Origin of the sequence: Butyricimonas sp. DFI.6.44 (assembly GCF_022132345.1) — a bacterium.
GTDB lineage: Bacteria > Bacteroidota > Bacteroidia > Bacteroidales > Marinifilaceae > Butyricimonas > Butyricimonas muris.
This window is the reverse complement of sequence record NZ_JAKNJD010000003.1, coordinates 57672-115342: the sequence shown is the minus strand read 5'-3', so window position 1 is coordinate 115342 and position 57671 is coordinate 57672. Positions and strand designations below refer to the sequence as shown.

The window sequence follows — 57671 nt, the reverse complement described above, 5'->3', positions numbered from 1 at the left end:
TGTTCCTTCATAAATTTCACGTGATTTTTAGCCTGTTCATCCGTCAATGACTCTCCCGAATAACTCGTTTGCCCGGAAATAGCCCAAGCCCGACTGAAATCCAAAGGAGAGAATCCCTTGTAAATCAAGTACACGTCATGTTTCTCTTTCATCTCTTCAGCAATCTCATCCCATTCATTCGTACCCTGCGGGAACTGGTAACGCAGTACGACATCAGCTTCTCTCGGGACAATCGCATCTTCATCGTTACATGAAGCGAATAATCCCCAAGCCAATAATATTAATACGATATATCTCATAACTTTCTTTTATTATATCCGACATTATCTTGGATTAGCCAATTTATTTTGGATCAACGCTCTATTTTGGTTCATCACGACTTGCGGTATAGGCAACGTGTAGCCGGGATCCTTCTCCTGCAACACGTACTCGACAGGCGTTTCCCCCGCGTTCCACACGTGCTTGATGGACGGCATTCCATAACGGCGCAAGTCGAACCAACGATGAAACTCAAAACACAGTTCCAACCTCCGTTCTTGCCGAATTTTATCCACGAGGTCTTTTCCGGTTAACCCGGAAACTTCTTTACCCGGGGCATCGGTAGTAAAACGCTTTGCCCGCAAATCATTCAACACTTTCAGCGCAGTCGCTTCATCCCCGTCCAAAGCTGCCGCTTCAGCCAAATTCAGGTAAGCCTCCGGCAAACGGAACGCTTGCGAAAAAGAGGTTGATTCGAGCGAATGAGCAAATGAGGTCGTATTTTTCCCGAAAGGCAGAAATATATCAGCATAATTCTGTTCCCGGAATATATAGTATTCTTTGCGTAAATCCCCCTCTTTAAAACCGGCAATCAATTCCGGGGACGCATTAAAAATACTAAACCTATAACTCAATTGTACCCCAAGATAAGCATCAACGTCCGCCACCTTGCCGAATAACCAAATCACATCGGACGCATTCTCGTTTATAAACGGATAATAAGACAGAGAACCCGGTATTTCCAACGTATTGAGGTCTATTAATGAAAATTCCCAATCGTCAATCACTTTCTTGGCATATTTAGCCGCCTCTTTCCAATTCTCCATGTAAAGGTACACCCTTGATTTCAGCAATTGCACCATCGGTAAATTTACACGCAAATCTTTCTTGTATTGCAATTCTTTGGGTAAAGTCCGGTAAAGTTCCTCCGCATCACCCAAATCGTCCAATACTTGTTTATAAACTTCTTCCACCGTATTCCGGGCAATATCACTTTGTTCCACGCCACTATTCAATTTTAACGGGATACCGAGTGCCTTCGGGTTATAATTATAAGGCTCCCCAAAAATATTTACCAAATTGAAAAAATAGAACCCTCTTAAAGCATACGCTTGAGCTTGTACCAATGTTTTTTCATTATACGTACCGTTCACTTTATCTATATAATCCAGTACCCCATTTACCCCCAAGATAAATCTATAATGGGATTCCCATATATCTTTATAAAGCGAATAAACCTTATTAAGTTCCTCGAACATATCGGGATGCCATGAATATAAATATTTGATAGCATTTGCTTTAGGTTCATCATAACTTGATATCGTTCCCGTTTGGGACGTATAAGTAATATCATCATCCAGCAAGTTGAGCCCGGCACTCAGAACGGTATACGTACCAAGCGGTCGAGGGTAACCGACGCCCAGCAACATCTCGTCCAAAGAAACGATATCCTTGGGAATATACAAGGTGTCGGATTTGGGTTCCAAAAAATTATCACAACCCGCCAAACCGAGAATAACGATTATTAATAATAAATTCTTTTTCATCTTGTTCATTCATTAAAATCCTACATTAATACCCAAAGAATAAGTCTGCGGAATCACACTTTGCACTCCATTAGTCATCAATTCCGGATCATAACCGTCAAAACGTTTATTGGCGATCACGAACACGTTGTTCACGGTTGCACTTAAGGCAAGCGTTTTAATTCCCACACGTTTGCATAAATCCAACGGCATATTCCAAGTCAAATTAATCTGACGACAACGCAAGAAAGAAGCATCCACCACCAAAGCATCCGAATTTCCCCAAATCGAGTACCAATTCAATTCCGTTTTATCCGGGAGCATTATTTTCGGGTCTATAATTCCGCGAGTCAAAGCCGGTATATTCGTCTTCGTTTCATCACCCGGTTTTTTCCAACGCTTCAACAAATCACGACTTAAATTCGAGTAAGGTTCCGGAACTTTTCCACTCAAAAACGAACCATAGGGATTCGGAAGACGTTTCTTACCACCCAGTATAAGAGCGAAATCGGAACTCAACACGAAGCTCTTGTAACGTATTCCCAGATTCAAACCTCCCGTGAAATAAGGATCTTTCTGCCCGGACCAAACCATGAACTTGGTCGGATCCATATTAGCATCCCGTTCCTCCTCCGGAACATCCATATAATTAAACACCGGACGACCGTCCTCATCGCTTAACCCCTTAAATGAAAACGACCAGAAACTTCCCACGGGGTATCCTTTCTTTGCCAACTCCGTGGTTTTCGCGTTAAGTAACTCGTAATACTTCGGGTTTTCCTTTGTTGCCGATTTTGCTTTATTCCAGTTTTTCGATGAATTCAAACTGACACTTACAGCAAAGTCTTTTGTCCGGACAGGCGTGAAAGCGACCGTAAATTCCAATCCTTTATTATCTATCAATCCCCCGTTAAGTTCCAAAGAAGTTTTCCCGTATTCATAAGCGACATCCTGCATCACGATAGCATTCGACGAACGAGTATAATACTCGGCAGTCACGTTAAACATCCTGAAAAGTTCCAGATCAAGCCCCAGATTCCACGAAGTCGTACGCTCCCAAGACAAATGAGGATTCGGCAGATCGGCAACCGACGACCAATATTGCTGGTAAGTATTATCAATACTTTCTCTATTCAGAATCAAGTCCATCGATTTATTTGAAAGAGCATTTCCCTGTATACCATAAGTAACACGGAAAGCCGCATTATTCAACCAATCGAGAGTCGACGCCATAAAAGGCTCTTCGGTAACCCGCCACAGCAAACCAAATGAATAAGTCGGGTCCAAACGCTTTTTCACATCTTGCCCGAACCGGTTTGACATATCATTACGAATATTGGCATTCAACACGTAGCGGTTCTTGTAAGAATATGCCAATGTCCCGAACCATGAAAAATAATTGTCGGTCTGATCGCTTTTATTCCAAGAGGGACGACCGTAAACGGAATATATATCCTCCAGCGGTCCCAAGGGCTTTTGGGCTGCATAAGGAGCGTTTATCGGCACTAATTTATCAAAATCCGTGGGACGAGCCAATTTATATCCCCGCTCGGGCATATATCCCCATACCATGTTTTCAAGAGTCATGTTACGATTGGAACGCACCTCCATCCCCAACATCACGTTCAAACGATGATCCGTGTCAAACGTTTTCGAGTATAACAATTTATTCTGCACGTTGTAAGAAGCCTGCGTAATCTCGTTCGTGTACAAAGACCCCCCGTAAGGTAGCATGGCTGCTTTGAACTCCGGATCGCCTGTCCCCTTGGAACCATAATCATACCCCCTGTATTCCTTGGCAATGTAATAGGTACGTTCCAACGCCTCAACTTCACTATTTTTGGTATAATGGTTGTATCCGCCAGTAAATTGGTAAGTCAGCCCGCTAATAATCTCCCATTTGAAATCAACAGACGAAGCTATCGTGAAATTACGTACCTTGGAACCACTGTTATCCCGCTCGTTAATAATATTATATCCTAACGATTCCACGTTCCCGTTATACGTGTAACTTGCCCGTTGCTGGTAAAACAAAAGATCCCCGTGTGCATCGTAAGCCGGAATGGCACGGCTAGTGGAAAGAGCGTAATCCATCGGATTCACGCCAGGCCCAAAACCATTCGTGAGCACTGATGTCCCGTTAGCCGTAACATCCAAGGTGATATTATTCCGCAATTTCGCGTTAAAAGCAATTCTTCCGGTATACCTCTCGTTATCGTTCCCGGTCTCTTGACCGTTCTCTTTAGTATACCCCATAGACGCGTTATAAGTAAATTTCTCCGAACCCCCGGAAACACTGACACTGTGCTGATGACTAAAAGCATTGCGGGTAAGCAGCTTCAACCAATTCGTGTTCACGCTTTCCAGCTCCCGTTTGCGTTTCAAGAAATCAGTTCGTGAAATATCCTTTTCTAAAAACATCCGGTACAACCCCTCGTAAACATCCATCTGTTTTATGGGCTTATACGTATAGAAAGAACCTTCCTCTATGGTTTCGTCAGCAAACGTCACCCGTTCTTGAGAATTCATTAAATTAAATCGATCGTATGTGGGACGAGCCGTAAACGAAAAATTCCCCGAGTAATTCACCGTCATGCGATCGGCTTTCCCTCGTTTCGTGGTAATCACGATAACCCCGTTGGAAGCCTTCGACCCGTAAATTGCCGTGGCGGATGCATCCTTCAACACCGTGATCGTTTCGATATCCTGCGGGTTCAACCATGAAATCTGGTTACCGATAATCGTGGATAAATCCTGCGTCATCACGGCTGTTGCCGTCAATTTAATCGGGTCAGCTTGAATAATACCGTCGACCACCCACAAAGGATCGGTATTTCCCAACAATGTGGAAGCTCCCCGAATCTGAATCTTGGGACTCGTGCCCACGCGGCTGCTCGTATTCATCACGATCATACCTGCTACCCGACCTTGCAACATCTGATCGATAGAAGAGTAATTCGGCATCATAATACTGTCCGCTTTCACCGAGTTATAAGACCCCACCATATCTTGGCGGTTGATACTCTGGTAACCGGTAACGACAACTTCTTCCATCGCATTCAGCTCCTCTTTCATCACCACGTTGATCGTGTCTTTCCCTTGATACTTCATCTCCACGGTTTCCATACCAATAAAAGAGAAAACCAAAGAAAATTCATCCAAATTAGGAATCTGAAGACGATATTTCCCGTCTTTATCCGTGGCGGTACCTATCGACAAACCTTTCACCATCACCGTAACACCCGGTAGCGGGGCTCTCTTAACGTCTGTCACCAAACCGACGACCCGCACGCTCTTCTGTTGAGCAACGGCAGTTTTTTTCACCAACATCACCACGTCCTTGTCATACTTGAAGGTGAGGGAAGAGCCGGCAAGCACATCCGCCAACACGTCTTTAACCTTCTTGTTCTCGACATCCACGTCGACCGTGGGAATCTCGTTCATCTGCTCCGCGTTGTACAAAAAACGCAATCCCGTCTGCTTGTGAATAGCATCGAACAACTCGTACAAGCTGACCTTTGTTAATTTTAACGTCACGTTCTGTTCCTGTCCCAAACCTTCCGCGGCAACAGAAAACACGAAAAACATGACAAAGAAGACTGTTAATCTCATGATTTTCCAATTTTTTTCGCGCACTCGACCCAAAAAGAGGCACGACGTTCTCTTTTTTTTCATACTTTTGTATAAGAATTTTTGTGTTAAACATGATAACCGCATCCCCCAAGATGTTGTTATCGGATTATTACAATCCGGAGAGTCGCCAAACTCTCCGTTTTTTTATTTAGCACTAACTATCACTGTTCTATCTTTCACGCTGAAACGTGCGTCCGAAGTATTCTCCAAGAAGAACAACAATTCCTGAATATCGGCATACCGCTGCATATTCCCGAAGAAACGCAAATCCTTAAGCGATTCGTTCTGGAAGAACACGTTTACGTCATACCAACGTGCGGCCTTTTCCATAATCGACTCCAACCGTTCGTTCACGAATACCACATCCTGACTCTTCCAAGCAATATAAGGATACACGTCGACCTCCTTCACTTCTGCTTTCCCGGTCGCCTCGTTTGCCACTCCCAGCTGATTCGGTTTCAACCGTACCTCTCCCGCAGTACGATTCGCCTTAAAACCGACCGAACCTTTCACCAGTACCGCTTGGATTTCATTATTCTTGTAAGTATTCAAGTTAAACTCCGTGCCGTACACTTTCAGTTGGTACTCTCCGGAACGAACCATGAAAGGCTTTTTCGTATCTTTCTTCACGCTAAAATAAGCCTCTCCTTTCAAACGTACTTCCCGCTTATCGGCAGTAAACTTCACCGGGTACTCCAACTCCGAATCGGCATTCAACCACACCTCCGTTCCGTCTGCCAGAATCACGAAAAACTCTCCTCCTCTCGGCACGATAATCTTGTTATATATCACTTGGTTTGCCGTTCCCGCCTGTCCCGTGTTGTACTCGATTCCTTTGCCGTCCTTCATCTTCACAACAGAACCATCCTGTTCTAGAATCGCGTTTTTATTGTCCGCCAAATCAATGACTTCACCGGAAGAAAGTACAAGACTCGCTCGCGGGAACCCATGACAGATCACCTCATTCCGGGCAATCGACTTTTTTTCGGGCAAAGGTTTATTCATCAAGTACACTCCACCCAACGCCACAATGATCGCTATCGAAGCAACCGCACCGTACCATACCCGACGCACTTTCGTTCCGTTTATCCGGCGTAACATCAACTTCTTCCCTTTCACGGCATCCACCAGTTGTTCCTTCCCAGCCCACCGGATATGCAGGCAATCCTTCACCAACCTATCGAACTCTTCTCTGTTCTCGGGGGCAGCATCCAACCATCGCTCTACAACAGCACTCTGCGCATCATCCAACTCCCCGTTGAAACAATCCAGCAACAACGTTTCCTTTTCCAGACCCAATAAATCTTTTTCCATAGTCCAATTTGTTTTCACACATAATACCGGAAAACTTCAAAAAGGTCTAATGGACTTGTGATTTTTTTTCAAAATTATTTTTTATCGTACAGGCTCAGTCCCCTTATCTCCAGCGACAATAGAAAAGCAAAAAGCCCGAGAACAACTCTTTATTCAACCGCTCCCGCAACTTCTTCACGGAGTTCCCCAGCAATGTTTTCACCGTGGAAACGGAAATCCCGTACCGTTCCGCCACTTCACGATACTTCAGTCCTTCCAAGAAAACACAATTCATTATTTCCCGGCTCCGTTCCGGTAATAACGCCATTTCTTCCAACACTCTCGACACGAGCTGGTCATGCCGTTCATTATACTCTTCGAAAACCAGCTCCACGTGATCCAATACCGAGGCATTCCGAAAAACATCCCGCTTTTCAATCCGCTTGAAACAACGGTTACGCACGGACACGTGAAGAAAAGAAGACAACGTCTCCGGCTTGAATCTCAGATAAACCTTATCTTTCCAAATAGAAACAAATAAATCCTGCACCACGTCCTCCGCCAGATTCATATCCCGCAAAAAAGTATCCGCCCAAACCACCAAAGGTTTATAGTACGCATCAAATAACAGCTCCATTCCCTTTTGGTTCATGGAAGACAACATGACACATATCTCTTGATCCTTTTTTCTCCCGGAATTATTCACTCGCTTTATTTCTAATAATTAACTACTCTTTCATCTCAAATCCATATTGACAAAATTAGAAGAAATTATCATACCACCAAAAAGGAATGCTTAAAAATCCATTCTAAGACTTTTAAGCATTCCAAAAGAAGTGAGCATCTCACTGGCTGTCACAAGCACTTATTTCAACAACCGCTCTTGTATAATCTTCTCGTATTTCTCGGGATCTGCCCCGATTTCAACAATAGGCTTTCCGTTCACGGGCAAAAAGAACAAGGTCGGCAACGCGTTTATATTAAATTTATTGCACAACTCTTTTTCCTTGTCGGCATTCACTTTCAAGAAAATCACTTGGTCTTTATATTTTTCCGCCAATTGCTCCATCACGGGCAATAATTTCATGCAGGGACCGCACCACGAAGCCCAGAAATCAATTACAACCGGCTTGTCGCCCTTGTACGTGAACTCCGTCCCGTTCTTGTAATCATGAATGTTCTCCCGGAAATAGATGCCCGTGATCTCGTTCAGTTTCCCGGGTTCCAGCTTGACTTTTTTCTCCGTCTCCTCATCTTTCACTTCCACGAGGTCAAAAGGTTGGAAATAAATTGTCTGGCGAGTGAAATCCACCGAGAGAATCCCGTGTTTCAATATACCCACACCCACCACGGAACGTAGAAGGGAACCATTCACGGGGATTACCGTTTCTTGCAAAGATTCCCGTACAAAATCACATCGTGATGCCACCTTAGCGGGACTAGATACCGGAGTTTTGCCGTACCCGTTATACACGGGAACCGCATTTCCCGACGCCCCCTTCAGACGAGCAAAATCAGCCTCGTTCAATTCCACCAATCCCGAGTTCCAAGTATCCAATATACAAGAGAACGTCATGCCGTCTATCGTTACCGGACATTCCATCCCGACGCCTTGTAACAGTTTGGCATTCGCGCGATGATCCAATTTCATGTAAACGGGACGATAAGGCTGTGACATCGTTATCTTTTCCCGACGGGAATCAATGGTTAAAACCACCCCCCGGAAAAGAGCCCCTCCCATGACACCGGCAACACCCAACTCCCGCAGATAAGGTTCATCTTCCAGTATAAAAGCCCCAAGCTCATTAGCGAAAGCGCTATTCCCGAAAGAAATCGAATGAATCGACACGACCTTGGACGTCGGTACTTTTTTGAACTGGAACGTACTGTACGGGAGTTTTCCATTGCTACCCGGGTCGATATTCAACTTCTCCACGTACTCCGGCAATATTGCCGGATGTCCTGCCAAGTCTAACACGAAATCGGCATCCATTCCGTTCACGACACACGTTATAATGATTTTCCCGTCTACCACCCGGTAATCTCTTACCTCGGAAACGTTATTTTTAACCTGCGCCCACGATACCACGGGGAGCAAGACCACCAAAAGCCACACGAATAATTTACTTTTCATCTCTTGTTTCGATTTTAATAAATAATCACTTTCTCCCCCTCTCGAGTTTGAATCGTCAATTTTGTTTTCTTTTTTGCCTTCAATTCCGGGATTCCGTTAAGGATGCTCTCGCAAAAATCATATTTCCCGACAGGCTTCCCGTTAATTTTAAGCACCTTGTCGCCCATCTCCACGACATCTTTCATATCTCCCCACACGGCTGCAACCACCAGATCACCGTCTTTCACCTGCAATCCCACGTTATGAGGTTTCTCCCCCAACTCATTCTCTGGCTTATAGGATTCAAAATAAAAACGGGCACGGGGATAATCTATCGTCACCTTACCGTAATCCAGTAATTTGACGCCTAACAACGTGTAAGGAGGCGTGGCAGTTTCCGCTATCACGTTCTTGAATTTAGTCCCCGCCACGGATAACAACGGGAAGTTCACTCGCCGTGAATCACGCTCCGCGGCAATTCCCCCCACGCCAATAGAGCCCACACTACGCCCCTCGGACAAAAATTCATAAGCGGAGCCGGATGGCAATGCCTCGAAATCGGATTCCTTCAATGAAAGAAATCTCGGGCAACCCGTGTCAAACAGGCAAATAATGTTATGTCCGCTTCCCACTTGAAGTGATATGACAGGCATTCTCGCTTGCATGAAACGAGCCATTTTCCGAAGCGACACGATAGACTCTTTCTCGGCGGTGGTGATGGTCACGGTCTTCTTTTGCCCGTCGATCACCACGATTGATTGCGCCAACAAATCACTCCCTATCAAACCGTCGATCGGAAAACAAGCCAAAGGCGAGGGTTCCGGCAGTTTCATCGCCGGCACATTCTTGAAACGAAACACGTTATCGGGGGTTTCTATACTATCGATCTGCACAAGCGGGTAAAATGACTTGCGCCCGTTCGCGTCGGTCACTTCCAAGGAATCCGTCACTGCCAGCCCGTACTCCCGACAAAATTCACCCGTCAAGGTAGTTCGGGATGCCCCCGTGTCGAAAATAAACGAACGTAGAGTCCCGTTCAATTTCATCTCCACAACCATCTTGCCCCCGACCATCCGGTAGGGCAATTCAGCCTTGTATTGCTGCGCGATCGACGGGAAAACGCTCACGCAAAGCAAGCATAGAATGATAATCTTGTATCTCATAGCTTATTTGCTTAATTTATCAGCGGCTTTCACGGCTTCCAAAGCATTCACGATACCACCGGAAAGGCACAATTGTTCAAAAAGATACAGGTCTACGGCATTCTTCCCTCCTCTCGTGACGTTCTTTTCCAATTCCACGCCCTTCCGGGAGGTCACCGTCTGTAACAATATATCACGAATCTGGCTACCCGTCAATTTCGGATAATACGTCTTAATCAAAGCCGCAACACCCGCTACCATGGCGGAAGCCATCGGCACGCCATTCCCGTACTGGTAGATATCTCCCGTGCAAGCGGACAATACTTTTATCCCCGGGGCGTAAATATCCAACTCCTTCGCCCCGAAATTCGAATTCGCGGACGGCATTCCTTCTTTGTCAGACATTCCCACCGTCATCAGGTTGGTCAATTCTTTTCCGCCATCCATCCAACGATTCGGGAAAAACGTTTCCTCGCTCATGTCGCGGGACATCTCGTGCACGGGGACGATAACCAATACCCCTTTTTGTTCTGCATAGCGAATCGCCTCGCTTATCCATTGCTTTTGCACCTCCGGGTATAACGAGTTCTGTTGCGGCAACACCACGACAGAAGCCCCGTGCTCCACGGCATAACGAATCGCTAAAGCCATGTCTTTCAAGTAAGGTTCCCCCGCTCCGGCTTCTACCACCAAGGTCATAATTCTCGCTTGTTCAGCGATGGGATTGTTGCGTCCTTCCACATCCCGTTGTCCGGCAATCACCCCCGCGATCATCGTCCCGATAGCGGCATCCGCGGTCAACAACACGTTATTCCCGTACGCGCGATCATTTATATCCAGATAATTGTCACCCACGATCGCTTGACGCCCGTCATTACCGTATCTCGCTACCGCCTGCTCATATTTCTTTTTTTGATCCGCGAGATAAGTCTCCGACAAAAAAGCATCGCGATTACGCTCCCACTCGTCATTTTTCATCATATGAGCCCTCATTTGCAACGCCGCAATCATTATTCCCCGGCTTGTGGGATCCTCTGCTGTTTTAGGCGAGCACATCTTCACGACATCTTCGACCGTGAATCCTGTCTTTTTTAGGGAAACCGCCCGTACCTCCCGGTCGAACAGCCCCATGTAATACCGGGAATTATACACCGAATTTATGGCTCCATAAGCCTGCAACAACCGGGACTCCCCCCGAACCACGGAATTGAAGTAATTATATTCTTCCATATTCTCGGGTGCAGCACACTCCTCTCTTTTCCCGCTGACAAAGGTGTAAAATTTACCCCCGTCTTTCATGATATCCCCGTACTTGTCTTTCAGGCGCAAGAACTCGCGTTCTCCCTCCCGGTTCACGAATGGCATCACCTGCCCGTCTTTGCCCCCGATGAAATTCCAGCCGTTCACGTCGTCCACGTACCCGTTTTTATCGTTATCCTTCCCGTCGGCTTTCTCTTTCGGATTCTTCCAGATATTCGCTTTCAACGCCTCGTGCTCCGTGTCGATACCCGTACCGATAAGCGCCACGATAGGTTTTGCTTTCGCTTTCTTTCCTTTCAAAAATTCATACGCCTCGTTTACACCAACACCGTACACACCGTCTTTTTCAAAAGAACAATTATACCAGTCCCTATTCGACTGTTTTTGCTCTTCCACCTTTGAATTTTGTTTCACCAATTGAGCCTTTGCCGCACTACCAATAGCGACCAATACACTCATCATCAAGATTGTAAAATACTTTTTCATCATTACAGTTTTTTATTTTTTATACAAAACGAACCCTTATTCGATTCAGTGATTTAATGATTTACGATTCAGTGATTCACTCAAATCAATCACAAAACCAATAATCACTCAATCACCCAATCAAAAAAATCACCTAATCCAAAATCACTGAATCTCTAAATATTTCTCGCTTTTTCTATTGCCTTTTTCACCTCGTTGCCCCGCAAGTCACGGGCTATAATTTTCCCTTCTTTATCGATTAGAACGATAAAAGGAATCTGATAAAAACCGTAGGCATCCTGAATTACATTTTGCTTGTTCCCTTTCGTGAATCCTTCCCGGTTCCACAAGGTCACCCAAGGCAGTTTATCCTCCTCGACCATCCTACGCCAATCTTTTTCCCGGTTGTCCATGGATATCGTGATAACGACAAGATCATCCCCTTTCATAGAGTCGTACTCTTTAACCAACTTTCTCGCTTCCGTGCGACATCCCCCGCACCAAGAGGCAGAGAAATCCAACAGTACCAACTTCCCCTTGAAATCACTTAAGCTCACGTCATTCCCGTCCAAACCCACGAAAGTAAAATTGTAAGCCTGCTGCCCCAAAGCAAATTTCCGGCGACGTGCCACCTCATCCACGAGGTATTTCACTACCCGCGATTCCCTCTCGTTCTCGGGAATCATATCCAATATCTGCCTGTAAGACTCGTAATCCAGATCAAAGAATCCCTTGTTCAAATACATCAACGAAACTCGTACCACGGGATCCAGTGCCGAATCGTTTTTCACGGGATTCTGGATCTCCTCCCGCCTAGAACCCGAAGCCCTGAATTTAGCCATAATATCCATATATTGCATATACAGATCAATCCCGTCGAACTCTATGGAACTCTCTTCCGGTCGGTCCTCATTCAAAAATCCTTTCAATATTATAGGACTATCCGTGAGGATCATCATTTCCGAGTAACTTCCGAAATGGACGTTATACAAATCTTTCTTGATACGTACCGGTTTGGTTTTGAATTCCTCTCCACTCTTCACCGAACACTCGACAATCGTATTCCCCGACAAATCGGTCACCTTGATTGTCAACGGACGTAGCGTCCGCAGTTTCCCCTTCAGGGAAAACTGCGCGGAAACGCTAAACGTCAATAACATAAATAAAGTAGATACGAATAATTTCATCATATTAATCTTCTTTCAAAGCTGCCATTCGAGTAATATCCCAATCGTATTTATCTTTCATGTATTTCACCGTGAAATCATAGTACCGGATGATCAACGGGTACTTGTCTTCCGGGTACTTGATCAATACCGAATCACGGGTGTAGCGCATTCCCAATTTCAAATAATTAGAGAAATTGGTTTTGGCATCCATGGTCAGCGTTGTCTGGAGAGGTGTGAAATCGTAAGCCGTCACGAGCATACTCCCGGGATAACCGAGTTTCATATAATAATTCTCGGCATTCACCGAAGTGCTGAATTTTATCGAATAATCGAAAACTCCTCCCGTTTGAAAATCTGCCGGAATCGCGATCGTACCTTTATCCACCATCTTGGTCAAAATGTTTTGCAGGATAACGGTACGCCGTATCTTATACTCCCACGGGGTTTTCGGCAAATCGTAAGGCTTATACGGTCTAATGATTATACTCCCGTAATCATAGTAAGCCAAATTTTCCTCCTTCGCACGGAAAGAAAACGCCCAATAATCCAATCCGCCCCAAAAACAGAGCAAAGGAGCGTATCCGCCTGTAAAACCTCCTGCTTGACGAAGATCATCGACCAAATAGATATAATTGGGTAACACACCTTTACACAATTCCGGTTTCAAGAAACCAAATACATGATTCTTGAAAAAATCGGTATAAAATATCGCGTACTCGTCACTCAAGGGTTCCCCGTAATATTTTATCGTGAACGTCCCGGACCAAGCTTGATTCAAATCCAAGGTATCGAAAGCCGTGTAAATGGGAATCGTTCCGAAGGTATTCGCGATTTCCAACAAATCTTGATCCCAAGCGTTATTCCCTTGAGGAAATTCAAAACGACTAATACTCGAAGCATCCTCAGAACGGGGATACAATTTATCCTCATCGTTACAAGCAACTAACGTTGCCAACAAGAATATCAAACTAAAGGCATACTTGTATTTCATGGTTCCTCGTTTTATTGTAATGTTTTCTCGGTTGTTAATTTATTCTGAGTCAGGGCGGAATTACGCTCTATCACGTTTACAGGGATCGGCAAGGTGTAGGCGGCATCACCCTCCTCCATCACGTACTTGCCTAAATTTACCCCCAACTCCACCCAGCGACGCTCGAAACGAGGCATCCCGTAACGACGCAAATCAAACCAGCGCTGTCCCTCGAAACAGAGTTCCCGACGACGTTCTTCCCGAATAAAATTCAACAGCTCCTCGCCGGAATAATTTACCTCGTAATCCGTATCCGCCGCGTATCGCTTCTCACGTAAATCATTTATCATTTTCAAAGCCAAAGATTCGTCCGTGTCATAGACGGCTTCCGCAAGTATCAAATAAGCCTCCGACAAACGAAGTGACATACCGAATTCCGTTTTAGCTTTTACTTTATTATTATATTGCATCCCGCACTTGCTCCACGGGAGATAGTGCCCGGCAACCGGCTTCAGTTGCTCCGGTTTCGCACTCATCGGTCCGCGTAACTCTTCCACGAGATAGAGTGTCTTCCGCAAATCCTCTTCATCTTTATAACAAGAAATCAGATCACGGGAAACATTCACGTAATAGCCATAGGTGGTTCCATCTTCCATTCTTTCCGAACCCCCGATGATCCCGGTAAAATCCCCCGAATTCCCGTACACCCAAATGGTTTCCGGGTTATCCAATGACACGTAATTGGGATAAGAAGCATCTTCCCCTGCCGTGATGGTTGTTTTCTTCACGAACGATTTCAAGTCATACAACTCGAACCCCCAATCCCCGATCACTTTCTTCGCGTATCGGGCAGCCCCTTCCATATCCTCCATGTGCAGGCATACGCGGGCATGGAGTAATTGCACAGCCGGTAAATTTATACGGTAACCCGCCGCATTCTGTTGATCCATCGGCAAGAGCAGGAAATTCTCTTCCGCGGCATTCAAATCCTTCACGATCTGCTCGTACACCTTGGCAACCGTTTCCCTTCTCTCGAAACTACTTAACAAATTACTCGTTAATTTCAAAGGCACCCCGTCGGCATTCTTATCGTGATTGTACGGTTCCCCGAAAAGGTTTACCAGATTGAAATAATAGAACGCACGCAAAGCATAAGCCTGCGCGGCCACGTAAGCCTTCTCCTCTGCCGAGCCCTTCACGTCGTCCAGATAATCCAAAGCGGCATTCGCTCCCAAAATATACTGGTAATACTTGCTCCATTGCGAGACGGAAGTTTGTGCGTAATATAACTCAAACATATGAGGATTCCATGAATAGATGTATTGCAAACCGACAATCCCCTGAGTAGAGGTCTGCAAAATACAGTCTTCACTCATCTCAATATCATCGTCAAAAGCATGGTGAAGATTGAACAACCCCTCGGAAGTTGCTAACGGGTAAGCATCTCCCAACAGCATCTCGTTCAAAGCATTGACGTTTTTGGGCACGTATTCACTAGGAGAATCCGGTTCCAAAAAGCTCGAACAAGCACATAAACTCGTGAGCAAAATTATATTGAATAATATCTTTTTCATATATCAAATCATTTAAAAACCAACATTAATTCCTACCGAATAGGTCTTGGGCATCACTCGATTGGGCATCTCCGGGTCAAAACCGTTGTAGCGCTTGGAAGCAATGACAAACAAGTTATTCACGGAAGCCGTCACCGTCAAACTATTTAACCCGATCCGTTGTGCCATCTCGTTGTTCAATCTCCAACTCAAATTTAATCCCCGGCAACGCAAGAATGACCGCGGTACCGTCAATGCGTCCGAATTAGCATAAGCGGTAAACAAATTATACCTGGAATTTACCGGTATTTCCATCGTGTAATTCTTACCTCCGATTACGAATCCCGGGATACTCGTGTGCGCCTCGTCACCCGGTTGTTTCCAGCGTTTCAGCAAGTCCCGGTTAAGATTATTTTCCGCGTCCGGCATATAAATCCCCGAATCCAAATCACGATAGGGAGAACTCAAACGGGCAACACCCCCTAACAACAGCGAAAATGAAGTTGCCAACGTGAAAGAACGATAACGAATATTCAAATTTACCCCTCCCGTGAAATAAGGGTCTTTCTGACCGGAGTATTTCAAGAAACTGGTCATGTCCCCGTTGTACTCCTCTTTCGACATAATGCGATTGAACATCGCGCGACCGTTTTCAGGATTCAACCCGGCAAAGTCAAACGACCACATACTTCCTAACGGATAGCCCTTTTTCAAAATTCTTTCAGTAGTTCCGTTCAAGAATTGAGCCAAATCGGCAACTTCTTTGTCGACTTTCCCCCCGGAGTTCCAGTTCTTGGAAGAGTTCACGCTCATGTTAATACCGAAATTCTTCGTGTTCACCGGAACGAAAGAAACCGTAAACTCGATACCTTCGTTATAGATTATCCCACCATTGACAGACATGGCATCTCTACCGTTCTCGAAAGGAATGTCCTTGGAGATAATCGCGTTGGAACGCCGGATGTAGTAATCGATGTTGGCATTCACTTTACCGAAGAACTGCAAATCCAACCCGAAATTCCACGAGTGCGTGCGCTCCCAAGAGAGGTTCGGGTTAGGAATAGAATTGATGGACGAATAATACTCGTTGAATATCCCCAATACCCCATTCTGGTTCAATATTAAATCCGGACTGAGATTCGTCAAAGCATTTCCCTGAATCCCCCAAGTCGCTTTCAAATTCACGTTTGTCAATACCCGTTGGTTCCGCATAAATTCCTCCTCAGTCATCCTCCATGATAAACCAAAAGAATAAGTCGGGTCGAATCGTTTATTCGTGTTCTGCCCAAAACGATTGGAGGCGTCATTACGCACGTTGAAATTAAAAACATACCTGTTTTTCAACGAATAAGCCAAGGTCGCGAAAACAGAGAAGAAATTATCCGTCTTTTCGCTCAAAGTACTTCTACCGTTGTATAAATCTTCCAATATCCCGTAACCCGTCAAAGAGGCACCTCCCCCCACGGGAACAAAATCTTCCGGCAGAGTAGGACGTACCGTCAAATTGCCTCGGTCGGGTACATACCCGTAACGTGTGTTTTGATCGTTTTTGTTTTTCGTGGAACGGGCTTCTATCGCCACCATGGCATTCAAGCGGTGATTCTCGTTAAACGATTTCGAGAACATCAATTTATTCTGGACGTTATACGAGGTTACCGTGGCAGCAGAACTGAACAGCGTTCCCCCGAAAGGCAAAAGAGCCGCACTAAACCACGGGTGTTCGGCACTCACGGAACCATAATCATAACCCCGATACGTCGAGGCGATTGCCGTAGAACGCTCCAACGCCCATGACTGGCTGTTCGTCGTGTTGTACGAGTACCCACCGGTAAACTGATAGGTCAACCAACTCAATAATTTCCATTGAAAATCAAAACTCAACTTCAAATTACCCGTGTTGACTTCCGAACCCGTATTTTCCAATTCATTAAGCACGTTGTAACCGATAGATTCTACTTCTTTATTGTACTTGTATTCCAGTCTTTTCCGGTAATAGGAATAACTTCCGTCTTCCTCGAATGCCGCGATGGAACGGCTTGTCGTCAAAGCATAGTTCAAGGGGTCTACCCCGTTGAACCCTTTGTTTGTTCCGGTTGTACCATTCAAGGTCAAGTTCACACGAATATTGTCACTCATATTCAAGGTCACGGCTGCACGTGCAGTCAGACGCTCGGAACTATTTCCTTTCTCCTGTCCGTCATTTGAATTATAGCCCACGGAAAGAGCGTAATTCACCTTATCCGACGCCCCGGTAACACTCACGTTATGATTGTGCCCAAAAGAAGTCCGGGTTAACAAATCCAACCAATCCGTGTTCACCGTTTCCAAGTAATTACGTGTTTTAATAAATTCATCCGACGTCATTTCCCCGCTCTGGAACATCTTCAAGGCTCCCTCGTAAGTATTAATTTGTTTTATCGGCTCAAATTTATACCTCAATCCGGCGGCAAAAGCATCCTCGCTGAATTGCACTCGTTCCTGCGAATTCATCAAATTGAAATTCTTGTATCTCGGGCGAGGGGCTATCGAAAAATTACCGGCATAATTGATAGACATACGTCCCGTCTTTCCTTTCTTCGTCGTGATCACAATCACACCATTGGAAGCCCGGGAACCGTAAATAGCCGTGGCAGAAGCATCTTTCAACACAGTAATGGTTTCAATATCATTCGGATTCAACCAAGATACCTGATTCCCAATTATTTCCTTCATATCCAAAGTCATGTTGGAACTGGCATTAAGGGAAATCGGGTCGTCCTGAATAATCCCGTCCACCACCCAAATGGGATCTTGGTTTCCCAATAACGTGGAAGTACCGCGTATCTGAATTTTAGGAGTAGTACCCGCACGGGTACTGGAACTCAATACCATCATACCCGGCACCTGTCCCTGCAACATCTGGTCGATAGTGGCATAAGCAGGCATCATGATATCTTCCGCTTTCACCGTGGTATAGGAACCCACCATATCTCTCCGGTTCACGTTCTGGTAACCGGTACTGACCACGGTTACCTCGTCCATCTCGTTCACGGTTTCCCTCAATACCACGTTGATCGTGTCCTGCCCCGTGTATTTCACCTCTTTAGATTCCATCCCGATGAAAGAGAATATCAATGTCAGATCTTTCACCTCCGGCAATCTCAACACGTATTTTCCGTTCCGGTCTGTCGCCGTCCCTATCGTCAACCCCTTCACCATGACGGTTACTCCCGGCATGGGATTCTTTTGCTCGTCGGTCACCTGCCCGGCAATCTTAATTTCCTTCTTTTGTTGCACCGTCGGAAGTTTACGGATCACTATCACTTGATCTACGATCTCGTAATCAAAACCGTTCTGCCGTAACACCTGATCCAGCACTTCCCGCAAGGTTACGTCCTTCAACTCTACATTTTTCACTTTTGTATTTCCTAGAATCTCCTTCCGGTACACGAACTCGTAATCCGTGTTCTCCTTGAGATATTCCAACACGTTTTCCAGCATTTCATCATGAAACACCACGTTCAATTTCTGCTCCTGCGCATACCCCATGGCACTCGCTGTCCCGAACGTCAATAGCAGAACAAAAAATTTCAATGTCATAACTAACAGAATTTTTCGCAATCTTCCTTCCGGAAGACTACACGTTGTACTCTTTTTTTTCATACATTTGTAAAGCATTACAGTTAAACATGCATCTGCGACCAACAGATGTTTTGTAATAGGGGAATCGACCAAATTCCCCTTTTTTATTTATATCACTGGTATACAGTCACCGTTTGTCCCGATACCTTGAATTTCACTTCACCCGTTCGTTCCAGAATATCCAGAATTGACTCGAAGGAAGCATACCGTGGAATCTTTCCCTTAAAAGTAATATCCTTGGCGGCTTGATTCTGGTAGAAGACGCTGAAATCATACCAACGAGTCAACTTGGACATAATCTCTTCCAGTGTCTTATCCTCCAACACGAACATCCCGTTCCGCCAACTCACGATATCCCCCGTGTTCACCTTCCGGGTATATACATTCTGTTTTCCGACCACGGACTGCATACCGGGGGTTAATTCCAGACTCTTCCCATCGGTATCTACTTTTACTTTTCCCTCCACCAACGTCGTGTAAACGTATTCTCCGTCGGGATAAGCATCCACGTTAAACTCCGTTCCCAGCACCTCCACTACTTGACCCTTTGTTTTCACCCGAAACGGGCGTGCAGCATCTTTCGATACCTTGAAGAATCCCTCGCCCTCCAACTCTACCACTCGTTCCTTGCCCCCGAAAGCAACCGGGTATTTCAATTTCGACTCCGCGTTCAACCACACTTGAGTACCGTCAGCCAGTATCAAATCGAACTCCGCCCCCTTCGGTACATTCAACGTGTTGAAGGCCAATGCCTGCTTACTAATGGCATCTTCTGCCAGATAAGCCAACGTCGAACCACCCGTTTTTGCCACGGTCACCCCTTCTTCCTTAAACCCGGCGGCAACACTATCCAACAGCACGACCGAACCGTCATTCAACTTCAGCGTCGGGCGCTGGGCGGAAATCAAGGCTATAGAGGGCATAGCGTCACGTTTCTCTTCCCGTTCACCCTTGAACAAGTAGAAACTGCCAACGACCAATAACACTACGGCGGCAGCCACACCAAAGCGCAATATCCTTAAACGCAATCCGGCACGGCGTTCCCGGTCGATTCTTTTCTGCATGGCATCCTTTGCCCGAATACCATTTATCTTTTTGTATTTAGCGTATTCTTCCGAAAAGAAATCACCTCTCTGCCAACGAAGAAACAACTCCTCGTTCTCGGGAGAGTTCTCCTTCCACACCTCCAACTCCCGCATCTCCTCGTCCGTGATTTGTCCGACACGCTGGCGAGCCAACAATTTCGCTATCCGGTATTCGATTTTATTATCACGCATCATCATCGATTCTTTAAATTTATCCCTATAACGCAACCTCCCCCGAATGGGGTAATAGAAAAAGCATCTTTTTTCAGAAAAAATTATAAACCTCTAATTATAAGGAAAGAAATAAGAAAGAAAATAACGTAGGTTCTAGTTTTTTTCTCAGAAAATCAAGGGCACTCGCCTTGTACTTTTTAACCGAACTATCAGACAATCCCAATTTCTCGGCAATCTCCACGTTTTTCAACCCCTCGATAAAACTCATCTCGAACACCATTCTCGCTTTCTCCGGCAACTCTTCTATCGCATTGTACAAAATCGTCTGCGCCTCCTGATCGATTACCGAATTTTGGAAAAACGCTTCATTCTCCAATTGCGATACATAACGCTCCTTTGCAGAATTTTTACGATGAATACTAATGATCTCGTTCTTTATCGAAGTATATAAAAATGACTTGAACGTGTACACGGAGTCAAATTTTGTCCGTCGCTGCCAAGCGTTGAAAATGGCATTCTGCACGCAATCCTCCGCCAGAAATTCACTCTCCCCTCCCAAGTACTTCACGGCATAGAGAATCAGCCCGGGATATACCTCCCGGTACAACAAATCCAACTTCCCTTTCCGGAAATCAATCAATATCTGATCTTCCCAATTCACTGCCATAATTTATATTGCAAGTATCACTCGATCACCTTCCAATCGTCCACGGTTCCCGTTTCCGAGGAAAAACTAACCCCGACACGATGGAGCCGACGATTGTCATTCAGGTAAGGCAAAGCGTACCCCTTCTCTTCTATCTGGCGCAATGCCTCGTCCGCCGTGCCGTCCAGCTTGAACTCGAAAATATAAACGTGATCGTCTGCCTCGATAACGCAATCCACCCGTCCCTCGCTCTGCTGTTTCTCCGTGTAAACCGTGTAAACACTCACCAGGCGCATCAACAAGTAGAACGTGTAATGAAAATACCGCTCTTTTTCACGCTCGTTCTCCTTGCGACGCATCGTGTAAGGAATATCGCTTAAAAAAGAGGTCAACAAGCGACGGAACTTTTCCGTGTCACCATCCTGCAAGGCATCCACGGTATCCTGCACCCAGTTGTTTATACTCGTTCGCGGTTTCAAGTAATCCGAGGCGACCATCGTTAAAAAACCATTTTTCACCTCGTTATTCGGGAAATCTAGCAAAAACGTGTTACGACGCATGTTATACCCCTTGATCGTCAGGTAACCGCTCTGGTATATCATGGGCAACGGCTTTTCAACGTCCGCCTTGTAATCAACGAACTCGGGGGTCTCGTAATAACGCCCTGTCAGTTCATCCAAGTTTTCCCGCGTGTGATTCAACAAACGGATTAGATAAGTCGGGGTACCGCTACGGAACCAGTAATCTTGAATTGACATGGAAAAAAAAGCGTTGAGCAAACTGAAAGGATTATAAACATCCACCAACCGAGAACCAAAATGATAACCGTCATACTGACGTTTCAACATCAGCTTCATCCCTTCGGCATCATAGTGATAAACCTCTGCCATTTCCGTTATGGACGTGGCGAAATAAAACTCCAGCTCTTCTTGGGTTATACCACAAAGAGCCTCGTAACGAGGATTCATGCTGATATCTATCGGCTGGTTGAAACCACTGAACACGCTCACCTGCGAAAACTTCGTCACTCCCGTCAGGAACACGAATTGCAAGTGCTCGTCAGCCGCCTTGAATACCGAGTAAAAACCTTTCAGCACGTTACGATTACGATCTTCCAGCAACATCCGGTTCCCGTCGACTTCCGTTTCCAACCGGGTATCAAGCACGTCAAGAATCGGCTTGTCATACTCGTCGATAAGCACCACCGCACGCTGTCCCGTTCGCTCGTGCGACTGCTCCAGCACTTGAATAAAACGCCGTCCCCTGTCGAGGGAATTGTCCGACGCTATCCCAAAATCTTGCTCCCAACGGGATATATACCCTTCAATTACATTTTCCAACGTACCTCCCTCCGTGAAATTGCTCCCGTTGAAATCAACATGAAACACCGGGTACTCCAGCCAATCCTTCTCCAGTCCCTCCATCGCCAGTCCCTTGAAAAGCTCCTTCCGACCGAGGAAATAATTCTTCAAGGTCGACACCAAAAGACTCTTCCCGAAACGACGCGGACGACTCAAGAAATAGATCGTTCCTTCTTTCACCAGCGAGTAAATCAAGGCGGTTTTATCCACGTAAACGTAACCGTCCTCTATAATCCGGTCAAAACTCTGGATTCCTATCGGGTACTTCATTATCAAACTACTTTAAACGTTATTACAGCAAAGATACTACAATATTTCCCGTGTTCCAACACGCCAAAAAACTTTGTTCGTGTCTATTTTTTGAAGCCGGCACACCTGATTTTGGAAAAACGGCAAAACAAGCGGATAAATTTATTGGAAAAACGGCATAAACTACATATATTTGTATTGGAAAAATGGAAAACTTACCTCTTTTTTGATTATAAAAACGGAAAGACATGCTAAAAAGGAAGATTGACAATTATATTCGAGACTATTATAGCACTAATCGTAACGCACTGCTTATCACGGGAGCCCGTCAGATTGGCAAGACTTTTTCCATTCGAGAGTTTGGCAAGTCGTTCAAGAGTTTCATCGAGATAAACTTCGTGGATAATCCCGAAGCGGTAGAAGTATTCAAAGGGGCAAATCGAGAGTAATAATCTCCAGGAGGTAATGGCGGTACAACAAATAACAAGTAAACTAGCGCATTCCTTTCCCCTTTTCATCAAACTCTTTTCAAAAACCTTCCCGAACGAGTTTGAAAGGAGTTTGAAAGGAGTTTAAAAGGAATTTGTTCCCTGTCTTCACCGGGATTACACCCCGTCTTCACGGGATATTCATCGGATTTCCCCAACCTCGTGTATCGTGTTAACACCTGAAACATATTCACCGGCACCCGTCGATAAATCTATCCACGAGACCGGTGAATATTAAATTACACGATTACTCCCCGTTCCCCGTTTTCGGGTTTTCCCGGGAAGTATCCAGTATATTAAAACAAGCCAACACGTTTTTCCGGTAATAGTCCCCCAGCGGGAACCATTTCTCCCCGGCTCGCAAGGAGTTGCCCGCCCACGTGTCGACATAACGCAGGTTCAGGATAAAACCACGGTGTACCCGAACAAGATAGGCGTCCGGCAATTGCCGCTCCACGCTACCCAAACGGCACGCCACGGTAATCCGGGATTTATCTTTAAAATGAAAATAACAATAATTACCCGATGCCTCTATCCAAAGGATTTCGGCATAAAAATATTTCTTGTAATACTCGTCTTGACGAATAAGCAAGCCATCTGCCACCAGCGGTGACACCCTCAAAGGTGCACTTGCACCCGATAAATCTGTTTTCATTGACAATTAAATTTATGCCTCATGAAAAAATCACCGACGGGCGCAAATAATAACCACGCAAAGAAGGGAAAGTCGTGAAAAACGGACTTCCCCCTCGCATGCACCATTTATAAAAAAACAACTATTTATATATTTTCAAGTCAAAATACTCCGATCTCGGCCAAAGACACGCAAAAACTGGAACCATAGACTTGGTCATAAACAACAAATTTCAAATATCTGGCATTTTGCTCTGACGGAAATTTAATAATCGTAATTTCGCCAGCTGTGGTTCCTAGCGTATTTTCTTCTACATAAGTAACATTCTTCCAAGAAGCCTTATCATCGGAAATCTGAACTTTAATCATCGAGGGTAATAAATTATTACTCATTTCATCATTCTCGGGATTAAAATCTTTTTGGGCAATTTTTACTCCATGCAAAACATTACTCGTTTTCATATCCACAACAATTTCATGTGTTCGGGCCCCATACAAATATTCCGGTTGCCACCAATTTTGAAAATTTCCATCAAAAAGATACTCTGGATGAGAGTTCCAAACATCACCATCTTTCGGAGTACAAGTAATCTCCCAATCGCTTGTATTCAAACACGTAAATTCGGGAAGAACGGGATTACCCATCTCTTGCATATAAGGTAACGATACTTCCGGTAAAAAATGTTTATTATAACGTTCCACATTCAAACCATATATCTCGTGTGCCACGTTTAAAGCGAAAAGACTCGCCTCAACCTCGTATAATTCACTATCCTTACTCGTAGAAGATAAATACTCCGCTTTTTGGTAACGATTTTTACCTAACACCAACGTTTCCAAATTCGACAAATTCAAGATATCCTCAAAAGAAGTTATTGTGTAATCAATCTCCAATACTTTCAACTTATTTGCAAGTTCTTCGCTTACCTCGGATACCCCGTATTGCTCTCTCATCAATTGTTTGAAATCACTCGTGTATAATTTCTCGTGCGATAATTCATACGGGTCAAACACTATCAAATCTTCACATCCTTCCACTCGCCCCGTTCTTTTTAAAATCACCGGTTTGGTCGGATTTATTTTATCTTCAAGCAAGTAATATTTGCGAGCAATCAACTCGGCATTCAATGGTAAAGTTCTTGGTTTCTGCTCATCACCCACGTAATAGCTCAATGTCGCCAATTCCACAAGATCAGACCACCCGGAGAAAAAAAGCACCAAGCGGTCCTTCAAAAAATAATGTTTAGCGATTAACCGGGTAAAAGAAAGTATTGTCTCGTGTGTCGAAGTATAAGGACGACCGAGTAAAGGTGTTGCCAAAGAATGATTGCCTTCTTGATCAACGCCGTACACTAAAATCTCGTAACTTCCCTCTTCAAGTCCGGTAATGTTGTATTCCGTTTGATTAGGTTCTAACAATACCGAATCCCGGAATTCGTCTTTTCTCCAAGTTATCTTGATTTTATCTACAAGTAAATCCGGTGTATTTTTCCATTTCACAATCAACCTTTTCCACCCGGGAGAAACCGTAACATCCGTGCATATTCCTACATACCGGATTGTCCCATCCCCCACGTAATCACTATAGGTATCTTCTAAATCTTCACATGCTACAATCGTCAAAATCAAGAAAAGTAGCCATAAATATTTCTTTGTCATCATAATTTAATCTTTACTCGTATAAATCTCAACTTCATGAAGGGTTACATATTGTCCTGTATTTAACCCGAAAGGATAACCTTCATAACAATTAAACAACTCATCTACAACAACCTTTACGTATTGATACGCAATTCCCGTTGCGGGAAGATTCATTTCTATGCAACAGGGTTCTGCAGCTTCAATCTCTTCCGGTTCATTAAGTATATTGGAATATAAAATCCCATAAGCTCGGGCACACCATCTAGAAGAAACCGTCATGTCTTTATTTTCTTCAAAAAAAGCCATTCGCTTCCAAGAAGACTCATCATCTTTATCATTCGACACGTAAACAGATACCTTACATGGGAGCATATCCATCAACGTCCCGTTTCGCCATATTTTATCTCCCCATGGAAACATCTTCTGAACATATAACAACGCATACAAATTAACGGAAGCAATCATTCGGGGTTCTTCTAAATCCAAAACAAATAACGGCACCCCAACAGCTCCCGGTCCCGCTAAATAAGTATTAAAAATTTGATCATTTGTATTCAAACAATTCAAACCTTTCGTGTCACCATCAAATAAATACTTGTAACCTAATTTAAGATCGGAATCCTCCTGAGAAAGATTCTCTGGATCTTCAAACTTAAATTTCGAGGCTTCCAATTTTTCCGTGTTATACGCTTCCACTTCTTTCCAGATTTTTTGCTTCACCATATATCCCCGGAAATCTTCTGTGCGAATAACAACCTGATTTGTTTTTCCTGATTGTTTCAAAGAGAATGCCAACGTATCAGCCCCCTCGTTTATCGCGAAACTACTTAATAACAATGTATCCGGTTGCTGAGTCTTCGGATCTTTCCCCACGTAAAACACGTGTGCAATCCCCCTTGCCCTTTCAGGTGCATCGTACGTTATCATAAAACCGTTCCACCCCGGTTTCACTTCCAAGTGATTGAAGAAAGCCACCGGTCCGGAATCTTCCGTGTCAAAGGAAACTTCTACTGGTGCAGACTCTACATTATTACGATCGCAAATAGTAACTGTTGCCGGCACGCCTTTTTGCGCCTCATTGAAACCAATTAACATCAAAGAATCACACGCATAACTCCCCGTGCGAAGAATTTCTTTCCCCAAGGCATCCTGATACCGCACCCGAATAGAAAGGACATCTTTATCCCGGGGCAATTTATAACGCATGATTGCCCCTCCCGCCATAGGCTGAAACGTAAAATCTTCCCGAGTCATCGAGATATCAAAAACGTGCTCTTCGTCTTGACATCCCCAAAAACCTAAAATCAATAACAACGCGAATAATATATTCTTCATAAAATCCTATATTTTAAATTCCAAATTTCAGACTCACTTACCAACCCGGATTCTGCACGCAACTAGAAATCAAAACTTCCTCGCTACCTATCGGGAAAAGGTAATCCCTAGGAGCGACAAATTTTCGTTTATCCCACACGACCACCGGTCCCCCGTAGTTATTATAGAACTGTTGAGCCGTTTGACCCAAGATATTCCATCCGTATTGTGGTCCATTCAATTCATCGGCAGCTTTCAACCAACGGCGTAAATTCCAAAAACGACGCCCTTCAAATGCAAACTCGATATTCCATTCTCGTTGAATAATCTCTCGCATTCCTACCTGATTTCTCACTTTATCCGGGATTTTGGAATAATTCAACCAAGCTGTTTCCACGTCTAAAATTCCAGCCCGCTCGCGGACGAGGTTCAGTGGTTCATATACATGCGTATAATCTACTAGCGGTCCCTCGTATTCATTCCACGCTTCAGCTTTCATCAAATAGAGTTCTGCCAAACGCATAATAATTATACCTTCCTCCCGTCCGAAAACATTCTCGTAATCACGATTTTTGATTTCCGAATAAGTTCCTTTTTTCATGTAATAACCCGTCAAATTTTGCGGAGTCGAATTATTGATCATTGCAGCTTGTGACCCGTATCGTTCACCGCGATAGACTTTCACAATCATATCATCCGTAATTGTCGTTCCACGTTGCCAATAACAACGATCTGCCGCGATATGAGCGTAAAAACGAGGTTCCCTACGAAGATGTAATCCCAAGACCGTGCTCGTGTTTAAGGATACAACGTTTTTATACAACGGGCTTGTTTCTTTCCCCAATTGATAACGGGAAGTATAATCCCACTGAACATCTACTTCAATCGGAAGTCCATGCTCTGTATAATACATCTCAACCATCTTCATACTCGGGGCGATACACCCCATCGCTTCCCTGTGATAATATTCCGTATCATTGCTCTTCACGTAAGGTAACGTCCATTTGCACCAAAGTGCATTCCTCACGCTCGATGCATGAAGCATAAATATAGCCTCTCTATTCACGAAATTCTCTGCCAACGTGGATTTCTCGATATTAGACATCGTACCCAACAATTTAGTCCCTTTATCCACATTCTCAAAAATCAAAGATTTTCCCCCTTGTCGACAAATTAATATAGCGCTATCTGCCGCTTCTGCCGCCCGTCTCCACTTCTCTTTATCATAGGCAGGAAATAATCGTTCCCCTTTCTTATTCGTGAAATTAGCAAACATCGAATTGCCGTTAAAAAGCGGAGAAGCTGCATATAACAAAACCTGAGCTTTCAATGTTGCCGCAGACTCCTTATTATGAAATGCCCAACGACCTTGTGCTTTCTGTTCCATGTGCGGTAAATCACGAATCGCTTCATTCAACAAAGCGACCGTAGCTTCCACGCATTCATCAATTGAAGCTCTAGGTTGTTGCATTACAGCCGTTTCCGAATAAGCCTCTATATTCTCGGGAACAAGAATAAACGGTCCGTAATAACGCATCAATTCAAAATAGAAGTGTGCTTTCAAGGCTTTAATTTCAGCCGTCCATAGTTTTCTTTCCCAATCTTCCAGATTGTATGTCCCCCCGATATGATCCAGAAAAATATTACAATACCGAATCCCCGCGTAAAACACATCATTTTTCCAAACATTACCATACGGGTATTGTGCCATTTGCAACCCATCTCCTATAAGCAGACCATTCCATTCCTGAGACGAACCACTTCTAATAAAGTATTGGCGAGCATACTCTCCGGCAACAACCTCATCCGCTCCCGTGTAGGCTGGATTACTAGCAAGATTCGTTAATACATCCGTTAAATAAAGATGGCAGGCATCCATCCAATCTTCTACTTTTTCTCTTTTCTCAAAAATAGTTTCTATCGTCTCTATATCATTTTCAGGTACGGTATCAAGATAATCGCATCCCGAGAAAAGCAAGGGGAAGATAATAAATATACATATAAAATATCTCATAATCAGCGCATATTAAATTAAAAGCTAAAATTGAATCCTAGTGTATAAGTCTTTTGAATCGGGTAATTGAATCCGCTTTCTCCCAATTCGACATCCCATACTTTAAAATTAGAAATCAAGAAAGGATTATTAGCCCGAACAAAAAATTTCAAGTTTTGCAATCTCCACTTATTCATCAACTTCCTTGGCATATTATAAGCCAACTCCAATGATGTACAACGCAAGAAACGGCATTCTCGCATAAAATAAGTACTCTTGCGAACTTCTGCATTATTTTCATTATACCAGTCTTCTTGCGGATTGTGTTGAACAATATTATATGTCGACAAACGTGGCCAGAATGATTTATTGGTCATGTTATCTTCCGACCAGTGATCATTATAAATCGCTTTCAACATGGCATGATCCCCGTCAAAAGGTGAGATTTCCTTGGGATTCATGAAAAAAGAACGTTTCCCCGAACCTTGAAAAGCAAAACTAAATTCAAAGTTCTTGTAATTTATAAATCCTGAAAAACCGTATATCAATCTTGGTGTTTCCGGAAATCCGATAAAAGTAGCATCATTCACATCAATCTTTCCGTCGTTATTAATATCTCTGTATCGAATATCCCCGGGCATCACGTCCCCCCCTTGAACAGGAGAGTTAGCAATCTCAGCTTCATCGCGAAACAAGCCTTCGGCGATATATCCCACTTGTTGAGAAAGCTCTTTACCTATTTTACGTTGCCACGAAGGTTTATCTGTGGCTTCTTCTATTTCCTTGTAAATTGTTTTGTTGTAAGTCAGCGTTCCATTCAAAATTATCCATAAATCAGGATTAAAAGAATGTTGTATCTTACCAGAAAAATCAATACCACGAGAACGAGCTTTACCGATATTATCTAATGGCGTATACTCGATACCCACGGACGAGGGTATCGTCGTGCGATAAGAGAGAATATTATGGCGCACCTCTTGATAAGCATCCACTGTAAATTCAAATATTCCTTTGAACCACTTGGTTTCCAAGCCTAAATTCACCTGTTCGGCAATCTCCCATTGAATACCTTCATTTGCGTAAGCTCTAATTCTCGGTCTGTTGAATTGTGACGCAAATGGTCTTGGGCGAGCTGCCGCCGATATCTCTATTTCCGGCATAAACACAAAACGAGGTTCAGTGATAATACCATCATTTCCCACTTTACCCCACGACAAGCGAAGTTTCAAAAATTCCAGCCATCGGGAAGTTGACATCATAAAAGGTTCGCTAGAGACAAGCCAAGCCAAGCCCGCTGCCGGAAAGAATCCCATTCTATTCTTCTCCGCAAAACGTTCCGAACCATTGTATCCAAAACTACCCTCGATAAAATAACGATCTTTATACCCGTAACTACCCCTCATAGAAAACGTCAGATTTCTTTGAGGCATTCCCTCTAAAACCTTCTCAATCGGGGTATAGGTTTTTTCCATTGCTTGAAATACGGCTGTCAATGATGTTTGATGTTCTTTCCATGCTGCAGTATGCAATAATCGACCTTCATAAGTAACACGCGTTTCCGTCGTAGAACCCGTTACCATAGGTTTTCCTATTTTATTCACAGCTATTTTCAACGTTCTATCAGCATATTCACCACTTAAATCCTGCAAAGTATGCTTTCCTGTTTCAAAATCATAACTTGCCAAAGCATATTGAAAAGGCTCCGTCGTGAAACCCGTAGTATAATACCCTGTCTGCACCATAGCAACACTCGCCCTAAACTCAAGCCCCCTAATCAAAGAACCCAAATTTTGAATATATTCCGCTTTATTAATCGTAGAATAACGTGTACGCTCCAAATATCCTTGTTGCAACAACATATACGGGTTTGTCTGTTTGGCAGCAGTCGTTCCAAAACGCAGATGAGGCCAACCATACCTGTCATCGCCGGGATAAAGCGGAGCGAAATCAACAGGAGAAGCATTAAACGCATAATAATAAGCCGTATTCATACTTTCCAACGGTCCGTGATACTTATCTAATGTCGTAGACGTATTCACCACCAATTTTATACCTGCTTTCAAGTCTATATTCAAATTAGCACGAAATGATGTTTGGTTATTCTTGATATTACAATCGAAATCATTCAACTTATCGGTTTTTAACATCCCTCGATCTATATTATAATTCACTGATGCATAATATTGTATCACTTTTGATCCTCCACGAATATTTAAACCCATACGATGATTCACGTTATAATCTTTAAACATCATATTGTACCAATCATTTTGTGGATATAACCACGAGGGATACTTACCGGAAATTGTACGATTAATATATTCTTCGCTATATTTCGGAGTAGCCAACGAAGAACGTCCCACAAGTGCCTGATTGTACATTTTCATGTAAGTAATAGGATCTACTACATCTATTTCTCGTGTCGGCATAGAGAAAACTGTTTCATAACGAACTGATGCATACACGCTTCCCTCTTCTCCTTTTTTGGTTGTCACCAAAATCACACCATTCGCACCGCGTGCGCCATACATGGCCGTCGCCGAAGCATCTTTCATCACGCTAAAACTCTCGATATCCTCGGGAGCCAAACGAGCCAAATCCAATTTTGAAGTTTCTACCCCATCCAAAAGAATTAAAGGATCAATATTTGCGTTTGTCTGAAAAGAAGTGATACCACGAATATAGAACTTCGTATTCATCTCATCTTCGGTCAAAGCACCCGGAATACCTCCCGTCTGCCAACCTATCACACCGGCAATTTTCCCGGCAAAACTGGAAGTCAAATCACTATTGGATGATTTCAAATCCATAGGACGTACTGTCGTGATTGCCGATACGACACTCTCTTTCTTCTGGGTCCCGAAAGCAACAACAGCAACCTCTTCCAAATTCTCCGCCGTAGGTTTCAATGTTACATTTACTCTCGTTTTTCCTTTTACCGGAACAATTTCCGTCTTATAGCCGATAAAAGAAATCTGCAATACTCCATCCGAACTCATTCTCACCGAATACCGACCTTCCGCATCAGAAGCCACTCCCTGCGTTGTGCCATAAACTACCACGGTAGCCCCGGGAATAGGGTCCCCTTTCTCGTCCGAAATTTTACCAACTACTTCTATCAAATTTACTTTGCTAGCCGTCGTTTTCTTCACGACAATAACTATCTTATTCTCTTTAAAGACATAATCATATGGACTATCTTCCAATAATTTTTTCAATGCATCCTCAACCGTAGCATCTTTCACGAACAAGGTAAATTGTTTCTCTTTATCAACATCTCCATTACTTTGAAACCCGTAATCAATGCCTGTCTGCCGATTAATCTCCGCAAGAATTTTTTCTAGAGTAACATTCTTCATCGAAATCGTCACCTTTTTTTGAATATCATCCAATATACAACCTGTTGATCCATACATACTCAATGGAATAACATTGAGTGTTACAAGCATCAAAAATATGCCTAACATGCTTTTTTTTAGCGATAAGTATATCACCCTTGATTTTTTTTGCATAAATTTGTAGTACTAATTTATTTTAAAAGTAAATATCATTTACTGCATCAATGTCACGATCAATAAAGGTCCAATTTTATAAGATCGCGATTTTGTTTTAAAGATTATCCCGCCTAGCGGGATATCTTTTTATAAGTCTGGTTATTTTCTTATAGTATAATACCCCCTTTCTTTTATGAATTTACAATTTGTCATCAACTCGATAAATGAGATAACTTCTTCAATCGGAGTTTTTTTGTTCAAATTCATTGTAACCTCAATCATCGTAATGTCAATTTGTGGCTCAAAATCAATCCCATACCAAGCAGAAATATCCTCCAGTACAAGATTCAACTTTTTATCCTGATACTTGAACACACCATCCATCCATGCAGTAGCATAACGTGTATCCACCTGCCTAACATCGACATTCCCGGAAGTTGCGTTATACGATACCTGTTCACCGGGAACAACTTTCACTTCCTCCCGACCGGGTGACCGGAATCCGATTTTTCCCTCCACCAATACCGTTTCTACGGTATTTTCACGGGAGGTCTTCACATTGAATTGAGTCCCGTAAACCCGGATTTTAGAATCAGAAACACTTACCTCGAAGGGCTTTTCCGATTTGGTCACATCGAAATACGCTTCCCCGAACAACTCTACCTCCCGTCTGTCCCCGACGAACTCAACCGGGTATTTCAAGCGGCTTCCAGCATTAAGCGTTACCCGAGTACCATCGGCAAGCGTAACATTATAAGTGTACCCGGCAGGAATCACAAGCGTGTTGTACTCGATCTCCCGAGTATTGTTCACGACAGAATCATAAACGATATGATTCTCCTCTACTCGAATATTCGATTCGTGAATTGTCTTTTCTACATTCTCTTGTTTCAGGTTCACGCTGTTTCCCCCGGCAAGAATCAACGTGGGAACTACGACTTTGTTTTCGACTTTCACGGTCTTGGCAACTTTCACAGGTTCAACGCTCTTGTGTTCCTCTGTCCACAACAATGTGAAAATGATACCGAATAATATCACAGCCGCTGCAGAACTTGTAGCCCATATTATTTGACGACGACGCTTCATCCGGCGAAGCCTTTGCTCGAAGCGACGCACAGCCGCCTCAACCTCTCGGTCCGAGGGTATTTTTATCGTATCAATCAATTCGTCTATATCTCTTTTTGTTTTCATATCTTATGCTTTTACCCATATATAAACCGAAACCGGAAAAACTACCGAGAGAAACTACATTTTTTTTCAAAATTGCAAGAATTTCACGATAAAATGGTGATAAGATTGGCGGATAAATTATTACATCTTGCGAAATAATATTATTTTTGCAAAAATTGAAGGAATATGACACTTCACTCAGACGAGTCGGATGATGCACTTTTGAAATCGTTCAACCAACGGAATGCCCATGCATTCGGCGTTGTTTATCGTATGATATACAGGGAACTATATCTATACGCAACTCGTCTGTTTGAACCTCTCAACATCCCGTCCGAAGATATTATCCAAGATGTCATGGCCGATATATGGAAACGGAGTTCTGTTCAATTTCCCACGCTGGCATACATTAAGACATTCTGTTTTATCGCCCTGAAAAACGCATACAAGAATAAATTAAAACATTTGGGACACCAGCAACGTTTCGAATTGGAGTGCAAAGTAGAATATGAATTTTCGGACGATATGGAACGTGTGGAGCTGTACAAAACCCTGTACGATTCCCTTCAAATCCTGCCCGAAGATTACGCCACAGTGATTCGTATGTATCTCGAAGGTTGGAAACCGGAAGAGATTGCATCAAAACTGGGTATCGCTCTCCAAACCGTCTATAATAAACGGCGGGAAGCGGTCATCATCCTACGTAAATATATAATTTACAATAACTTATAGCATATTTTCTCAAATTGCAAGATGAAACAAGCAAAAAATAGGTAAAACTGCAAGATTTATCGTGCAATTTTCATACATTTGCAATAATAATTTGATAAACAATAAACTATGAATACATTATATAGAACTTTTAAATTACTCTTAGATAACACGACCACGAGTTTTGTCCGTTATCTGCATGACCAAATTTCATGGGATAGCCGCCTGATTGCTATATTAGGGGCAAGAGGTGTAGGCAAAACAACCTTACTGCTACAGCACATTAAACTCCACGATAATATTGACGAAACACTTTTTGTTACAGCTGATGATCTCTATTTTTCCACTCACACGTTCGTCGATCTCGCTTTACAATTTTACCAAAACGGGGGAAAAAAACTTTATATTGACGAAATTCACAAATATCCGGGATGGTCTAGGGAAATAAAAAACATATACGACCTACTCCCCGGTTTAAAAGTAGTGTACACCGGCTCCTCTATACTCGATTTAGAACAAGGAGGGGCGGATCTCAGTCGCCGCAAGTTAGAATATCGCATGACAGGGTTATCTTTTAGAGAATTTCTCGTTATTGCCAGGAATATCGAATTACCCGTGCTTTCACTTGAAGAAATTTTATCCAACAAGATACCATTTCCTCACGAAAAGGAACGTCCTTTGCCATTATTCAAAGAATACCTGCAACACGGTTTCTATCCGTTTTTCAACGAAGACGGTTACCACGCACGTTTAAGAAGTGTCTTGAACCAAACACTCGAAAATGATATTCCGATTTTCGCACAAATGAATGTTGCAACCGCACAGAAATTGAAAAAAATGTTGTATATAATCGCTCAAAGCGTTCCTTTCAAACCAAATTTCTCGAAATTATCACGGGATTTAGATATAAATCGCAATGCGGTACCCGACTTAATGTTCTACCTCGAAAAAGCGGGAATTATTAACCAATTACGCACTGATACAAAAGGGATAAAACTACTTGGTAAAGTGGACAAGGTATATCTAAATAACACAAATCTCGCATACGCCATCACGGATAATACCCCTGACATCGGAAACATACGTGAAACCGTATTCTTTTCCTTGATGCGAACAACACGAGAAGTCGTAACATCCTCCGCGGCAGATTTCTCTATAGGAAAATATACCTTTGAAGTCGGGGGAAAAAACAAAAATCAAAAACAGATCGAGGGCATAGAAAACGCTTACATCGTGAAAGACGATATCGAATACGGGTATAAAAATATCATTCCATTGTGGGCTTTCGGTTTAACCTACTAATTTCCGAACAAATCCCTGCAAATATCTCCTATTCGGGACACGAATTTCACGTTTATATGTGCCGGAGTTTTGACAAGCGCCTTTTTATTTCCCGACGGCACGAATATCTGTTGAAACCCCAGTTTCTCGGCTTCCAATACTCGTTGCTCGATACGACTGACGGCACGTATTTCACCCGAAAGCCCGACTTCCCCGGCAAATACCGTGTCCGACGGTATCGGGGCGTCAATATTCGAGGAAAGTACAGCCATAACCACGCCGAGATCCAAGGCAGGGTCACTCACCCGAATACCTCCCGCGATATTCAGAAAAACATCCTTTGCCGCCAAACGAAATCCTACCCGCTTTTCGAGTACCGCCAACAACATATTCAAACGACGGGTGTCAAAGCCCGTCGCGGACCTCTGGGGCGTCCCGTAAGCAGCCGTGCTTACCAATGCCTGCACTTCCAACAAAATCGTTCTGACGCCTTCCATCGTGGCGGCAACAGCCACCCCGCTTAAATTCTGGTCATGATTGGAAAGGAGCAACTCGGAAGGATTTGCTACCTGACGTAAACCGGATTGCAGCATCTCGTATATCCCGATCTCGGACGTCGAACCGAAACGGTTCTTCATGGAACGCAGGATACGATACATGTGTTGTTGATCACCCTCGAATTGTAACACGGTATCCACCATATGTTCCAAAATCTTGGGACCAGCCAGTTGACCGTCTTTCGTGATATGCCCAATCAATATAGTGGTAATAGTATTTTCTTTGGAGAAACGCAACAATACATTCGTGCATTCCCGTATTTGTGAAAGACTTCCCGGGATAGCATCCACCGTTTCGGTAGACAACGTCTGAATGGAATCGATAATCAACAGTTTAGGTTCCAGTGCACGGGAATGTTCCAGCACCGCTTCCAGTGAATTGCCGGAAAGAAACAAACAATCATCATTCTCCGCACCCAAACGTTGTGCCCGCATCTTGATCTGGGATACACTTTCCTCCCCCGACACGTAAAGCACTTTCCCGTTATGATTACGCAAGGCAAATTGCAAGATAAGAGTGGATTTCCCGATGCCCGGCTCTCCGCCCAACAAGATCATAGAGCCCGGTACAATTCCGCCTCCCAACACCCGGTTCAATTCCCCGTCGCCCGTATCCATCCGTTCGTCGGCATTGGTTTTCACCTCCGATAACCTCAACGGGCGGGAAGAACTATTCCCGATAATAGAAGCCGCCCGTTTCCCCTTCACGGCAACTTCCACTTCCTCCACAAAACTATTCCACTCCCCACAAGTGGCACATTTCCCTACCCACTTGGATTCTTTCGCCCCGCAATTCTGACAAACGTAAACGGTCTTAGATTTCACCATAACAATTGAAAATTGAAAATTGAAAATTGAAAATGATTAGTTTTCAACGTTCAATTTTGTTGTTTTTACTATACTTGCTGTAAGCCGGATTAATTCACGGCTCTCCCCTATGATAGAATCAAACTCTGACTCGGTTAAATAATCTGTTTCTTTCAGCAATAGAAGCCAATATTCCGTTTCATTGGCCTCTTTTAAAGCTATATTCACTTTATTAATGAAATCTGCTTTAGACTGCGCATGTTCACTCTCTCTAATCAACGCTCCAATCGACGTCCCACTCCTAAGCAACTGTTTCGACAACACAAACTCCTTACGCTCTGCACATAAAAACTTGTACAAATTAACTATCCGTACCGCAAATCGGAAAGACTTCCCCGCAACAATATTTTCCTCTTTCATTTTCAATTTTCAACTTTCAATTTTCAATTGTATTAGTCAAAAATTTCATCCACGAAATCGGATTCAGTGACCACCTCGTCACCCTCATCATCACAATCAAGGACTTTATTCACGCCATTCGGTTTTTCGAAATCTCGTTGCGGAACGGCAAGCGATTTATCGGCATATACTTTTTGCATAAACAATGCCCAAATCGGGAGAGCCATATTGGCTCCTTGACCATTCGCCAAGTTCTGGAAATGGATGGAACGGTCTTCAGCTCCAACCCACACTCCCCCGGCAAGATCGGGAGTGATTCCGATAAACCAACCGTCGGAGTGATTCTGTGTCGTTCCGGTCTTCCCACCGATCGGATTGGTAAATTTATAACGATAGCGCAACCGGATACCGGTTCCTTCATCAATAACACCTTTCAAAAGATTCGCCATCAAATAAGCCGTATTCTCCGTGATTACCTCTCGGGATTCGGGCTGGAACGTCGCCAATAAATTACCATACTTATCCTCTATCTTGGTCACCATTATCGGCGAATTGTACACTCCTTTATTCGCGTACACAGAAAAAGCGGAAACCATCTCTTTCACGGAAACTTCCGAAGAACCCAAGAATATAGCAGGCACCGGATCTATAAAACTGTTAATACCCATTCTATGAGCCATCTGTACCACTGCCTCCGGGGTAAATTGCTTCAATACCCAACCGGAAATATTATTTACCGAGTTCGCCAACCCCCATTTCAAAGTAACCATCTCACCCTCACGCTTATTTGTCGAATTGCGGGGCGTCCATGTAGTCCCGTCCGGCAACACGAAAGTTTGCTGCACGTTCAACACTTTCTGACAGGGCTCCAATCCCTCCTGCATCGCCAAGGTGTAAAGAATCGGCTTAATAGTAGATCCGATCTGCCGTTTACCCGTGCTCACCATATCATACTGGAAATAATGATAATTAGGACCTCCCACGTACGCCTTGATATGTCCGGTAGCGGGTTCCATTGCCATAAATCCGGCACGGAAGAACGATTTATAATGCTTCAGAGAATCCAACGGACTCATTGTCGTGTCACGCACTCCATTCCACGTGAAAACAGACATGGCCATCGGTTTTTCGAACTCTTTCTTGATCTCGGCAAAACTCTTGCCTGCCTTGTTCATGGAGCGATAGCGCTCCGTGCGCCGGATAGAAGTATTCAAAATTTCATTAATCGCTTCCTTCGTCAGGTCATTGGAGAAAGGCGGATTCGCTTTATGCTTTCTTTCCGCCATAAAAGTCGGTTGCAATGTTCCCCCTAAATGCTCGGTCACCGCCTCCTCCGCGTATTTTTGCATCCGGGAATCCAGAGTCGTGTAAATCTTCAGTCCGTCGGTATAAATATTATAACGGGAACCGTCGGATTTCAGATTCTTGTTACACCACCCGTAAAGCGGGTCCCTCTCCCATGCCAGCGAATCGACGGCATATTGATCTTTATTCCACTTGTAATTCTTCTTTTCCGGTTTATTAGCTGTCAGGTACAAACGCATATATTCCCGGAAATAAGTAGCGATACCCTCTTTATGGTCTTCTTTATGAAAATCCAGTCCCAACGGCAAATTCTTCAAAGAATCGTATTCCGTTTCGGAAATCTTGTCATATTTCAACATCTGGCTCAACACCACGTTCCGGCGCCCCAACGTTTTATCCGGTCGGCGCACGGGATTGAAAAGTGAAGGATTTTTCGCCATACCCACCAACATGGCCGATTGCTCTACCCGCAATGAATCGGGAGAAGTGGAGAAATAAATATTTGCCGCGGAGTTAATACCAACCGCCAAATTTAAAAAGTCAAATTTATTGAGATACATGGTGATGATTTCCTCTTTCGTGTAGCTCTTTTCCAACTTCACGGCAATCACCCACTCCCGGAACTTACGCATTGCCAATTCCATGAAGTTCTGGTTTGCCTCTCTGGGGAATAACATCTTTGCCAGCTGTTGGGTAATCGTGCTACCTCCCCCGGCTGCCGAATTACCTGTCGCCATTCCTTTTGCCACACGGAACAGACCGCGCACGTCAATACCGCTATGTTCATAGAAACGTACGTCCTCCGTGGCTATCAACGCGTCAATCACGCTCTGGGGAATATCTTTATATTCCATGTAACGACGGTTCTCACTACCCTCGAAATATTTCCCGATGATTTTCCCGTCAGCAGAATACACCTCTGTCGCAAAACTATTATTCGGATTTTCCAACTCCTCGAACGTGGGCATAAAACCTAATTTCCCGTCGGAAACCAAGTAAAAAAAGAAAAATATTCCTCCCACGAATATCACGAACAATCCCCAAAAAATGACAAAGTCTTTCCAATATTTCTTTAATATCTGCATCCTGTTAAATATTTATTACCTATTTTCATTCCACTATCCACTCCCCGATATTTCGAGTTTTATTGTCAAAATTAATTCCTATCCGGAACAACTGCCGGGAATCAGCCTCGAACGGGCGAGCGTAATGCTTCTCCTCTATCTGACGCAGAGCCTCCGCCGCCGTTCCGTCCAACTTGAACTCCATCACGTAAATATAACGGTCTGTCTGCAACACCAAATCAACCCTTCCCTCCGACGTGTGATACTCAACTTTCACGTAAAAGCCCACCAAACGAAAAACAATGAAAAGTACATTCTGATAATGCACTTCCAAATCCCGGATAATCTCGTAAGGCGTATCGGCAAAAAAACTCTGAAGCCTACACAAGAAAGCATCCGGCTTACCGGTTCTGATTTCTTTCACGAATTGTTGAATTTCGAATGGGGATTCCACTTTATTTATTCTCGTGTAGAACGGCATCAAAAACTTGACAAACCCCTCCTCCACTTCACGATTCGGGAATCCAAGAATGTAATTTCCAAACTCTTCATCATAATCCTTAATCGTGAGATACCCGCTTTGATAAATCACGGGAATCGGGCTCTCGTCCGCGTAGATACTGTTCAGCACCTCCTCGCTCGTTTCCTCCCGGGACATTTGTTCCAAATTATAATGGTTCTTCTGTAACAATTCCACCAGATAAGTCGGGGTTCCCGTTTCAAACCAGTAACTACCGAATTTCATCTTGTAAAAGGTGTTCAACACGCTAAAGGGATTGTAAATTCCCTCGGAATTTTCCACGAAATGATACCCGTCATAAGACTCCTTCAACCGGGCGCATACCTCCTCGTACGTCATGTTCTGGGCAGAAGCCAATTCGTGCAAATCAGCCTCAAAATAACGATGAATCTCTTCCCCCGTCATCCCGCATATAGCGACATACCGGTTATCCATGGATATATCATTCAGATTATTGAGGTCACTGAACACGCTGACTTTCCCGAACTTGGTAACACCTGTCAATAAAGCGAACTTGATATCCCCGTCCATGGTTTTCAAAACCCCATAAAACGGTTTCAACGTATTACGAAATTCCCGTTGCAACCCTTCGTTATTGATGGCCTGCAACATTGGCTTATCGTACTCGTCAACAAGAATTACCACCCGTTGCCCCGTCCGCTCGTGAGCCCGGCGAATAACCCCGGCGAATCGTAACGAGAACGACACCTCCGACGCTTCCCTCCCGTAAAGGTTCTCCCACCGGGTCAAGTTATCATTGAGAATATTACCCAAGCTCTCGACGGAATCATACTTCTCGATATTCAAATCAAGATGCAGAATAGGATGTTGCAGCCACTCTTTTTCCAGTTCCTCCATGGCAAGACCATGAAACACCTCACGTTTTCCTTGAAAATAAGCCTCAATCGTCGAGATAAGCAAACTTTTCCCGAACCGACGCGGACGACTCAAAAAATAGTAACGCCCTGATTTTACCAGCCTATAAATCAACCTTGTTTTGTCCACGTAAAGATACCCGTCTTTCCGCAGGCTCTCAAAATTCTGAATACCGATAGGATATAACCCGTTGCTCATTTCTCTTGCATTTAAACCACAAAGTTAGGCAAAATCAACGAGATTTAGAACATTATTAAGCAAGACAATAAAGATATTACAATTCACGTTAAGACCTCAATCAGCCCCTTCTCTCGTTCTTCAACCGTTATTCCGTCATTGTCCAACCGTTTCGAAACGACTGAACTCCGATAACCCGACGTGAGAACATCTTTTCCCTTTCCCGTGCTTGACCTTTCCGTATCTTGATATTGTCAGACTTTCAGGCCTTATGGACGAGAGGGTGTGTCAAAACACACCCTCCACATTTTCAAATAGTTATTAAAGAAACAAGCCTATTCCGTTCCTTTCAAAGCTGCAACAATACATTCTTCCAATGCTTCTCCCCTTAGGCTTTCAGCTATAATTCGATTGTTTTCATCCAACACGAAAACGTAAGGAATGCCGTGAACTTCATACAGGTTGGAAGCTATACTACTCCATCCTTTTAAATCAGACAAATGAATCCAGTTTAATTTATCCTCTTGAATCGCTCGTATCCATGCCTCTTTTTTGGTATCAAAAGATACACTTACGATTTCCAATCCCGCGTCTTTATACTTGCGATAAATTTTCCGGACATTAGGATTTTCCGCGCGACAAGGTCCACACCAAGAAGCCCAAAAATCCAGTATTTTTACTTTTGCTTTTATATCATACAAGGAAAGCGAATCTCCTTCGGGAGTTACCATTTTGAAATCGGGAGCGGTTCCCCCGACGATGATTCGCGACTCTTTATCGACATACGGCTTCATTAAAAGCCCCGGAACTGTTTTACGAGCGTTTTCACCCAGCAAAGCATATCTCTCGTGTAGACGTTTTGCCCTGTAAAAAGTTTGCATACGTCCGTACACGACGGCAGCACCGACAAGATTATCGTGTTGACGAACAAAATCACTTTCAACTTCATTATAACGCTCATCCATTTTAGACAATAAACCACGTATTTGCAGTTTACCGAAGTAATCATTGCCGTAAATTTTCTCGTATTCTAACCGCATGGAATCTTTTTGCACCTTTATCTCCAACTCTTTTTTCCGCAGTTCATTCCGTTGCTGTTGCAGGACTCCCCCTCCATCTATGGCATAAGTTGAAACATCCGGTATATTCGCTTCCACTTTAAACTCGCTATTTTCAACAAGTATTGGCACTCGTAATCTCGTGTCCGGAGCCACAATTTCCGCCATAACCGGTTCTTTTACACTCCCTTCAAAGAGAAACGTGCCATCAGCCGACAATACATTTCCCAAGGTATCCCACGTTCCCGTCACTCTCGGGGTAACCAACAATATTCGCCCCTCGTAACCGGTTATCTGTCCCTCTACCACGTAACGAGGAGAGGGTTGGCAGGCAGCCAAAATCATACTGCCTAACCAGACTATCCAATTCATTTTCATCAATATTTAATTTTTATCAGGTTCTTTATACGTGATATCCACAATATTTCCCAGTTTATCGTGTTCTTTATGTAGTTCAAACTTGCCTTTCCGCAAATCTTGAGGAGTATCGTAGGTCCGCATGACACCACATTCCGATTCATCCATACCATCCACCGTGGACCCCACGATTAGGCGCCAAGCGCGTTTTCTTTGCCATGAATCAGTAGCACCCCAAGAATTATTAGACACCAAAGGTTCAAATTTTATCACTTTTATCTTTTCTCCCGGGAATGTCAATACCGGTATCGCTTCTTCGTCGGGATAAGCAACGTCAAAAGCATAAATCGTGTTGTTACTGAGATAATAAATATGATTATAGTTATTACTAAAGGCAAATTGAGTCGCGTTTTCCAAGCCGGGACCTTTAATCTCCTCATAGAACCTTTGTTCGTTTTTCTCGTCGTATCCCATGAGAATCCCATAAGCGTAATGCCTCCTCGTGTTCGGGTCTTTCAAAACAACCCAATTGAGCCCTTCGCCCAACGAACTATACGTACTCGCCCCTGCTACAAAATCCCGCCCGGTTCGTGCATCAAACTTTTTATCCCCGGAAAATTCCATCACGGAGGGATAAGTTTCTTTTTGCTTAATATTCACAAACTGACGATTCGTGGCATCATATAGCATCACCGGAACCGGGTCCGAAGCACCGGCAATATAAATCCAACGATTCATCACCCCGACGAAAGGAGCCGCCTCGAACCGTTCCCCCTTGATAAAATTCACCGGATACCCGAAAAAACCGACCCCGTTAGCGGTAAGCTCGGAATAGACATCCCCGCTTTCTGTAACAAGTGTCCAACGGTCTTCTCCTTGGGTACAACGTTGCGAGAATTTAGCCATCTGAAGATTTACCACTTCCGGAACAATTCCAAAAAACCATTTGAAATCAGTATCTTCACCCACGTGCATATCCGATTTATCAATCTCGTAAGTACCTTTTTCCGAAACAAGTAACATACGAGAATGTTTATTACGGAACCAGCAAGGAAGTAACTTCAAGGGTTTCCCCACTGAAAAATCTTGGTTTGCCCAAATATTCTTGGCAATAATATCCTTTGTTTCATCCCTATTGACTACCATATCAAGACGAGCTTCTCCCCCCATGTCACAAAGCACCAACCATCCTTCACTCGTCATTGTTGTCAAACGTACGGAAAAACGCTCCCGATAGGCAACTCCCGTTGATTTGTCCGTCACGATATAAAACCCGTCATAAGTACCGGCATTCGCCTCGGCTAACCATTCCAAGTTTTTATCTCGACCGATAACAAAATCCTCCCCGTCTTTCACTTCATTAATATCTATTCCATTGGGAATCAATTTCCATTCATACTCGTACTCGGATTCATCCTTTTCTAAAGTAGAAGCTATTTCCGGTTGCAGACGAAGTACATCCGCGAAAGCCATCAGCGTGTAAGTCGTATCCCTACCGATTCCGGCAATGGACAACTCGTTAATCTCGCGATAATCGTAATTTCCCTTGTCATCGAAACAGGAGGAAAATGCCCACCACCCCAATAATATATAAAACAAATATCTTTTCATAACGCTCTTATTTAGCTATATTTAAAATTATTTCTGCGCATCAGGTCCCATTGTCATCGGTTCTCCATCCTCATCCAATTCGGGATGCTCTTGAAGGTATTCATGCAAGTATCTTGCGGCAAATCTCAACTTACCTTCATTCAAACCGCTTTCCACGAAAGAAGCAACAAAATCCTCACGATCGTACCCCATTTGATCGCAAATAAATATAGCCTTTTTCGTTGAGAATTTACCAAAGAAGTTTTCGCCATAAAGCGACCACCACACGGGGACTTGAAAACGTTCATCCATGTGTATGACACGTTGATAATCTATCGCTCGTAGTGAAGTTACTTGAGCAGTATCAATTAATGTTTGCATACGAGAATACAGGAATCCCAATTCCGGAGTTTCTTCCAGTCGTAACGTAAAACGCCGGGGACGTTTGATAAGATCATCAGCCCGCAACAACTCGATTTCCACCAACGCATCCGCTTTTCCCGCGAGAATCGCGTATTCTTTTTGCAGAAGACGGAAATCTTCGCCCTCCACGGCACTCAAAGTATCTTGTTCATCCGCGATTACCTGAATCGTGAATTTTCGGTCATAATCAGCCACATCTCCCAACAAGCACACTCGCAGATTCATATTTTGCGTCTTTATGTCTGAATTCTTCAATCCCCATGGCACCACAATCGTGTCCAACACGGCTTCCGTCGGGTCAAAATAAATCCCACTTGAACCCTCGTATACATCTATTTTTTCCTCGCATGCTCCAAAAAAGATCATGAACAGGATAAGCATATAAATAATTCGTTTCATAACTTAAACTTTAATTATATTTTGTTTCCCCGTCTGGAATGGGTAATACATATCTCAACAGATTGATTGTTTTCGTTCCGTACGGATCGTATGCCGATTGAATCTCTGTTTTCATTTTCCGTTTGTAATAGAAAAACAATTGCCCCTCTCCATATAACTCCCTAAGCCATTCCGCTTCCAAAGACTGTTCTACTTGTGTCGAAGAGATCTCACGCAATCCCCGGTTTACCCGCAAGGTATTAAGATAGTCGGTTGCTTCCTCGGGATCTTCTGTCACCTCCGTGGCAATCATATACATCTCGCTTGTTCTTAACATAGGTATCATTTGCTGGTACAATGAATCTTGCCCTTGATAACGGTCATAAAGTGCATAACTCTCTCCATCAAAGTCAAATGTAGCGGAAGACAAAAAATATTTATACCGGTAATCAGCTCCCGAGCCTCCTGCTTTTTGAAAAACTTGTCTTACAACATCGAAACGGGGAATCAGTAATGATGATTGCAATTTCAGATTTTGCGCGTCAAACAGAGAGGTAAATATTGAATTACGATTCAAGTTTTGCAGTGCGAATAATACCTCGGTCGAAAACATCCTATCGGGAATAGTCCCATCAGTTCCCATCGTCATCGGATCCACCCACGGGAATAACTTTTCCGATATTTCAATAATTTTCAGCGCATATTCTTTCGCTTTCTCCGTATTTCCGGTATACATGTAAACCCGGGCTAACAAAGCCTGTACTGCATAATAATTAAGACGTAAATTACGATATTGGAAAAAGACATTTCTTGAATCGCCTTGGACTCCATGCGTAATAATAGGATCAATCTCCAACTCTTTCTCCGCGTTCAGTAAATCATCTATCACCTTACCCATAAACTTATCGCTCGGCAAAGAAGGGTTTACATCTAACACGAACTCTTCGTAATAAGGAAGTGTTTCCGAGGAAGCCCCGTAAACCGGTCCGAATAAACGGAATAAATCAAAATGCAACATTCCGCGTAAAGCCAATGCTTCACCCCGGCACAAATGATAGTAATCGTCCGAGAGAACAGCACGGTTTACCTCACAATTCTTTATCAACAGATTAGTATTGGCAATCAAGCTATAAGCCTTTTGCCAAATAGATTCAATTTTACTCTTGGAATAAGCTCCATCATACTCGTAATTCGCTAAAGAATAGAGACTCTTATTCTCTTCCGGGATAGCGTAACGCTGTGCCAAGATTTCCACGAATTCACATGTTAGTGCTCGACCGTACAAGTTATCGTTGTTCAATTCAACATAAATACCATTTAACGCTTCTTCAAAACCGGCAACAGTTGAAAAAGCTGTTTTTTCCGATATTCTGTCACTGGGTTTTACATCCAACCAATCGGAACATCCACTACATATTCCAGCTAACAGGAGAAAAACAGATATAAATTTCGTTTTCATAATTGTCAAAAATTAAAAATTAACCGAGATAGCAAACGTAACACTTCTCGCGAACGGATAATCAATACCGCGTTCGTCTTTCAAAGAAGCAATCCGGCAAATATCATTCATGTAGGCACTTAACGACATTCCTGAAAAACCCGTCTTCTTTATCCAATTGTACGGCAATTCGTATCCCAATCGAACGGACTCCAGCACGATATAATTATTTTTCTGCACGAAACGAGATGACATTTGGGTAACATCCGTCAAGGCGATTCCTTTGAATCTGGCCTTGTCCCCCGGTTCTTTCCAACGGTCATACAGCGCGCGTTTGTCTTGATTCTTTTGTAAACCTTCTCTCGAAATATTTTCCACCTTGTTGTACAAAGTAGAGTTGAACGCATCAGCCCCAAAACTATACCTGAAATAAATACTAGCCGAAAGACCTTTAAAATACAAGACATTGCCGAATACTCCCTCCAAATCCGGACGAGTATCACCTACAAGTACTTCATTTTCATAATCGTAAGTAAATGTTCTACGTCCGTCTTTTGTCAAGAAAATTTCTTTTCCCGTGGCAGGGTCAATTCCCTCCGAACGAACGGTCCATAAAGCTGTCGGGCTACCGCCGTCAAAATAACGGGACAAATTTTTCCCGATATTCTCGTTGTTGTATTTTCCCAATTTCGTTTCGATGCCATCATAATACGCCTTGCTTCTCCGGAAAGTCAAACTCGTTGTTAGATTTACACGCTCTTTAGGCTTATAAATGAAAGAGTATTTTATCGTTCCGTTAAATCCTTTGTCAACTTGCTTTCCGATATTTGCCAAACGGGAAGTGACTCCCACGGACATGGCAACCCCGATGGAGGCTAATAAAGGATCCGTCAATTTGTGGTAATAATCAAAAGTAACATGGAATCGATTATTGAACATACTCACATCCGCGCCAATATTTTTATCCAATGTCTTCTGCCAATCCAAATCCGGGTCACCAAAGGCATCTACCAAAATACCCGTGCCAAAATTATTCTGCATCCAGTTGTTAAACTTGTAAGTATTAATCGTTTTGAAAGAACCGAAATTCTGGTTACCCGGGTTACCGATAGAAGCTCTGATTTTCAACATGGAAAACAAATTCGTGTTATTCTTTATAAAATCCTCGTTATGAAGATTCCATGCCAACCCGATAGCCCACGTCGTGGTGAAACGCTTGTTAGACCCAAATACAGATGAACCGTCAGCTCTTAAATTGACATCCAGCAAATAGCGATTCATGTAAGAATATCCACCGTTAAAATAAAAATTAACCGCTCTCTTTTTAGCATCGCTATAACCGGGTTTACTGTTTTCCGTGTACGAATTGGCAAAACCGGGTGTAGTATAATCTCCGCGTGGGAAACCTATCGCGGAAAAAGATTTAGAATCACTGGTGCTTTCCGAAAAAGAAAGCCCGAGAACAGCATTGATTTGATGCGCATCTGCCAATAGTTGTCCGTAAGTTACTGTCAAGGAGCCGTCATACCCGAATGATTCGGAATGGCTATCAGAATAGGAACCTTTTTTCAATGACTCTGTTTCATCAAATTGCGTGTCTTCCGGTGAACGAAAAACTTCTGTTGTCGATACTGATTTCCATACCCCGATACGTCCGCGAACATACAAAAAATCCCAAGGACGATATTCTATATCCAGATTATCGCGCATATCATAAGTATCCCCCTCGTTATAACTGTTCAATGAAGCATTCCAAAGTGGATTCGGCACGTAGATACCCCCGTCTGAAGCTTGAGTATCACCTGCACCCGGTGTTTCCAGCCATTTGTCTATTCCCCCGAACTCGTTGTATTTAGGGTAATACGGGTTTGCTCTTGAATACTCCGAGAAAGGAACTATCGGGTCCGTGGTCTTCGTGAAATCAAGAGTTAATTTATTTTGGAAATTCAATTTACCAACCCGGTACAACAAATCCAAGTTTCCACTTACCAACTGACGACGCGACTCTTTCATCACACCTTCTATATTCGTGTAATTCAGCCCCAACCCGAAACGAATCTGCTGGTCACCTCCTTGCACGTATAAATTATGACGTTGGTTCAAACCTATTCGCAAAGGTTCGGACATCCAATACGTGTCAACACCTTTCTTCACGTTCGCCAATAAACGATTATAACGCATTTGTAACTCTTCTTCATGAGTTACAACATTTGAAGAAAAATTTCCTGCCAAACGTTCAAACTCCAACTTTTCCGCCGCGTTCATTAGGTTATAAGCGCTCAAATCGGCAAACGACACATCAAAACTCCCGTTATACGTTAATCTTATTTTACCGGCTTCCGGAACTTTTGTTTCCACGACAATAACCCCGTTGGCAGCCTTTGCACCGTATATGGCAGTGGAAGCCGCATCCTTCAATATAGTAACGGAAGCTATCCTATCCATACTCAAGTCCATAATTGTGCGCAAAGAACTCTCGAAACCATCCAGAATAAATAAGGGTTGATTAGGATCTTCCCCGAACTCCTCCTTGAAACCGACGATACTACTCTTTCCCCGGATTTCCACGTCGGGCAAACGATTGGGGTCGGAACCGTATTGATTATTTTCAAGAATAGCAAAAGCGGGATCCAGTGTTTTCAAACTTTGCAATAAGTTTTGATTACCGACTACTTTCAATTCTTCCGCTTTATAAGTTTGCGAAGAGCCGGTAAAACTTTCTTTCTTACGGTTATAGATACCGGTCACAACAACTTCTTCTACCTCGGTTTTTTCTTCTTGCAGCACAACATCAATAACTTTTCGCCCGTCAACAGCAATTTCCTCTTTTTTCATACCAATGAATGAAAAAACTAAAACCGGATTCTCCACGCCGGGAATCGTGAGCGAGTATTTTCCGTCCATATCCGTCGTGATACCTAAAGTTGTTCCTTTCAGCAAAATCGTAACTCCCGGCAAAGGAATATTATCCTTATCTGTTACTTTACCCGTGATTGTGATTTTTGCTACTTCAGGCGTTTTAGCACCTTTCCGCTTGATTACTACCGTATTCTGTTGAATAACATACTCAAAACCGGTATCTTTCAACACGATTTTCAAAACCTCCTCCAACGGCATTTGCTTCACGCTAAGCGTAACGGGTTTCAGTTGTTCCAATTGCGTCTTCCCGTAAGCGAAATTCACATCCGTTTGTTTTTGAATTTCCAACAACACCTCAATAATGGGGGCATCTTTCAATTCAAGTGTAATTTTTTTAGATAAAACGTCTTGAGCATTCACGCTCGTAACTCCCAATAGCAGGCAAACCCACAAGCATATCTTACAAAAAGAACCGCCCCTATTGCGAAATAGTAAACTTTTTTTCATAACTTTGTTTTTAAATATTTATCGAGTTAATTAACCGGTTCGTGATTTTCGAGATACACACTGAACCATTAATTTATTCTACAGGATGCACGTCGGCAAACGGGTATCCTGTTTTTCTTTATACATGATGCTATTTCCGGGTAATCTCCACCTCCTTCCCGTCGATTACGAATTTAACATCAGCAACAGACTCTATCACGTCCAAAACCTCCCGAAGAGAGGAAGTACGTTTCACCGAGAACACGTATTCCCGCGTATCCGGAACTACTCCCTCGTGCACAAAATCAACATCATAATATAATTCAAGACTTCGCACGATTTGTTCTATCGTTTTACCGTTGAAAAGGACATAACCATTCCGTTTTGCCTTGTATTCTGCCAAATCCACCTGCATCACTTTAATATCTCCCGCTTCGTCAATAGAATACATATCCCCGGGATGGAGTATCGTTTCTTCGGTACCATTTTCGGGAGTGATTCCCACCCGCCCCTCGACCAACACGGCTTCAACCGGCATCTTTTCCCGGGCAAAAACATTAAACGTGGTCCCGTACACCTGCAATTTCATTCGCTCCGTGTTCACGGCAAAACGGTTGGATGATTTAGTCACCTCGAAATAAGCCTCTCCCCGAAGAGTAACTTCTCTCGTGGAACAAGAATCAAATTGCACGGGATAAGTCAACTCGCTGGAAGGTCCGAGTAACACGAAAGTCCCATCAGCCAAAACCAACTCGAAGGTCTTACCCCGCGGCACGATTATCGTGTGCCTCGGTGCCTGTTTTTCCACACGGGCAGCATCCTCTTCACTCGTATTCTCACGCGCGGAATATTCCAATTTATTATCGGCAACTTGTCTTGCGATACCGGAATCCAATTGCTTAGCAGTAAACTTATCGCCGCCCTCGGTAATAATGATTACCTCCGCCGCATGAACGGGAACATGTGCTTTACTCTCGTCGTGCATATTCCCGGTATAATACCACCAAACACCTACCGAAAGCAACAAAATAACAGACGCTGCCACCGTTGTCCTTTGCCACAACGCACGCCGTTTCCTGCCTCGTTTACTCTTCAACATCTTCTTGTAAAGAATATCCAATTGTCCTTCCGAAAAAGATTCGTTCCGGGTTGGACTATTCGCATAATAATCCCGGGTACGCCGGTAAAACTCTTCATTCCGGGAATCCTTTTCACGCCAACTTTCCACTTCCTCGATAGTCTTCCGGTCCGCGAAACCGTTGATATATGAAAATAATTTGCTCCAATCTATTTGCATAAAACCACTTGATTTTTATAATAAAACGCTTAAGTGAAAAAATGGGCCCCCCCTTATTCCAATATTTTTTTATTATTTCCAACAATATATTTTTACCCCAACAAGTCCAAATAAAAATTTTATCGCATATATTTGTGATGTGGTTTTGGAAAAAAACAGAAATTTTAAATCCCGAATATGCCCGAGGAGAAATTTGAACATATCTTCAAAAGCTATTATAGTGACATATATAACTTCATTTATCACTATATAATGAATAGAGATGATACCGAAGATTTGGTTCAAGACGTGTTTATCTGTTTTTTCGAGAAATATCAAACTATACCGGAAGAGATAAACACGAAACAATACCTGCTGGCGATGTCTAAAAATCGTTGTATCAGCTTTCTCCGTCACAAGAACGTGATAGACCGCAATAACCTGAAGTATTTCGAATCGCTCGTTTTCAGTACCACTTCCGAATATGACACCACGTATGACGACTTGTTCACAAAACTGAATCTGGCAATGGATAACCTTTCCGACTTGCAAAAGCGAATCGTAGAAATGAAATTAGCGGGCAAAAACTACGACGAAATATCGAATGAGCTGAACGTAACACATTCCCAAGTTCATAAAAACATCAAAAAAGCATACACGAAAATCCGGACTTATATCGGTAAAAATCCGGATAAATCAATTCATTGCCTGTTATTTTACCTTTTCTTTCATCTTTTCTGACTCGTTACCCTTCGACTTCGATATGGATTTCCACATCGTTCACTTCGCAATCTTTAGAACGTAACTCGATAATCATCCTCGGGTGTGTCCAAGTTGTCTGGAAATCGTAATCTTTGAGTTCTCCGGCTTTCAGCGGGAAAGAACGACGGAAACGAATGGCATTTCCTTCCCCGTTTTCCTTGATAATCAATATAGCATCACAATCTAATTTCCCGTCAAAATGTACACGTATCGCTTTAGGTAATTCTATCTTCGTGTTATACTCGAAAATCGCTTCCTGTTGCCCTTTTATCGTGAACGTCTTTTCCTCCACTATTTTGGACGTCTTCATCCAGATAAACAACCCTAGCGCAAACAACACCAGAATAGCACATAAATAAAGTATCCCTTTCAATTTCTTATTCTTCATAAGCACCTATTTTTTGTAATGGTGATTACAAAAATACAAAATTGCCGATTCAAAACAGCAATTTGTTCAAAAAACGCTACTTTAAATCGGCAATTTACTCAACTTTTAGTTTTTATCTCTCAGCTTTCCCCGTATTCGTCCCAACTCTTGATAGCGATTTCGTCAGGATTGACTTTGCAGATTGCATAGATAAACGCGCTTGCCAAACGGGCATTCGTGATTAGCGGGATATTATAATCCACCGCAGCACGACGGATTTTATACCCGTTATCCAACTCCCGTTTCGTGTGATTCTTTGGGATATTAATCACGAGGTCTATCTTACGGTCATGCAAATATTCCATGATATTCGGTTCCTTATCCTCATCCGGCCAGTAAAGAATATTCACGTCGATATTATTTTCCTTGAAGAATTTAGCCGTTCCTTCCGTGGAATATATCGTGAATCCTTTCTCTATCAGCATTCGGGTAGAATTCAACAACTCTACTTTGGAACGCGTGGGACCCGAGGAAATCAGGATATTTTTCTTCGGGATACGATGTCCCACGGAAAGCATACTCTTCAATATTGCCTCGTAATAATTCTCTCCGATGCAACCGACTTCCCCGGTCGACGCCATATCCACTCCCAACACGGGGTCGGCTTTCAACAGGCGGGCAAACGAGAATTGAGAAGCCTTCACTCCCACGTAATCCAAATCGAAAACCGATTTGTTCAACGCCTCCACTTTCTCCCCCAGCATAATCCGGGTTGCCATATCGATAAAGTTATATTTCAAGACTTTCGACACGAACGGGAAACTCCTCGAAGCCCGCAAATTACACTCGATTACTTTTATATCATTGTCTTTCGCCAGAAACTGCATATTAAAAGGACCGGATATATTCAATTCCCTCGCTATCGACCGGGCAATCTTTTTAATCCGGCGAATCGTTTCCACGTACAATTTCTGGGCGGGAAACACGATTGTAGCGTCACCGGAATGCACACCGGCAAACTCCACGTGTTCACTGATAGCGTAAGCTTTCACCTCCCCTTCCTGTGCCACGGCGTCAATCTCGACCTCTTTCGCCTGCTCGATAAACTCGGATACTACCACGGGATGCTCTTTCGATACTTCCACCGCCAACTCAAGGAAATGCAATAACTCGTCTTTATTCGACACCACGTTCATGGCAGCCCCCGAGAGCACGTAAGAAGGACGAATCAACACGGGGAAGCCTACCTTATCCACGAAAGCGTATATATCCTCTATGCTCGTCAATTCGCTCCACCGGGGCTGATCTATTCCCTGTTCATCACACATGGACGAGAACTTCCTACGGTCTTCCGCCCTGTCAATCGATTCGGGCGAAGTACCCAGTATATTCACGTGCTGCCCGTGCAAACGCATCGCCAAATTATTCGGTATCTGTCCCCCCGTGGAAACAATCACTCCCTTCGGCACCTCCAATTCGACAATATCCATTACCCGCTCGAAAGAAAGTTCATCGAAATACAAGCGGTCGCAAGTATCGTAATCCGTGCTTACCGTTTCGGGATTGTAATTAATCATGACCGAGCGATACCCCATTTTCCGAATCGTGTTCAAGGCACTCACCCCGCACCAGTCAAATTCCACGCTACTGCCGATACGATACGCTCCCGACCCCAACACGATAACCGAACGACCGTCACGCTCGTACGCCACGTCATTTTCAGAGCCATTGTACGTGATATAAAGATAGTTCGTCATGGCAGGATACTCCCCCGCCAGCGTGTCTATTTGCTTCACGACGGGCAAAATACCCAGTTTTTTACGGTATTCTCTCACTTTTAACATCTTCTCGTGATGCGAAAGAGGTGTATTTTTAATCGTCAACCGACCTATCTGAAAATCGGAAAACCCGTATTGCTTTGCCGCGCGCAATAAATCCGCGCTAATCTCCTCCTCGCCATTCAATTTTGACAACTCTTCTTTCAACAAGTGAATATTCTCCAAACGTTGCAAAAACCAATGGTCTATCTTTGTCAAATCGTGAATCTTCTGCACGCTGTACCCTTTATCGAAAGCCCCGGCTATGGCGAATATTCTGGCATCCGTCGGGTTCGCCAACTCCTCATCTATATCTCTCGATTTAAGCACATTACCCACGAACCCGTGCATCCCTTGCCCAATCATCCGAATCCCTTTCTGGATAGCCTCCTCAAAAGTCCTACCGATAGCCATAATCTCCCCGACACTCTTCATCGAGGAACCTATCACCTTGGAAACCCCCTCGAATTTATTCAAATCCCAGCGGGGAATCTTACACACCACGTAATCCAACGCCGGTTCAAAACAAGCCGTGGTCACTTTCGTTACAGAATTTTTAATCTCGTGCAACCCGTAGCCCATACCTAATTTCGCCGCCACGAATGCCAACGGGTATCCCGTAGCCTTAGAAGCCAAAGCGCTGGAACGGGAAAGACGCGCGTTCACCTCTATCACCCTGTAATCCTCCGAATGGGGGTCCAAGGCATATTGCACGTTACACTCTCCCACTATCCCGATATGACGGATAATCTTGATAGCGATTGACCTCAATTTATGGTATTCACTGTTACTCAACGTCTGCGAGGGAGCTACCACTATACTCTCGCCCGTGTGTATTCCAAGAGGGTCGAAATTCTCCATATTACACACCGTGATGCAATTGTCATACTTATCCCGAACAACCTCGTATTCCACCTCTTTCCAGCCTTTCAAAGACTCTTCCACGAGAATCTGCGGCGAATAGGAAAACGCACTGGAAGCCAGACGTTCCAACTCCTCTTTATCCGAGCAGAAACCGGAACCCAAACCGCCCAACGTGTAGGCAGCCCGGATAATCACGGGGAATCCCAACCTATCCACCGCCGCGAAAGCCTCTTCCATGCTATTGGCGGCAATACTTCTCGGTGTTCTCACGTCAATCTCAGCCAGTTTTCCGGCAAATATTTCCCTGTCTTCCGTGTCTATAATCGCCTGCACGGGTGTCCCCAACACCTGTACATTATATTTTTCCAATACCCCGGATTTGTACAACTCCACCCCACAATTCAATGCCGTCTGCCCGCCGAAAGAAAGCAATATCCCTTCCGGACGTTCCTTCTTAATCACCTCTTCCACGAATTCGGGAGTAACCGGCAAATAATATATCTTATCCGCCACTCCCTCGGAAGTCTGCACCGTGGCAATATTCGGGTTAATCAACACGCTATAAATACCCTCTTCCCGTAGTGCCTTCAACGCCTGCGAACCCGAATAATCAAATTCCCCCGCTTCCCCTATCTTTAACGCTCCCGAACCTAGAAGCAAAACCTTCTTCATATTTATTGATTTTAAATTTTAGATTTTAGATTGAAAAATTTCATCATTTTCAATTTTCAACTTTCCATTTTCAATTGTTTCATCGCCTCGATGAAATCATCGAATAAAAACTCCGTGTCTACCGGACCGCTCGACGCTTCCGGGTGAAATTGCGCGGAAAAGAACGGCTTTTTCTTGTGCCGTATTCCCTCGTTCGTACCGTCATTCACGTTCACGAAAAACGGTTCCCAATCTGCCGGAAGAGTCTTCTCGTCAATGGCAAACCCGTGATTCTGTGAAGTTATATAACAACGCGTTCCCCCGGGTTTCATCACCGGTTGATTATGGCTTCGATGCCCGTACTTCAATTTATAGGTCGAAGCTCCTGCCGCTCTCGCCATCAATTGATTTCCAAGGCAAATTCCCATAATCGGGATATTCCCTTTCAAGGCCTTCCGTATATGTTCGATAGTTTCGACGCACATCGCCGGGTCACCGGGTCCGTTGGAAAGGAAAAGCCCGTCATACTTCTCCCTCGTGAAATCGTAATTCCACGGCACCCGCTTCACCGTCACGTCACGTTTCAATAAACATCGCAGAATATTATTCTTCACCCCGCAATCCACCAACATCACTTTATACTTCCCGTTCCCGTACTCCATAATCTTTTTGGTAGAAACCTCAGCCACGATATTATCCTTATTCGGGTCGTAGAAAGGCACATCTTCATCATCAAACAAAATTTTCCCCACCATCGCACCGTTATCCCTCAACTTCCGCGTCAAAGCCCGGGTATCTATACCAAAAAGCCCCGGAATCTGTTGTTCTTTCAACCAATCTCCGAGGCTTTTTTGTGAATTCCAATGACTGTACCGGGAAGAATAATCGGAAATCACCAACGCCTTGCAATGAATCCTGTCCGACTCGAAAAACTTCGATATTCCGTCCCGTTCATCATCCACCGGGACCCCGTAATTCCCTATCATCGGGTAAGTGGGAACCAGTATTTGCCCCTTGTAGGAAGGGTCCGTCAAACTCTCGGGATACCCCGTCATTGCCGTATAAAAAACAACTTCCCCGGACACCGATTTCTCGTAACCAAAGGAAGTTCCTTCATAAACCGTCCCGTCTTCCAGAACCAGACGAGCTTTCTTTAATTTCTGCATATTTATTCTATCAACTAAAGATTATATGTAATTATACGCGAAAATAGAACTAATAATCGACACTACAAAGAATATTTATGTGTTTCGATAAATAATTATGCATAAATATATTCATCCATTGAAAATCAAACATTTTTGATTAGTTTTGTAGGGCGTAATATTAACACCTATGAGAAATAAAACAAAGCGCTTGTTATCTATTAGAAAGCTCATCGAGAACGAGCAAATATGTTCACAGGAAGAACTATTGTTCAGACTGAAAGAACTGGGCGTGGAAGCAACTCAAAGCACCCTGTCGCGTGACTTGAAATTCATGAGAGTGGCAAAAATACCTCACAAGGACAAAGGTTACATTTACATCATACCGGAAAGCATCCAGAACGAACAGGCTGACGAAAAAGCATCGGCTATCGTCACGGATTCCATTTCAAGTATCGATTTTTCCGGCAACATCGCCGTCATGAAAACCCTTCCCGGTTATGCCAAAGCCGTTACCGTTTTAATCGACAACGAGAACTATTTTGAAGTTTTAGGCACCATCGGGGGCGATGACACCGTTTTAATCGTGATGCGGGAAGGCGTTACCCACAAGGAATTATTGGACGCCCTTTCCTCCATACACCCTAATATTCACTCGCTATTTAAGTAATCATTTTGAATTTTCAACTTTCAATATGGTATTATCTCGAAAATAGTTTGTAAACTTGCACCCCGTATTTTCAAGATTATAATCATGAATATTATTACAAAGAAAGCGGAATTAACCACCACGATAAAGAAGCTGAAACAAGAAGGGAAAACGGTGGGACTCGTGCCTACAATGGGTGCACTTCACGAGGGACATATCTCTCTGGTAAAAGCATGTAAAGAAGGAAACGACGTGGCTGTTGTCAGCGTGTTTGTCAATCCCACGCAATTCAACGATAAAGAAGACCTCAAACGCTACCCGCGCACCTTGGACAAAGATGTCGCCTTACTCGAGAAAAACGGGTGCGACTACGTGTTCGCTCCCAGCGTCGAGGAAATGTATCCCGAGGAAGATACCCGGGTATTCAATTTCGGGTACGTCGAGAGCGTCATGGAAGGAGCCAAACGCCCGGGACACTTCAACGGCGTGGGACAAATCGTCAGCAAATTATTCGATGCCGTTCAACCCCACCGGGCTTATTTCGGGATGAAAGACTTCCAGCAGGTAGCCGTGATTAAAAACATGGTAAAACAACTGCACTAT

At 43.6% G+C, this 57671-nt stretch carries 40 protein-coding genes (2 of these 40 cut by a window edge); 6 read left to right on the top strand and 34 right to left on the bottom strand.

The window, feature by feature from the left end; all coding sequences use genetic code 11:
* The 15 genes from L0M98_RS05630 to L0M98_RS05560 all read right to left on the bottom strand — a co-directional run.
* Window positions 1-299, bottom strand: the start of a protein-coding gene (locus tag L0M98_RS05630; RefSeq protein ID WP_227216391.1) for a hypothetical protein. 613 nt of this gene lie to the left of the window's left edge; the window shows 299 of its 912 coding nt (coding positions 1-299); its start codon is at window positions 297-299; its stop codon lies beyond the left edge, outside the window.
* A 24-nt stretch (window positions 300-323) separates the two neighbouring features.
* A complete protein-coding gene (locus tag L0M98_RS05625; RefSeq protein WP_227216388.1) occupies window positions 324-1805 on the bottom strand; it encodes a RagB/SusD family nutrient uptake outer membrane protein in 1482 nt (493 codons plus the stop codon).
* 12 nt (window positions 1806-1817) lie between these two features.
* Complete coding sequence (locus tag L0M98_RS05620; protein WP_227216386.1) at window positions 1818-5396, bottom strand: SusC/RagA family TonB-linked outer membrane protein; 3579 nt, start codon at window positions 5394-5396, stop codon at window positions 1818-1820.
* 165 nt (window positions 5397-5561) lie between these two features.
* Window positions 5562-6731, bottom strand: a complete 1170-nt coding sequence (locus tag L0M98_RS05615) for a FecR family protein (protein ID WP_227216384.1) — start codon at window positions 6729-6731, stop codon at window positions 5562-5564.
* Window positions 6732-6834: 103 nt separating this feature from the next.
* Window positions 6835-7347 (bottom strand): sigma-70 family RNA polymerase sigma factor, encoded by a 513-nt coding sequence (locus L0M98_RS05610; RefSeq protein ID WP_227216382.1) that lies wholly within the window; start codon window positions 7345-7347, stop codon window positions 6835-6837.
* 228 nt (window positions 7348-7575) lie between these two features.
* Window positions 7576-8844, bottom strand: coding sequence for a thioredoxin family protein (locus L0M98_RS05605; RefSeq protein WP_227216380.1), 1269 nt, complete (start codon window positions 8842-8844; stop codon window positions 7576-7578).
* A gap of 14 nt (window positions 8845-8858) precedes the next feature.
* Complete coding sequence (locus tag L0M98_RS05600) at window positions 8859-9986, bottom strand: retropepsin-like aspartic protease (RefSeq protein WP_227216379.1); 1128 nt, start codon at window positions 9984-9986, stop codon at window positions 8859-8861.
* 3 nt (window positions 9987-9989) lie between these two features.
* On the bottom strand, window positions 9990-11711 hold the full coding sequence (locus L0M98_RS05595; RefSeq protein ID WP_370645590.1) for a S8 family serine peptidase: 1722 nt from the start codon (window positions 11709-11711) through the stop codon (window positions 9990-9992).
* A gap of 155 nt (window positions 11712-11866) precedes the next feature.
* On the bottom strand, window positions 11867-12880 hold the full coding sequence (locus L0M98_RS05590; RefSeq protein ID WP_227216377.1) for a peroxiredoxin family protein: 1014 nt from the start codon (window positions 12878-12880) through the stop codon (window positions 11867-11869).
* 1 nt (window position 12881) lies between these two features.
* Window positions 12882-13850, bottom strand: coding sequence for a hypothetical protein (locus L0M98_RS05585; RefSeq protein ID WP_186974953.1), 969 nt, complete (start codon window positions 13848-13850; stop codon window positions 12882-12884).
* An 11-nt stretch (window positions 13851-13861) separates the two neighbouring features.
* A complete protein-coding gene (locus L0M98_RS05580; protein WP_227216375.1) occupies window positions 13862-15403 on the bottom strand; it encodes a RagB/SusD family nutrient uptake outer membrane protein in 1542 nt (513 codons plus the stop codon).
* A 12-nt stretch (window positions 15404-15415) separates the two neighbouring features.
* On the bottom strand, window positions 15416-18961 hold the full coding sequence (locus tag L0M98_RS05575) for a SusC/RagA family TonB-linked outer membrane protein (protein WP_227216368.1): 3546 nt from the start codon (window positions 18959-18961) through the stop codon (window positions 15416-15418).
* Between the two features lie 155 nt (window positions 18962-19116).
* Window positions 19117-20286, bottom strand: coding sequence for a FecR family protein (locus L0M98_RS05570; RefSeq protein WP_227216366.1), 1170 nt, complete (start codon window positions 20284-20286; stop codon window positions 19117-19119).
* Between the two features lie 91 nt (window positions 20287-20377).
* Window positions 20378-20929, bottom strand: coding sequence for a sigma-70 family RNA polymerase sigma factor (locus L0M98_RS05565; protein WP_227216364.1), 552 nt, complete (start codon window positions 20927-20929; stop codon window positions 20378-20380).
* 17 nt (window positions 20930-20946) lie between these two features.
* Window positions 20947-22539 (bottom strand): ATP-binding protein, encoded by a 1593-nt coding sequence (locus tag L0M98_RS05560; RefSeq protein WP_227216363.1) that lies wholly within the window; start codon window positions 22537-22539, stop codon window positions 20947-20949.
* A gap of 227 nt (window positions 22540-22766) precedes the next feature.
* On the opposite strand from L0M98_RS05560, the gene L0M98_RS05555 reads away from it, so the two are divergent.
* A complete protein-coding gene (locus tag L0M98_RS05555; protein ID WP_227216361.1) occupies window positions 22767-22967 on the top strand; it encodes an AAA family ATPase in 201 nt (66 codons plus the stop codon).
* 286 nt (window positions 22968-23253) lie between these two features.
* On the opposite strand, the gene L0M98_RS05550 is transcribed toward L0M98_RS05555, so the two are convergent.
* The 6 genes from L0M98_RS05550 to L0M98_RS05525 all read right to left on the bottom strand — a co-directional run bounded on the left by L0M98_RS05550 (window position 23254) and on the right by L0M98_RS05525 (window position 33272).
* Entirely contained in the window at window positions 23254-23661 is a 408-nt protein-coding gene (locus tag L0M98_RS05550) for a LytR/AlgR family response regulator transcription factor (protein WP_237961671.1), read from the bottom strand.
* A 140-nt stretch (window positions 23662-23801) separates the two neighbouring features.
* The gene (locus L0M98_RS05545; protein WP_227217528.1) at window positions 23802-25301 is read right to left on the bottom strand and encodes a DUF4998 domain-containing protein; all 1500 of its coding nucleotides are present in this window, start codon (window positions 25299-25301) and stop codon (window positions 23802-23804) included.
* Window positions 25302-25304: 3 nt separating this feature from the next.
* Complete coding sequence (locus L0M98_RS05540; RefSeq protein WP_227217529.1) at window positions 25305-26615, bottom strand: DUF4959 domain-containing protein; 1311 nt, start codon at window positions 26613-26615, stop codon at window positions 25305-25307.
* Window positions 26616-26652: 37 nt separating this feature from the next.
* A complete protein-coding gene (locus L0M98_RS05535) occupies window positions 26653-28608 on the bottom strand; it encodes a RagB/SusD family nutrient uptake outer membrane protein (RefSeq protein WP_227217532.1) in 1956 nt (651 codons plus the stop codon).
* Window positions 28609-28625: 17 nt separating this feature from the next.
* The gene (locus L0M98_RS05530) at window positions 28626-32003 is read right to left on the bottom strand and encodes a TonB-dependent receptor (protein ID WP_227217533.1); all 3378 of its coding nucleotides are present in this window, start codon (window positions 32001-32003) and stop codon (window positions 28626-28628) included.
* A 237-nt stretch (window positions 32004-32240) separates the two neighbouring features.
* Window positions 32241-33272 carry a FecR family protein gene (locus L0M98_RS05525; protein WP_227217534.1) on the bottom strand — a complete coding sequence of 344 codons (1032 nt, stop codon included), beginning with the start codon at window positions 33270-33272 and terminating at the stop codon, window positions 32241-32243.
* 165 nt (window positions 33273-33437) lie between these two features.
* Here L0M98_RS05525 and L0M98_RS05520 point away from each other — a divergent pair, with 165 nt between their 5' ends.
* Window positions 33438-33983 (top strand): RNA polymerase sigma factor, encoded by a 546-nt coding sequence (locus L0M98_RS05520; RefSeq protein WP_227217536.1) that lies wholly within the window; start codon window positions 33438-33440, stop codon window positions 33981-33983.
* A 108-nt stretch (window positions 33984-34091) separates the two neighbouring features.
* Complete coding sequence (locus tag L0M98_RS05515; RefSeq protein ID WP_227217538.1) at window positions 34092-35264, top strand: ATP-binding protein; 1173 nt, start codon at window positions 34092-34094, stop codon at window positions 35262-35264.
* Here L0M98_RS05515 and radA read toward each other — a convergent pair.
* The 10 genes from radA to L0M98_RS05465 form a co-directional block, all read right to left on the bottom strand.
* On the bottom strand, window positions 35261-36628 hold the full coding sequence (gene radA, locus L0M98_RS05510; RefSeq protein ID WP_227217540.1) for a DNA repair protein RadA: 1368 nt from the start codon (window positions 36626-36628) through the stop codon (window positions 35261-35263). The genes L0M98_RS05515 and radA overlap by 4 nt on opposite strands.
* A gap of 36 nt (window positions 36629-36664) precedes the next feature.
* Complete coding sequence (locus L0M98_RS05505) at window positions 36665-37027, bottom strand: four helix bundle protein (RefSeq protein WP_099291400.1); 363 nt, start codon at window positions 37025-37027, stop codon at window positions 36665-36667.
* A gap of 32 nt (window positions 37028-37059) precedes the next feature.
* A complete protein-coding gene (locus L0M98_RS05500) occupies window positions 37060-39396 on the bottom strand; it encodes a transglycosylase domain-containing protein (protein WP_227217541.1) in 2337 nt (778 codons plus the stop codon).
* A gap of 25 nt (window positions 39397-39421) precedes the next feature.
* On the bottom strand, window positions 39422-40969 hold the full coding sequence (locus L0M98_RS05495; RefSeq protein WP_227217543.1) for an ATP-binding protein: 1548 nt from the start codon (window positions 40967-40969) through the stop codon (window positions 39422-39424).
* A 314-nt stretch (window positions 40970-41283) separates the two neighbouring features.
* A complete protein-coding gene (locus tag L0M98_RS05490) occupies window positions 41284-42378 on the bottom strand; it encodes a TlpA disulfide reductase family protein (RefSeq protein WP_227217544.1) in 1095 nt (364 codons plus the stop codon).
* Window positions 42379-42390: 12 nt separating this feature from the next.
* A complete protein-coding gene (locus L0M98_RS05485; protein ID WP_227217545.1) occupies window positions 42391-43974 on the bottom strand; it encodes a PKD-like family lipoprotein in 1584 nt (527 codons plus the stop codon).
* 27 nt (window positions 43975-44001) lie between these two features.
* Window positions 44002-44775 (bottom strand): DUF4843 domain-containing protein, encoded by a 774-nt coding sequence (locus L0M98_RS05480; protein WP_227217547.1) that lies wholly within the window; start codon window positions 44773-44775, stop codon window positions 44002-44004.
* Window positions 44776-44785: 10 nt separating this feature from the next.
* A complete protein-coding gene (locus tag L0M98_RS05475; protein ID WP_227217548.1) occupies window positions 44786-46213 on the bottom strand; it encodes a RagB/SusD family nutrient uptake outer membrane protein in 1428 nt (475 codons plus the stop codon).
* 12 nt (window positions 46214-46225) lie between these two features.
* Entirely contained in the window at window positions 46226-49558 is a 3333-nt protein-coding gene (locus L0M98_RS05470; RefSeq protein ID WP_227217549.1) for a SusC/RagA family TonB-linked outer membrane protein, read from the bottom strand.
* Between the two features lie 130 nt (window positions 49559-49688).
* Window positions 49689-50834, bottom strand: coding sequence for a FecR family protein (locus L0M98_RS05465; protein ID WP_227217551.1), 1146 nt, complete (start codon window positions 50832-50834; stop codon window positions 49689-49691).
* A 177-nt stretch (window positions 50835-51011) separates the two neighbouring features.
* Here L0M98_RS05465 and L0M98_RS05460 point away from each other — a divergent pair, with 177 nt between their 5' ends.
* Complete coding sequence (locus L0M98_RS05460) at window positions 51012-51554, top strand: sigma-70 family RNA polymerase sigma factor (protein WP_227217553.1); 543 nt, start codon at window positions 51012-51014, stop codon at window positions 51552-51554.
* A gap of 4 nt (window positions 51555-51558) precedes the next feature.
* On the opposite strand, the gene L0M98_RS05455 is transcribed toward L0M98_RS05460, so the two are convergent.
* From L0M98_RS05455 to carA, 3 genes are all read right to left on the bottom strand, one after another.
* The gene (locus L0M98_RS05455) at window positions 51559-51963 is read right to left on the bottom strand and encodes a hypothetical protein (protein ID WP_227217555.1); all 405 of its coding nucleotides are present in this window, start codon (window positions 51961-51963) and stop codon (window positions 51559-51561) included.
* Between the two features lie 119 nt (window positions 51964-52082).
* Window positions 52083-55295 (bottom strand): carbamoyl-phosphate synthase (glutamine-hydrolyzing) large subunit, encoded by a 3213-nt coding sequence (carB, locus tag L0M98_RS05450; RefSeq protein WP_227217556.1) that lies wholly within the window; start codon window positions 55293-55295, stop codon window positions 52083-52085.
* Window positions 55296-55351: 56 nt separating this feature from the next.
* Entirely contained in the window at window positions 55352-56440 is a 1089-nt protein-coding gene (carA, locus tag L0M98_RS05445; protein WP_227217558.1) for a glutamine-hydrolyzing carbamoyl-phosphate synthase small subunit, read from the bottom strand.
* A 169-nt stretch (window positions 56441-56609) separates the two neighbouring features.
* On the opposite strand from carA, the gene L0M98_RS05440 reads away from it, so the two are divergent.
* Both L0M98_RS05440 and panC read left to right on the top strand, forming a co-directional pair.
* On the top strand, window positions 56610-57089 hold the full coding sequence (locus tag L0M98_RS05440) for an arginine repressor (protein WP_099291385.1): 480 nt from the start codon (window positions 56610-56612) through the stop codon (window positions 57087-57089).
* Between the two features lie 84 nt (window positions 57090-57173).
* Window positions 57174-57671 carry the 5' portion of a pantoate--beta-alanine ligase gene (gene panC / locus L0M98_RS05435; protein ID WP_227217560.1) on the top strand. The gene runs 342 nt beyond the window's last position, so 498 of the gene's 840 nt are visible here — the first part of the coding sequence; the start codon lies at window positions 57174-57176; its stop codon lies off the right edge, out of view.

Bases quoted from the DNA above. Each gene is read 5' to 3' on its own strand.
- L0M98_RS05525 (WP_227217534.1), bottom strand. From the start codon at position 33,272: ATGAAAACAAAAAGAGATATAGACGAATTGATTGATACGATAAAAATA.
- L0M98_RS05560 (WP_227216363.1), bottom strand. From the start codon at position 22,539: ATGAAGTACCCGATAGGAATCCAGAGTTTTGACCGGATTATAGAGGAC.
- L0M98_RS05455 (WP_227217555.1), bottom strand. From the start codon at position 51,963: ATGAAGAATAAGAAATTGAAAGGGATACTTTATTTATGTGCTATTCTG.
- L0M98_RS05610 (WP_227216382.1), bottom strand. From the start codon at position 7,347: ATGGAGCTGTTATTTGATGCGTACTATAAACCTTTGGTGGTTTGGGCG.
- L0M98_RS05460 (WP_227217553.1), top strand. From the start codon at position 51,012: ATGCCCGAGGAGAAATTTGAACATATCTTCAAAAGCTATTATAGTGAC.
- L0M98_RS05575 (WP_227216368.1), bottom strand. From the start codon at position 18,961: ATGACATTGAAATTTTTTGTTCTGCTATTGACGTTCGGGACAGCGAGT.
- L0M98_RS05550 (WP_237961671.1), bottom strand. From the start codon at position 23,661: ATGAAAACAGATTTATCGGGTGCAAGTGCACCTTTGAGGGTGTCACCG.
- L0M98_RS05605 (WP_227216380.1), bottom strand. From the start codon at position 8,844: ATGAAAAGTAAATTATTCGTGTGGCTTTTGGTGGTCTTGCTCCCCGTG.
- carA (WP_227217558.1), bottom strand. From the start codon at position 56,440: ATGCAGAAATTAAAGAAAGCTCGTCTGGTTCTGGAAGACGGGACGGTT.
- L0M98_RS05625 (WP_227216388.1), bottom strand. From the start codon at position 1,805: ATGAAAAAGAATTTATTATTAATAATCGTTATTCTCGGTTTGGCGGGT.
- L0M98_RS05505 (WP_099291400.1), bottom strand. From the start codon at position 37,027: ATGAAAGAGGAAAATATTGTTGCGGGGAAGTCTTTCCGATTTGCGGTA.
- carB (WP_227217556.1), bottom strand. From the start codon at position 55,295: ATGAAGAAGGTTTTGCTTCTAGGTTCGGGAGCGTTAAAGATAGGGGAA.
- L0M98_RS05585 (WP_186974953.1), bottom strand. From the start codon at position 13,850: ATGAAATACAAGTATGCCTTTAGTTTGATATTCTTGTTGGCAACGTTA.
- L0M98_RS05515 (WP_227217538.1), top strand. From the start codon at position 34,092: ATGAATACATTATATAGAACTTTTAAATTACTCTTAGATAACACGACC.
- L0M98_RS05465 (WP_227217551.1), bottom strand. From the start codon at position 50,834: ATGCAAATAGATTGGAGCAAATTATTTTCATATATCAACGGTTTCGCG.
- L0M98_RS05540 (WP_227217529.1), bottom strand. From the start codon at position 26,615: ATGAAGAATATATTATTCGCGTTGTTATTGATTTTAGGTTTTTGGGGA.
- L0M98_RS05615 (WP_227216384.1), bottom strand. From the start codon at position 6,731: ATGGAAAAAGATTTATTGGGTCTGGAAAAGGAAACGTTGTTGCTGGAT.
- L0M98_RS05490 (WP_227217544.1), bottom strand. From the start codon at position 42,378: ATGAATTGGATAGTCTGGTTAGGCAGTATGATTTTGGCTGCCTGCCAA.
- L0M98_RS05440 (WP_099291385.1), top strand. From the start codon at position 56,610: ATGAGAAATAAAACAAAGCGCTTGTTATCTATTAGAAAGCTCATCGAG.
- L0M98_RS05475 (WP_227217548.1), bottom strand. From the start codon at position 46,213: ATGAAAACGAAATTTATATCTGTTTTTCTCCTGTTAGCTGGAATATGT.
- L0M98_RS05520 (WP_227217536.1), top strand. From the start codon at position 33,438: ATGACACTTCACTCAGACGAGTCGGATGATGCACTTTTGAAATCGTTC.
- L0M98_RS05530 (WP_227217533.1), bottom strand. From the start codon at position 32,003: ATGTATGGATCAACAGGTTGTATATTGGATGATATTCAAAAAAAGGTG.
- L0M98_RS05600 (WP_227216379.1), bottom strand. From the start codon at position 9,986: ATGAGATACAAGATTATCATTCTATGCTTGCTTTGCGTGAGCGTTTTC.
- L0M98_RS05555 (WP_227216361.1), top strand. From the start codon at position 22,767: ATGCTAAAAAGGAAGATTGACAATTATATTCGAGACTATTATAGCACT.
- L0M98_RS05620 (WP_227216386.1), bottom strand. From the start codon at position 5,396: ATGAGATTAACAGTCTTCTTTGTCATGTTTTTCGTGTTTTCTGTTGCC.
- L0M98_RS05535 (WP_227217532.1), bottom strand. From the start codon at position 28,608: ATGAGATATTTTATATGTATATTTATTATCTTCCCCTTGCTTTTCTCG.
- radA (WP_227217540.1), bottom strand. From the start codon at position 36,628: ATGGTGAAATCTAAGACCGTTTACGTTTGTCAGAATTGCGGGGCGAAA.
- L0M98_RS05495 (WP_227217543.1), bottom strand. From the start codon at position 40,969: ATGAGCAACGGGTTATATCCTATCGGTATTCAGAATTTTGAGAGCCTG.
- L0M98_RS05590 (WP_227216377.1), bottom strand. From the start codon at position 12,880: ATGATGAAATTATTCGTATCTACTTTATTTATGTTATTGACGTTTAGC.
- L0M98_RS05580 (WP_227216375.1), bottom strand. From the start codon at position 15,403: ATGAAAAAGATATTATTCAATATAATTTTGCTCACGAGTTTATGTGCT.
- L0M98_RS05570 (WP_227216366.1), bottom strand. From the start codon at position 20,286: ATGATGATGCGTGATAATAAAATCGAATACCGGATAGCGAAATTGTTG.
- L0M98_RS05565 (WP_227216364.1), bottom strand. From the start codon at position 20,929: ATGGCAGTGAATTGGGAAGATCAGATATTGATTGATTTCCGGAAAGGG.
- L0M98_RS05470 (WP_227217549.1), bottom strand. From the start codon at position 49,558: ATGAAAAAAAGTTTACTATTTCGCAATAGGGGCGGTTCTTTTTGTAAG.
- L0M98_RS05480 (WP_227217547.1), bottom strand. From the start codon at position 44,775: ATGAAACGAATTATTTATATGCTTATCCTGTTCATGATCTTTTTTGGA.
- L0M98_RS05545 (WP_227217528.1), bottom strand. From the start codon at position 25,301: ATGATGACAAAGAAATATTTATGGCTACTTTTCTTGATTTTGACGATT.
- L0M98_RS05485 (WP_227217545.1), bottom strand. From the start codon at position 43,974: ATGAAAAGATATTTGTTTTATATATTATTGGGGTGGTGGGCATTTTCC.
- L0M98_RS05500 (WP_227217541.1), bottom strand. From the start codon at position 39,396: ATGCAGATATTAAAGAAATATTGGAAAGACTTTGTCATTTTTTGGGGA.
- L0M98_RS05595 (WP_370645590.1), bottom strand. From the start codon at position 11,711: ATGAAAAAGTATTTTACAATCTTGATGATGAGTGTATTGGTCGCTATT.